Here is a 57,671-nt window from a genome sequence, read left to right as displayed (position 1 = left end):
TAGTTTTAGTTATACCATCTCTTAAAATTTTATTTTTTTCATTTTCTTTTCTTAAGACTCCAATCACTCCACCAGTATTCTTAGGATCTTTATACTTATCAATATTACCCATGATTATCACCTTCTAAATCATTTTGAACTTTTTCCCACACACTTAAATCAATAAGTTCGATAAATTTTGAAAATTTTATATTTTCATTATATTTCCCAATAATTAAATTATGACGCATAAAATCAGGGTTAACAACACAACAATAATATCCATAAGTAAACAAATCATCATATTCAACCAACAAATATTCCTTTCTCCCATTCTCTAAAAAAATTAAAATTTGTTGTGGCGTAAAATAAAAGCTTTTATGAATCTCCCTATAGATAAGATTAACAATTTCTATATCATCCAACTGCATTGATTGAAATTTATTTATACTATTTAATTTTTTAACTTTTGTAGAGATATTAGGATTTTTAAAATTGTACAAACCAAGAGGATGTATAAAATTCCATTCCGAAAATATACTTAGCAAGGATTCAACCTTACTTAAACCAAGTATTTTTTCTAAGTGAATCATAACCCTAGGATCATACCATCTAAAAATAAAATCACCTTTACTATCATTTAGAACTATGCTTTTTTTAAAGTAGTCTATAAAAGTAGATAGTACTAATTGAGTTGCACCAAAACCATGTACATAATACTCGAAATTTTCCTTATGATAATTCAACTCTAAATATTCAATAAAGTTAAAAGCTATTTCATTAAGTTCATTTAAATTATTTATTTTCAAAAAAAATAAGTCTGATTTTTTTTTACTTAACCCTAGTGGTATGTATTCAATATTATTTACATCTATACTGTCAAAAAAATCATCAAAAATATAATTCTTATATGATGTATCTAAAAGCAATAAGAGATGACCATTCTTGTCAAATATATTTCTAAAAATATTCCTTAAAGAATTATTTGATAAACTATCTGTTTTAATATTAACGCCTAATGTCATTTATAAATAAACCTTCGCAGATCCCAGTTCAGCTGCTTGACCTTGCTTCGCTGAGCAATCTGGTAAATTTAAAGCTGGTGGATTTACTGATGTCGGCGAAGTAAACTTATGCTGTCCCGCTTTCGCCTCAAACTTCCCACCCGTAGTCGGGAATATACCTGATCCATTCAGTTTGATCTGCGACCCACCAGCAGTTAAGTTTATTTCCTTGGGACTGGTGATATAAACCGTATCTTCAGTAGAAACAATTTGAATGCCTTTACGTGCAATCAGATCTAGTCCATCACCTTGTGCCTGAATTTCAACTTTGCCTTTGCCAGCAAATGCACGTAAACCATCTTGCGCTGCAAATAAACTGATTTTTTTGCCTGCATGACCTATTAAAGATTTTTGCGTGGAAATGTTCATACTATCGCCTGCAGTTTGGCTGATCTGACCATTTGCGGAAATATGTACATCTTCATTGGAACTTATCGCAATCGAATTTGGCGCAGCTAATACCATCACTGCCGACTTAAACTCAGCAGCTTTTTGCTGATCATCCTGACTTAACACCTCAATAAAGGCTTGAAGACTCTCCAATACTTCAAGCGGGTCGGTCTGTTGGTTTTTCGCTACATCACTCAGCCCTTTAGCATTATTCAATGCGCTTTCGATTTGAGTATGGGCTTCATGGGTCGCTAAATGCAGCCCACCTGCCTGTGCTTGCTGATGTGTCGACACCAATAAACCTTGTCCAGCTCGTACTGCCCCCCATTGATCGGTCCGCAGCTCAAAACCTTCACCCCGATCTTCACTTTCTGCTTTATCTTTTGGATGACTGAGCTTACCGAGGTTCAGTTGGCTCGCACCATGACTACTTTGCAGCTGGGTACTAATTTGTCCTGTGGTATCATCAAAGCGTAATTGACCAAATCCCTCTCCTGCCACTTCTTTGGAACGAATTCCCGCAAGTTTTTTGGTATCGGGTAATTGTCCTTTATTGTCAAATTTAGTGGGACTACGCTGCGCTTCATGAATACGACCCACGACAAAAGGTCGGTCAATGTTGCCATCAAAGAAATCAACGACGACTATTTCACCAATGCGAGGTAAGAAGCGCGCTCCATAACCTTCACCGGCCCAAGGCGTCAGTACATCAACCCAAGCCGAGTCTGTGTCATTATTATTCGCACCTGCACCGCCATCATGGCCATGATCATCGGAACGGGTAAATAGGAAACGGACTTTTATCCGCCCCCATTCATCAACATGGATTTCTTCACCAGCAGGACCCACAACTTTAGCACGCTGTGGATGTGTTACTGGTCGATGTGTGAGCGGATTAAATTCAGGGACGGTCGTTATATTTCGACGTTGCAAAGCCAAGGTATTGGCTTGGCGTTCATCCGCATCGCTTTGTTTGACTTGCCACTGACTTTGATGGATCAGTTGTGTAACTTGATCGGTTAAGTCTTTGGGTAAATTATTTTGGTTATAAAAAGACTTGGATAAAATCAAAAACTCTTGATCTGCACCACGATGCTGGTCAATCTCTGGATGCTCATCCAATTTGAACCAATAACCAACTTGTGTATCACGCACGGTACTTTTAGCAATAAATTGTTTGGCTTGAGCTGCATAATAATCACTAAAATTTTGATTGAGACGTTCAACTTGAGCACTATTAGAGGCAGTTGCAGCATCTTCACCATTCAGATCTTGCATCCATGCAGGGCTCACATGCCATGCCTGCTCTAAGCTTAAGCTCGCATTATCTTGATTTTGACTATGTAGATGCTTGCTTTGTACTGCACCACCACCCTCGTCCTGTTCAAGCACATCCGCTTGCCACCGCTGCACATGTACCGACGTCGGTTGCAGACTGCGCTGACCGATAAAACTGGTCATACTGTCATTTTTTTCAGTCGCACTACTGCGATGAAAACGGATATTACGTCGCTCCAAAGCTTGATATTGACTATTATCATCAATCAAACGTAGCTTTTGAGCTGCTATGGGTGTCGCAGACGATGTTACAAAAGATTGAGCTTCATCAACCAACCAATGAATGCCTTCACTGCGTAATAAGCGGGTAATAAAATCATAGTCGGTTTCATTACTTTGCATCATGAATGGTCGAACGTCATACTCTTTTTTTAAGCCACTTAAGTCCAAACTTAAGCTCGCTGCAAAAAGTGGGCTCTTTTTTTGCCATTCTTTAAAAATAATCTCGACCACATCTTTGACCGATTTATTCATAAACACACGGCTATTACGACGCTTATACCACAATGCCGTTGCATCTTCTAAGGTCAACTTATATAGCGTTAATGCACCATCACTTTGGCCTTGAAATGCTTCAGTAATGATCCCGGTAATACGAAAAAGTTGCCCCGCATCGGTCACCTGATCAATTGCGACTTGCGTGCCAATAAATTGTTTCAGTTCGAGCGTGGCAGAAGTTGAGAGACAGATGAGCTGAACATTCAAACCTTCACTTAAGGCATGTTCCCCATCAATGCGTTGTAAAAATACCGCCTGATTTAATGTCGAATTTGAAAATTGAATGTGCAAAGCACGTTTTTGTGGACTAATGCCCAATTTTTCAATTGCAGAATATATATTGTTCAGCATCGTTATTATCTAAAATCAGATTTTTATAAAATATGCGGGGTATTTAATCAAAAAAACTCATATTTTTCTAGGCATAAACTGCCTGCTTTGTTGGGTTTTATGTAAGTAAAAATTCAAATTTCCACATCAATTCTTTATGTTATTTTTACTCTATTTATTTCTGCATTAAAAAAATATAGAGACCATCAAACTAAACTTCAGGTCTCTTCATACCACCTTACTGCCTTGCATCACGATTAATTGGCATTTAAAAATGCGTGAATATTCTCCAATTGTTCTTGTGCTTCGACATAGCCTTGCAAGGCCGCTTTTTCCAAATATTGCTGTGCAATTTTAAGATCACGCTCTACGCCCATGCCATGAATATATAAATAGCCCAATCGCGTTAACGCCGCAGCATTCATCCCCTGAGCCGCTTGTGCATAATAGCTATGCGCTTGGGTTAAATCTTGCTGTACACCTAAACCATGTTCTGACATTTCACCAAGCTGGTACAAGGCAGTCACATTTCCTAATCCCGCCGCTTGCGAGAAATACTGCAACGCTTGTTGGAAATCTTGTATTCCCCATTGTCCTTTTAAATTAACTAGACCTAGTTGCGTAAGTGCATCAGGATGGCCTAATTTCGCCGCCTTCAACAATGCTCGCTGGGTTTGAGCTTCATCAAACTGTACATCAGGCAAGATATTTTCCACAGCTAAACGATAGAGATACCAAGCAGCATCCTGCGAACCTTGTTCTGCGGCTTTTTCCAGATAACTCAAACACTGATCACGATGTGCTAATGGATACTCTGGTAATGCATAAAAACGTCCAATCACATAGTTTTGATCAGCGACACAAGTAATGGACATATCATTTAAATGCCTAGCAGCTTCAATTAAAAGTTGCTGTGCTTGCTTGATATTTCGCTCAACACCGACGCCGTGTAGATAGCATAGGGCCAAACCGACTTGGTTAATGAATAATGGTTTGAATTGATACGCTGTTTGATATAACTCAAATGCTTTTTGCGGATCATCACGAACCAAATACTTTTCAAAATACAGCGCTGCAATAAGACTAATTGCATCAGCATCTTTAAGTTGAGCAGCTTCGGTCAGAAAGCGAAAACCTAAAGTTTCCTGCTTCTCCAAGTACCAACCATGAAAATGTGCAATACCTAATAATCGGCTGGCTGCAGCAACTTTGTGCTCTTTGGCCTGCTGCAAAAGATCATGATAAACCCGCTGACGCTGATCGACATCGATCTTACCCATCAACACCGCTTGATAATATTCATACAACTGCTGCTGGTGCCCGAGTAGCAATCCTCGCTTTAAATATTGCAATGACTTTTCATCATTTTGCGCAAGATACTTTCCTTGAGCATAGAACTGCTGCAATTGCTGAATAGCCGCCATATGGTCTTGTTGGGCAGCTTTCAGTAAATATTCCAATCCCAGAGCAATATTTGGCGTGGCTTGTTTTAAATAGAACTGTGCCAATTGATACTGTGAATTGGCATGTCCATTGTCCGCATTTTTTTGCAACAAATCTAAATGTTGCTGCTCGGCATGTGTCTGATCTTCTGGGTTTAGTTCGGCGAGTCGATATTGTGCATCCAAATGACCGCGTGAAATCGCATGTCGATACCAATATTGCGCTTTTTCAATATTGGGCACACCGCCATAGATACCTTCTTCAACTTGCCCCAACACATATGCAGCATCATCACTACCTAAACTATTGGCTTTTTCCAATAAAGCCAGCGCATTTTCCACACTGACTTCTCTGCCTAAGCCTTGTAAATGCATCTGCCCCATAGCGACATAGGCCTGCGGAATTTCATGCTGTTTGGCCAAATTTTGATACAACTCATAGGCACGCGCATAGTCGGTTGGTGCATCAAGCATTAAACGTTCTGCAAATTTCAGCTGTGCATCTAATTGGTCTATCCACAAGTCATGCCCAACCGCTTTAGCCTGATCGCGTTTTACTGGATCGGGTCTTTTCCACATCCAAAACGCAAGTGCTCCCATCCCCAAAATTAGTATCAGTAAAAACCACATACTCGCCCCAAAAAAATCAATATTTTAATTATTCCAACATTGTGTCTGATTTTAATTCTATATACAAAAAAAGCACCGAATTCGGTGCTTTATTTTTTTCAAAATGAGATAGCTGTCATGCTTTTGCTCGTTTTGCATCAAGTTTTTTGAGCACCTCTGACACAGCCACCATCGCAAAGCTGGACGTCACGACTACTGCTGAACCATATCCACCACAACGTAAGCCTGCACTTGGACAAACATCAGCACTGGAAAATGGATTATCAATCGAATAAACACAGGTAATCCCAAACTTTTCTTTCGGCTTTTTACAAATGCCTTTGCCGCGTAATTGTGTGCGCAATTTGGCTAACATCGGGTCTTGCTCTGTTCTTGATAAATCTGCGACTCGGATTTTCAGCGGATCAAGTTTACCCCCTGCTCCACCGGAAACGATCAACGGAATTTTATTAAAACGGCAATGTAGCATTAAGGCAAATTTGGCCTTCACATCATCAATACAATCTAAAATTAGGTCAGGAGCACCTGCCAAAATTTCTTTGACATTTTCGGGTGTGAGATAATCATCAATCAAATTTATTTTGATTCGGGGATTGATCGCACGGCATCGCTCTGCCATGACTTCAATTTTTTCATGTCCCAATGTCGTGCTCATGGCAGGCAATTGTCGATTAATATTCGATGCAGCAACGACATCCATATCGACCAAGGTCAGCTCACCAATACCAGTACGCGCTAAAGCTTCGACCGCCCATGAGCCTACACCACCAATCCCTATCACCATGACATGACTTTTTTCATAATGATGAAAACTTTCATCACTATATATTTTGGCTACGCCAGCAAAACGGCGGTCATATTCATCATCTTGGAGCAGTTCAGTCATAAAAGTACAAAAGCAGGAAACAGAAGCGCCATTCTAACAAAACTCCTTCATTTTGACTGCGGTAATATTTCTATCACACAGATGGCTTGATCCAACAAATGAAAATAAGCACAATAATTTCGATTAAAATTTATACTAAAACTCAAATAATATTGTTATCCGCCTATGTAGGATCGCCATGTTTTTTTCTATTTTATTGTGTCTGAATACCCTACTTATTTTGGCCTACGCCACACTGATCGTGATATATCAAAAGAAAAATTTGAATCTAAGCAATATCATCCGAATTCTATTTCTCACTCTGTTCGCATTGGTGACTTTTGCACACTATGAAAGTGAACAACAATTTATAATTATGTTGTGTTTATGGGTAGTTTTCGAGGCATTAAACCTCAAAAAACTCAATGCAGAAAAGTTGAGAAAGTAGCGCTAAAAAAAGAGGCTTTCGCCTCTTTTTCAATCTTACAACCTTAGTCTTTATTCATAATAAAGAAATATTCACGGTAGTATTTAAGCTCTGCAATGGAGTCACGGATATCATCCATCGCCAAATGCGAGGCATTCTTTTTCAAGCCACCCATGATCTCTGGGCGCCAGCGTTTCGCCAATTCTTTCACTGATGATACATCAAGATTACGGTAGTGGAAGTATTGTTCCATTTCAGGCATTAAACGATGTAAGAAACGACGATCTTGGCAAATTGAGTTACCACACATTGGTGATGATTTTGGATTCACCCATTTTTTCAAAAATTCTAAAGTTTGCTGTTCAGCATCTTGTGCTGTCAATTTACTACGACGTACACGTTCGATTAGGCCTGATTGACCATGTTGGCGAGTATTCCATTCATCCATCGCATTGAGCACACGGTCAGACTGATGTACCGCAAGCACAGGCCCTTCCGCCAGAATATTTAAATTATCATCCGTCACAATTGTTGCAACTTCAATAATCTGGTCGTTATCTGTATCTAGACCTGTCATTTCAAGGTCAATCCAAATCAGGCGTGTATCAGGTGTGCTGCTCATAAATGTGCAATCTTATTAGGCTGTAAAAATGAACATAGTAGCAAATTTATTGGGCTTGCGCTGTAAATAGACCCTGCTTTCATGCTATTTTTGCCATCTAGTTTTCATGGTTTTTTAGGATATGAATGGCTTTAATTCGTAAGCGCCGACTGACTGAACAGCAGCAACGTCGCATTCAGAAGCAACATAAATCTCGTCAGGAAGAAATCGATACTTCTGCAGATTTGGAAGGCTTGGTCGTCCAACATTATGGTCGTCAACTTGAAGTTCAAGCGCTGTCTACACCCGACCAACATCCTGAAAAACCAATTGTGCAAGCAGGTGAACCTGAACCCCATTGGAAACCCATCGAATTAGGCAGTGTTTGGCGCTGCCATACCCGTACCAATCTCGAATTATTGGTGACGGGTGACCGTGTCAAATGGCAAGCTGACCCGATCACAGGTTTAGGGATTATTACCGCGATTCATCCACGCCAATCTTTACTGACACGCCCTGACCGTTATCACAAAGTGAAACCTGTCGCAGCCAATGTCAGCCTGATTGTGATTGTATTTGCACCGCTTCCTGAGCCAGCACCTGGCCTGATTGACCGCTATTTGGTGGCCTGTGCAGATGCTGATATTCCAGCCTTATTGGTCTTAAATAAATCAGACTTACTTAAAGACAACGATCCGATCTTAACGCTATTACAAGAATATCGTGACTTGGGCTATGAGGTCATGCAAACCCAATCCGATGGTGACTTAAGCGCACTTTCTGCTCGACTTTCTGGTGAAACTGTCGCATTTGTAGGTCAGTCTGGGGTTGGTAAAAGTACTTTAATTAATGCCATTGTTCCGGATGCTGCGCAAAAAACCAATATTATTTCGGAAAACTCCGCGCTCGGTCAGCACACCACCACCTCTACGCGCTTAATTGCGTTTGGTGAAGGTTCTGCATTGATTGATTCACCTGGAATCCGTGAATTTGGTTTATGGCACCTAGAATTGGAAAAAGTTCAGCAAGGTTTCCCTGAGATCGAGTCACATTTGGGTTATTGTCAGTTCCGTAACTGTACGCATAAACATGAAAAGCAATGTGCGCTTAGAATGGCGGCTCAAAATGGCGAAATTTTGCCGCGCCGATTAGACAGTTATTTACGTCTGATCGATGAAATCACGGAAGCGCAGCAAAAAAATTAATTTTTATTCTGTTCATGCCCTTGAAGGGGTGATTTTGATCACCATATTTATGGGCTATACTCTTGGCAATTTAAAATTGTAGTTAGGTGAATTGTGGAACGTTGGTTCGAATTTATGGGGAATCACCCCTTCTTATTTGGAACGCTGGCTGTATTGGTCGTGCTGTTCTTTATTCTTGAAGGCCAGCGTAATGGTCGCAAAATTTCACCTCAATCTTTAGGGATTTTAGTTAAAGCTAAAAATGCTCAACTGATTGACTTACGTGATGCGAAAGACTTCCGCGAAGGTCATATTAGCGGTAGCCGTAATATTCCATATAGCCAAATTACAAAACACATTGAAGAGTTAAAAACTTCTGATCGCCCGTTGGTTTTTGTATGTAACCTTGGTCAAGTGGCAGGTTCTGCATTGCAACAAGTCGGTCATGCAGATGCATACCGTTTAGACGGCGGCATTAGCAACTGGAAAGCTCAAGGCTTACCTTTAGTTAAAAGCAAATAAGCGCTTCTTAGGAGATTAACATGGCTGAAGTTACGATTTATTCAACAACTGTATGTCCTTACTGCATTCGTGCAAAACAGCTCCTAGAGCGTAAAGGCGTGGCTTATAAAGAAATTAATTTATCAAATGAAGCGCCTGAAGTACGTGTTGAATTGATGCAACGCACCAACCACCGTACCGTTCCTCAAATTTTTATTAATGATCAGTTTATTGGCGGTTTTGACCAACTTTATGCTTTAGAGCGTGAAGGCAAACTCGACGGCATGCTATCTTAATTTTAAACATAAATCGTCACCTCATATTAAGGAATAAACAATGAGTGAAGAACAACAAGCTCAACCACAATTGGCATTAGAGCGTATTTATACTAAAGATATTTCTTTCGAAGTACCTGGGGCTCAAGTATTTACTAAAGAATGGCAGCCTGAACTAAATATCAACCTTTCTTCTTCTGCAGAAAAAGTTGATCCAACACACTTCGAAGTTTCACTCAAAGTTGTCGTTCAAGCAAACAATGCGGGTGACACTGCATTTATCGTTGACGTTACTCAAGCAGGTATCTTCCTGATCGATAGCGTTGAAGAAGAACGTCTTCCGTACATTCTTGGTGCTTACTGCCCAAATATCTTGTTCCCATTCCTACGTGAAGCAGTGAACGATATGGTGACTAAAGGCAGCTTCCCACAATTATTGCTTACACCAATTAACTTCGATGCTGAATTCGAAGCGAATTTGCAACGTGCGCAAACTGCTGCTGAAGGCCAAGCTTAATCGCTTATCTTTAAATCTAAAAAAGACCGCTTTTAGCGGTCTTTTTTATTGCTTTATTTATCCCCTCTTCTTCTAGGAGATGAGAAATACTGTTTCGCAAGGGTAGAGGATTTTATTCCCTCACCCTAGCCCTCTCCCAAAGGGAGAGGGAACTTAAAGAGAATTACTCAGCATCTGCCATTAGATCAGCGCTCATACCTACAGTATTAAAGCCAGCATCAACATACAGAATTTCACCTGTAATACCATTTGCCCAAGGTGAGCAAAGGAACAATGCTGCATTACCGACATCTTCAATAGTTACATTGCGTTTAAGCGGTGCAACTTTTTCATTTAGATCTAACATTTTACGGAAAGATTTAATCCCTGAAGCCGCTAAGGTACGAATTGGACCTGCTGAAATCGCATTTACACGAATACCTTCAGCACCAAGACTTGTTGCCAAATAACGTACGCCTGCTTCTAGTGACGCTTTTGCCATACCCATAACGTTATAGTTTGGCATTACGCGTTCAGAACCTTGGTAAGTCAGCGTCAATAAGCAACCTTGACGTGCAGCCAATAAAGGTTTTGCCGCACGAGCCATCGCAATAAAGCTATATGCGCTGATGTCGTGAGCAATTTTAAAACCTTCACGGTCGGTAATATCAGTGAAATCGCCATCTAAAGTATGTGCCGGTGCAAAACCAATTGAATGCACAACACCATCTAGACCATCCCAATGTTTAGCAAGTTCAGCAAAAGCGGTATCAATTTCAGCGTCTACTGCGACATCACATGGGAAAACTAAAGTTGAACCAAATTGTTCAGCAAAATCATCTACACGTTTTTTTAATTTTTCATTTGGGTATGTAAAAGCCAGTTCTGCACCTTCGCGATGTAAAGCTTGCGCAATACCAAATGCGATTGATAACTTACTTGCAATACCCGCGATTAAAAAGCGTTTGCCAGCCAATAGTCCTTGTGCCATGTGAAACTCACTCAAAATAATTTAACAGCATAATGCCAAGTCTAAAGCATTTTAGAAATTGCATAATGCGCCTTTTTTTAGAAAACCATCATTGTATAAACAATGTGGAGAAAACCTGATTCAATCAAGCAGCGTCAATATTTGTTGCCGCTTAAGCGTCCAAATGCAATGCTTGTAATGAATTTCTCCATAAGATCTGTGCAATCTCAGATTCAGTACGGTTTAAGCTCTGAGCCAAACCCTGCAAGACATAGGGCAAATTGACCGGCGTATTACGAGTACGCCCTTCCGTCGAATGCTGACAACATAAGGGGGTCATATCGGGACAGTCGGTTTCTAAGACCAAATGTGCCGCCCCTAAAGTCTGAACCACTTGATGTAATTTTTTTGCATTGGGATTGGTGATTTGCCCCGTTACACCAATTTTAAAACCTAGCTTGGTAAATGCCTTCGCTTCTTCAACACCACCACTAAATGCATGTGCGATACCACCGAGCTTAAATTGATGCTTTTTCAACATCGAAAGCACCTCCGCATGGGATTTGCGAATATGCAGCAAAATGGGTTTATCAAACTGCTGTGCTAATTCAAGTTGTGCGGAAAAATACTGCTGCTGCTTTTGAAAAAGTTCGGGCTGTTTATGCTGTTTCAAAAAGGTATCTAAACCTATTTCACCGATAGCGACACAATCATGCTGCTTTAGCAGCTGTTCCACATCGAACAAATGTTCTGTACGATGTTGCTCAATATAAAACGGATGTAAGCCGGGGGCTAAATAGCTTTTGGGAGCATTGGATAAACGAGCTAAAAACTCTTGGGTTTGCAGCAAATCGTGAAAACGTGACTGCACAAAACCAATCAATACCAAAGCATCGACACCCACCTGTTTGGCAGCATGCGCCAACTGTTCCCGATCAACGTCAAAATCAGGAACATCAAAATGCGTATGCGTATCAAACAGTGAGTAAGTCATTGAACTAATTAATTTGCTTTTACGGCTGAGGCTTCAGCAGCTTCAACTACTGGTAGATATTGCTTTTTCAAGATACTTTGCAATTGATCATACGGAATGGTCAAACGTGGTAAACCCGCCACATATGGCCCAATTTCATATTCGGCATATTGCAAAATTAGACCTTGCTGACTTAGATAAAAGTTATCAGACAGTTTAAATTTCCAAATCTGTTCATATTCTTGAACATTGTCCGCCAACTTGGCATCTTTCACCCAAGTTTTAAAGACTTCATAGCCCAGCTTTTCAAGTTTAGTACGTTGATTGGGCAGCAATATGTCATTGAGCTGTACCAATTTTTGAGTGCTTAAATCGAAGTTATAATATTGCTGTGCAGAAGAACCATGCGCCCCACCTAAATATGAGCTGGTATTTAAAACCACTGTTGCCAAGGGTTTTTCAGCATTCAATATTTTAGGTTTAATCATCAAACTGATTTGCTGATTGGCGCTTAAAGATTTCAACTCTTTATCTAAATTTAAAAATGCTTGCATATAAGGCTGCGTGGCTTTTTCCAATTTTAATTTGGGCGTTTCAACCTTTGCCAAAGCAGATTTTGCTTCAGACGCTGCAGGTACTTCACTTGCAGCGGGAGCGTCTTTGCTCAGCGTTTTATCTTCTAAAGGCGAAACAGACAGGATCTCTCCCAACTGTTTTAAAATTTCCGCATCAATAAATTCATCAATAAAGGCTTGATTACTGTTTAAGCGTTCAACTGAAATTTCAGGACAGACCCCGCCATCACATTCAGGTAAATTCAGTTGTAATTTTTCCGCATCACCAATCAGTTTTGCACTCAAATCTGGCTGTTCAGTTTTGGCTTGATCCGGCTTTTTTTCAGGTTCAGCTTGTTGTGGCTGACACGCCGTGAATGCAACAGAAACTGCCAATATTGAGCTTGCCCAAATTTTATTTTTTTGCACCATTGCTTCAACCTTTCATTTCGAATAATTGATATTTATCTCAGTAAATATCTCATCAAATTAAATACTTTCGTTGTTTAGAACATATGCTGATACACATCAGCTTTCAAGACTTGTTGTGTTTGCGCTTTGCTGAGATAAATATCCAGTTGTGTACTATCTTTGATAATTTCATCTGTACGGTAATGCAAACCGACACCTTCTTGATCAAAGAACCAATCTGCTTGGCCCCAATAGAGTTTTTTCGGTGCCGATTTTTTGACATCCACATCTTGTTCATCTAACCATTTGCCATAGGCTTGCTGCACAATGGCATCCATATTTTGCTGCTGCTTTGCATCAATAATATCTAAGGGTTTGAGATTTTTTTTCGCACGACGGTCTGCCACAAAAAAATAATAGCGCTCTTTGACCGTGATATTTTCCTGTTTGGTATCGACACCGATTTGCAGCAGCACATATTGATTCCGTTGATATGGAACTCGTGTGTACATCGCCAATTCATAGGCTTTATTGGTTTTAAACTCTGCTTGCCAAGCATCTGATTTTTTCACATACGCATCGACAGCTTGTTGGAGATTCATATTTTGCTTTAATGCAATCTGATCTTGTACGACGCTGGCCTGATTCTTTTCAATCCAACCATTCAACCACGTATCTACGGTCTGAATGGCTTGTATCTCTAAATCGATACAACTTTTATTTTCACAAAACGGTTTGGCAATTTTTGCGGCTTGCTCTTGGATATTTAAATAGGGCAAAACATCTGGATTGATCACGACCGCTTCAGAAGCGCCATCATCGGCCGGCTTTGTCGCTTTGTTTTCTTTTCCTGAATCACATGCACTGAGCAGCAAAACACTCCCCAAAACTCCAAAAACTGTAGCATCCTTGAATTTTTTCATGATGTCCTAAACGACCAAATGATTGCGTAATGTATGGATTTAAAAACTCTACCACAAAATAAAACAGCTTCACGAAGAAGCTGTTTTATTTCTGTAAAAGAACAACTTAGTGTTCACGTGTATTACGGAACACGATATCCGGATAACGTTCTTGCATTAACTGTAAATTCACACGACTTGGTGCAAGATAAGTTAAATGACCACCGCCATCGACAGACAATTGGTCATGTGCTTTTTTCTTAAATTCGTTGAATTTTTTCTCGTCATCACAAGATACCCAACGTACGGTATTGATACTTACAGGCTCGTAAATACAATCAACTTTGTATTCTTCTTTCAGACGATATGCCACCACTTCAAACTGAAGCACACCCACAGCACCCACAATTAAGTCGTTACTGTTTTGCGGCATAAAGACCTGAGTCGCACCTTCTTCTGAAAGTTCTTTTAAGCCTTTTTGTAGCTGTTTTGACTTCAATGGATCTTTTAAACGAACGCGACGGAACATTTCAGGGGCGAAGTGAGGAATACCAGTAAAGTGTAAATCTTCACCCGAAGTGAAGGTATCACCAATTTGAATCGTACCATGGTTATGCAAACCGATAATGTCACCCGGCCATGCTTCTTCAAGGTGCTGACGGTCACCAGCAAGGAACGTTAAGGCATCACTAATACGCACATCTTTACCTAGACGCACATGTTTCATTTTTAAGCCTTTTTCATACTTACCCGAACAGATACGCATGAATGCAATGCGGTCACGGTGTTTTGGATCCATATTGGCTTGAATTTTAAAGACGAAACCAGTGAAGCCTTCTTCAGTCGCTTCAACTTTACGGTCTTGAGTTGGATGTGCTTTAGGTTCAGGCGCATATTGACTAAATGCATCCAAAACGTGGTCCACACCAAAGTTACCGAGTGCCGTACCAAACAAGACTGGCGTTTGACGGCCTGCCAAAAATTCATCACGGTCTAAAGGCTCATTGGCCATTTGAACCAACTCCAATGATTCTTCAAATGCGGCCCAAGCGAGATCGCCGACTTTTTCACGCAAATCTGCATAGTCATAGCCATCACGAACTTCAATATCCGTAATGGTTGAACCGAAACCCGCCTTATAAACGTAGAATTTTTCTTCGAGTAGGTTAAATACACCCGCAAAGTCACGACCTGTGCCCAGTGGCCAAGTAATCGGAACACATTTAATTTTTAAAACGTTTTCGATTTCATCTAGCAGTTCTAATGGCTCACGAATTTCACGGTCCATTTTGTTGACGAATGAAATAATCGGCGTGTCGCGCATACGACACACTTCCATCAATTTGATCGTACGATCTTCGACACCTTTTGCACCATCAATCACCATAAGCGCAGAGTCAACAGCAGTTAATGTACGGTAAGTATCTTCAGAAAAGTCTTCATGCCCTGGGGTGTCGAGCAAGTTAATCATCTTGTCTTTAAACGGGAACTGCATAACAGAGGTGGTGATCGAAATCCCACGTTCTTTTTCCATTTCCATCCAGTCAGACGTTGCCGCACGATCAGATTTACGGCTTTTTACCATACCTGCAACCTGAATCGCCTGTCCCCATAACAACAGTTTTTCTGTCATTGTGGTTTTACCGGCATCGGGGTGGGAAATAATAGCGAAAGTACGTCGCTGAGCGACCTGTGTCGCTAATTCTTCTTTAAAACTCATGAAAGACACCTACTGCAAAACTCGCAGTGCAAAAGATCAGATCTGATCAATATGGAAAATTGGCGATATTGTATCAGATTGACCATTAAAAATAATCAACCACATCGGGTTGAGTCAAAATCTTAGCGTGGCGTGTCTTGATGTTTTACATTGGATGACGACCTGTTTTTATCGACGATATAAAGCATTTCTCTGTCTTTTTTTCTCACTCATTGGCAATGCGATCAGACTACGAGGACTTTATTCAACTTTCATTTTCATGCGTTCTTCAAGCTGTGCCACTGGCATCGGCATTCCTAACAAATAGCCCTGCAACTGTTGGCAACCTAAACGTTTTAAAATTTCTGCTTGTTGTTCTGTCTCTACACCTTCTGCAGTGACCGTTAAACCCAGTCGAATTGCCAAGTGAATAATACTTTCTAAAATAATTTCTTCTTTAGAACCGACGCTCAAATTACGGATAAACTCACGGTCAATTTTCAGCTCATCTACAGGCAGTTCTTTTAAATACAAGAAACTTGAATGTCCCGTCCCAAAGTCATCAATCGCAACTTTAATTCCCATCTTTCTCAAATGTTCAAAAGTCAAGATACTGGCATCGATATGATGCATCGCTGTTGACTCGGTAATTTCAATAATTAAATGTGACGGGTTGATTTCATACCGTGCAAAAAGCGACTCTAAAGTACTAAATAAGTGTTTATGTTCAAACTGAATCGCTGATAAATTGACCGCAATAGGATACAACGGCATATTCAGCTTTTCCCAGTGCTGAATTTGCTTACAGGCTTCTTCAAGCGCCCAATAGCCCATGGCAATAATCAGTCCAGTTTTTTCTGCACCATTGATAAACTTATTTGGCGTCAACATACCTAGAGTTGGATGATTCCAACGAATTAAGGCCTCTACTCCACAAATTTCACGATCAGCGGCATTAAATTTTGGCTGATAAAATAAGATAAACTGTTGTTCTTCTACCGCTTTATACAAATCATTGATCAGTTTCGTCTGACTTTTTTCTTCAAATTGGTCGGCGGTATAATTAAAAAATGAATAGGTATTACGCCCTTGATACTTTGAACTCAGCATTGCGGTGTCTGCATTGATCAGTAGGTCTTGTAAGTTCGCACCATGTTCAGGGTACATCGCAATACCAATACTGCCTGAAATGTTAATTTCCTTACCTGCAATCAAAAAGCTTTCTTGCATCAATTCCAATATTTTTTCAGACATTGCTGTGGCAGAATCATTGTTTGCCGACTCAAGTACAATCAGAAACTCATCCCCACCGATTCGTAGCAATTTGGCTTTATCATTAATTAAACGGTGAATACGCGTAGCAATTTGAATCAGTAGTTGATCACCCACATGGTGTCCAAACACATCATTGACCGCTTTAAAACGGTCGATATCAATATAAATAAAAGCAATTTTATCTTGTCTTAAGCGATGCTCTGTAAATAGAAAATGTGCATATTCAGCCAAAAATAGTCGATTAGGTAAACGGGTCAAATTATCCTGTACAGCTTGATTGGCTAGTTCTCGATTTGCGCGCATCAACTGCAAACTGCGATGTTCTAAACGTTGCTCAAGTACTGCAACGCTAAAGGCCGCCATCAACAATAAACTGGTGACAAATAAGACAATAAATAGCAATAAATTATGGTTAATTTGAGCTGCAACCAATACATCCATCGAGTTTAGCGGTACAAAATCAACAGCTGCCATACCAATATAATGCATAGCGACAATGCTAAAAGTCAGCATGACCGCAACAAAGGCATTCATGATGTTACGTTTTGGCGAGTATTTATTTTTAAACGTTAGCCAAAATGCCAAACACGAGCCACAGATCGCAACTAAAATTGAACAGATAACAATTAAAGGTTCGTATCGTTGCTCATAACCCTGAACGTCTAAACTCAGCATCCCCGTGTAATGCATTCCGGAAATGCCAAGGCCCATTAATACGGAGCCTAAAATTAAACGAGGAAATGGTAGCGTCAGTCGTGTGGTTAACCACACGGCAAAAGTGGACGCGACAAAGGCGATAAAATAGGAAGTTAGGGTCAGACTGGTATCAAAACTATAATTTGAAGGCAAATGGCTGGCCATCATGCCTACAAAATGCATGCACCAAATCGCAGCACCTAAAATTGCACCGCTGAATAATAAAATGACATTTTCATATCTTGGTCGTGTTCCACGGAACAACATTTGTTCGAGTGAAACAGCTAAGTAACAACTTAATAATGCAACTACGATTGAACCAACGACCAGATTGTAATCATAATGAATATGGGTCATATCAAGCGTTCCGCTTAGGTTATCGTGGCACTTTCTTTAACCGAATTACCCAATCTATCTCTTCCCTTTAACTTGTTACATTTTCAATTACTTACTTATTTTCTCTTAGAATCTATTAGTCTACGGTAATGGTCAAGTCTTTCTTTCAAGATTTTAAGCAACTGATTATTTTAAAAAAATAAAGCTTGATGAAGTTCACTAAAACTTAAACTTTTGATAAAAATTGCATCAGGTGTCTATTATTTTAGAACAGTTTCTAATCATAATAAAATGAATAAGTTAGAATCATTTATAGATTGCTTTCTAGATTTAAATCGAACACCGCCCTACTCACAAAAAAATAGCGAGCCGTAGCTCGCTATTTCTCAATGGATAAATTCATCTTTTCTGTCAAAAACTCAAGCAATCATCTCAATGTTATTTATGGATGAATTACTTACTTTTTGGCTGCTGTTGTTGGTGTTGTACCTTGTAATTTTGCATAGTCCATTAGCACGTTTGCTGCTTCCGTCACAATGACTTCTTCTTCAGGCAGTGCTGGACGTTGGTTTGCCTTCATTTTTGCACGTGCCTCCACCAATGCATCCATAGACGCTTGGTAGCTTTCCCAGTTGGCATAAGGTTTTTGACCCACCACTTTACGACGCTGATTTTCAGCATCCAAAGACTTTTGCTCTAGTGCCAACAGCTCGGCTTTACGCTTCGCTAAGTCTAGTACCACACGCTTTTGCTCTTCCGTCTTTTTCGCAATCGCAGTACGTTGCTCTAAATATTTAAATTGCGGATCAATGCTGACACGTTGCTGAGATGACTTAATCAAATCGGGAACATAGGCTTGGATCGAGCCTTCACGTTTAAACGGTGCTGTAGGAATGGTATCCCACTGTAAAGCATTTTTCGCTTTACGCTCACCAAACTCTTCATTGTAAATATCGACCAGCTTAATATCAGGTACGACCCCTTTATTTTGGGTACTACCGCCAGTCACGCGGTAGAATTTACGTTGCGTTAAGGTTGCTTGACCATAGGCTAAAGAGTCAAGTTGTACCTGTGCAGTGCCTTTACCCGTTGTGGTACTACCAATCACCACACCACGCTCATAGTCTTGAATCGCAGCAGAATAAATTTCACTCGCAGATGCCGAAGCCAAGTTAATCAATACCGCCAATGGACCTGCATAAGTTTGCGCGCCCCCATCATCATCTTCAAACACGCTGACATTGCCATTACCATCACGGATTTGCACCACTGGACCTGATTTAATCACTTGTCCAAGCATACGCGCCACTTCTTCAAGTGAGCCACCAGGGTTGTTACGCAAGTCAATGATGATGCCTTCAACATTTTGCGCATCTAATGTTTTTAAGGCTTTATTGGTATCTTCTGACACAGAGCGGTAATCTGTACCTGCACGACGGGCACGATAGTTCAAGTAAAACGATGGAATTTCAATCACACCAAACTTATGTTTTTTGCCATCACGTTCAATTTCAACGGTACGTGAACGCACGCCTGCATCTTCTTCTTGAATTACATCACGTACAATTGTGACATTTCGCGCTTGATTCATGGACGCACCAGCACCCAATAAACGTAAAGTCACTTTGGTGCCACGTTTACCACGAATCAGTCCGACAATTTCATTGCTCGGCCAACCGATCACATCCACCATTTTGTCGCCATCTTGGGCAACACCAACGATACGATCGCCTGACTTGACTTGTCCTGATTTGCTGGCTGGACCTCCTTCTACAATCGTTTCAATTTTGGTGTAGTCTTCGTTGCCACGTTCAGGACGAATCGACACCCCAATCCCTTCCAATTGCAGCGTGGTTTGACGGTTCAATTCCATCGCATCTATAGGTGGAAAGTAATTACTGTGCGGATCATACGTCAGCATCATGGCATTCAGAGTTTTATCAAGCACATCATCGCTTTTTAAACGACTAATCCGCTCTAACTGACGTGTATAACGCTTGGTTAAAGTCTGTTCAGGTGTTAAATCTTCAGGACCAGTTAAATCTTGACCATTTGCCAAAGCAGGATCATCTTTCAACGCTTTCTGTTTGGCTTTCTCTTCTTCTTTGCTGATGGTTAAATTGATCAGCTGAGAGACCAACATTTTATTCCAATGCGCACGCTGTTCTTCTGTCGATTTAAAGAATGGCGCTTTTTCACGATCGGTTTCGATGTAGTTATTCGGTTGATTTAAATTCTGTGGCTTTTTCAGCTCTTCCAACATATAGGTGTAGAACTGTTTTAAGCGCTCACGATATTGCGCATGAATCGCATACGGCCCTGTTAAATTGCCCGCTTTGAGATTTGCACCAAAAGTTGAACCATAACGTTTTTTATAATTTTCAATATCCGATGCCAAGAACAACGTATGTTCAGCGTCTAAACTATCAATATAAAAATCTAAAATACGGTTAGAGGTATTGGCATCTAAACGCTGATTTAAATAGTGTTGACGGTCTACCAATGTTGCAAGCTGACGTGAGACCAAGGCTTGCTCTTGTGTGGGCTGAATGGTACCCGCGCTCACTGCTTCTGTATTATTGGCAGCAATTGCGTCATTCACCACATGAGTGAAAAAGAATCCACCTGTCGCAATCGCAACGGCACAAGCTAATGTTTGAAGTTTCATAAATAATTTGTACTTCCTTGGTATTAAGACCAATATTACCGTGTTGGTTTTCGACCTGAATTGAATAGATTCAAAATCTTAAACAACTTAATATGTTTATGTCGTGTAGTTTTATCATATTCTCTGCTGACAAAGTGTAGCAAATCATTGCAGAATTCAGGTATTGTTTTTCCTTAAAAATTCCAACACGGACACCGAATATGATTGGCGCATTAATGCTCGACATTGCTGGCACAGAACTTACCCAAGAAGATATTGAACTATTACAAGCACCACAAGTTGGCGGCATGATTTTATTTGGTCGTAACATTGAATCTCCTGAACAAGTTCGTGCCCTGACCGACCATATGCGTCAAATTCGTCCTGATATTTTAATTGCGGTCGATCAGGAAGGTGGTCGTGTACAACGCTTAAAGCAAGGCTTCACACTCCTACCAGCTATGGGTAAGTTTGGAGAAATTTACTTAACTGAACCTGAAAAAGCTGTTGAACTGGCTGAACAATGTGGCTGGTTGATGGCAGCCGAAGTCCTTGCGGTCGGCATCGATTTCAGTTTTGCACCGGTGCTTGATTTAAATGATGTCAGTGATGTGATTGGTGACCGTGGTTTTGCCAAAAATATGCAAGACATTATTCCATTGGCAAGTGCTTTCTTAAAAGGTATGAAACGTGCGGGGATGGCATCTACAGGTAAGCATTTCCCAGGCCATGGATCGGTGAAAGCAGACTCACATGTTGCTGCTGCCATTGACCATCGTAGTTATGAAGAAATCTATCAAAAAGACATGCAAAGCTTTATTCAACTGCAACCACAGCTTGATGCCTTAATGCCTGCGCATGTGATTTATGAAAATATTGATCCTAACCCTGCTGGTTTTTCACCGTATTGGATTCAGAAAGTCTTACGTCAAGAGCTCCAATTTGATGGCGTTTTATTCTCCGATGATTTAAGCATGCAAGCAGCTTGTGTCGCTGGCGGCGCAGATGCTCGTATCCAAGCAGCATTAAATGCAGGTTGTGATATGGGCCTCGTATGTAATAACCGTGAATCTGCATGCATTGCGCTTGATGGAATTCAAAACTTGGCTCTTCCAAATCAGGAACGCTTAGAACGTATGCGCGGAAAAATCCCACAAATTGAGATTGGACAAAGCATTGAACTCGGAGCGGACTGGCAAAATGTGCGTAACCGCATTGTGGATTTTAAAAATCAATATTGCTAATCCAAGACTTTCAAAATTCTAGAAAATGGAGCACGACAAGGTGCTCCTTTTTGATTTATGATGAAGTCAAAATAAGTGCTTCGGTGCTATACAAAAATTGCCAATAAAAACAACATTAGGTCAGGACGACATGACACAAAGTTTATCGGAACATCGACACATTTCCTTTACTGCACATTACACCGGCTATATTTGGTACAGCATGGGGATTTCACATCCCGTTTTTGCTACGCGTAAAGGCAAATTTTTAGCACGTTTAGTCCACCCATTAGAAAGCTGGGCAGAAAAGAATGTGGGCGGTAGCATGCGCTCGACGCTCAAACAGCGCCATGCCATGATCGATCAGCATTTAGATCAACTCATTGCCCAACACCCTCAGCTACAAGTCCTCGAAATTGCCTGTGGCCTTTCCCCGCGTGGTTGGAATTTTCGCACCAAGCATCCTGAAATTAACTATCGTGAACTCGACTTGCCGGATATGGCAAAAATCAAAACACAGGCACTCAAACAGATTGACCCGCATGCCCCCGAGGTCTTAACTGGCGACATTTTCACACAAGATTTTGAACGTATTTTTCAGAGTTTCAACCCTGAACGTCCTTTGGTGGTGATTAGTGAAGGGCTAATTAATTATTTTGATCAAACGCTACTGAATAAGTTATTGCAAGGGATCACCGAATATGGCGCCTCATTTCAGGAATTACATTATCTGACCGACATCTATCCTGAACCCGTCAAGAACCGTTTAGCACGTTTTATTTGGGCCAGTAGTAAATTACTCAAAGTCATGTCTCGCAGCGCTTTTACTTTTCATTTTCAATCCCCTGCTGAATTACAGCAGTTTTTCAGTCATACAGGATTTGAAGAAGTAGACGTCGTTCAGCCGGCCTTATACTTTCCACAACAGCAACAAGAACAAGTGATTCCTTTCCACGATGCAGAGCAGCACTGTGGCGATTTGGTTTGGATGGTCCATGCCAAAACAAAAAAACAGCGCTAACGCGCTGTTTTTTATATGTTCATGTTTTAACTTACGGCTTCTAATAACAACACATCTTCTTTTTGGCGTTGTACAAAGCGCAATAAACGCTCCGCCAACTCAAAACTACCATGCTTAAACAAAGCACGAACCTGCGTATCTACAACGTCAAAGATGAGACATTCAATTTTAAACTCACCTTCTTCATCTTCTAGATGTAATGCCAAATCCCGAGGATATGCGTGCATGGAGTCCAACATTTCAGCCTGTACATTCAGCAACACGCCGAAATAATTTAAATCCGTAATTTGAGTTTCAACCACGAGGTCTGAATGGCGATGAGATAAATGCGTGAATGGCTGTTGTACACTTACACGCGCTTCGCCACGGCGTTCAATATTTTGCATTTGCTCTCGGCTCATTGGAATGATCCCATCCAACTGCTGAATAGACTCACCGCGTAGATAAGTTGCAAACAAATTCATGGTTTCCTTACGGCGTTGCAACTGCGGTAAATGATCCGCATTGGCAATCATGGCAAATTGCATATTCGGACATTGCAAGGCAAAGCCCGCATTTTCATGTGGCAAAGTAAAACTGTCGTACTGCCCGCAAGACACCAATACATCACACTGTGGAATCGGCACGTCTTGCAAACGCAGCAAACGGTTACAGTTAATGTCATAACGCTCTTGTTCGGTATTGGTGAATTCAGCCATTTGTCTAAAGAACAAACGCTTTGCTGTCGGTGACATCCGCGTCACATCCAGTTTGGCATGATTAACCAAATACAAAATCACCGCTTGACCAAATTCATCCATGCGCTGTTCTTTCATCAAATGCAAGGATTCTTCAAGCAACATGCGCCAGCTCTTGCGCGTTTTTTGCATTACGCCCATCAATATCATGCGGTCAATCAATTCAGGACGTTGATCCGCCAGTCCTGCAGCCACCACTGAACCGAGCGACATCCCCATCACGGATACTTTTTCTAGCCCGACGATATCCAACCAAACGCCTAACATCTGTGCCAGATCACCCAACTCTAAAGTCCCTGCCGACACCGAAGTATCGACATTGGTAATTTGCTGGTTTGAGCCCATGGAGGGTAAATCAATTAAAATAATTGGGCCTGCCGCAAATAATTGTTCGACACAATATTTGTAGGAATTAAAGTTTTGAAATGCCCCACCAATAATAACAATCGGGGTGCGATGAATGGTTTCAGGTTGTGCAATGGCCATATATTCGACCTTCCAGCCATCAATCCATGTCGTTCTGGCAGGCTGTTTAAAGCTTTGCTTGTCATACAGATCGAAAAAACTGTAATGCGTACTTTCCTGTACGGTGGGATCCATTTGGATAATGGAATTCATATTCCTTTCCTCCATTCCTGCCTTATTTTTATTGTCAGGAATTCATTTAGAGACTCTGCTCGACTTAGCGTCCTGCTCTTTAATCGTTATTTGTACGACTTCAATGTCGCTATTGTTTCATTCTATACAGAGGTTCATTTTACAAGCAACTGATATCCCCGCCGCTTATCTACTTTTGTTCTAAAAACAATTTCAAAATGTTAATTCTGGTCAGCATGTACAGTCGAATATGCACTTAAGTGCTTCATTGTTCAGTCACAGGCTGTTAATATCGAGTTGAAATTTCTAAGTGATCAAACCGCTATGCAAGAGTCTATTGAACAATACATGCAAACGGTAGGACAGCAAGCACGCACAGCATCACGTGTGCTCGCAGGGGCTTCTACCCAGACTAAAAATAATGCCTTATCAGCAATTTATACTGCTTTACAAAACAGTGAAACTGCAATTTTGGCAGCTAACCAAGTGGATATGACCAAAGCGCATAACAACAACTTGGATAGTGCTCTACTTGATCGCTTAGAACTTACCCCCACACGCTTTAAAGGCATGCTTCAAGGTCTAAAAGATGTAATCGCACTCACTGACCCGATTGGCGAAATTACCGATATGGCCTTTCGTCCGACAGGTATTCAGCTGGGCAAAATGCGCGTGCCGCTAGGTGTTGTCGGCATGATTTATGAATCTCGCCCGAATGTAACGCTTGAAGCCGCATCTTTAGCGCTTAAATCAGGTAACGCGATTATTTTACGTGGTGGTTCTGAAGCTTTGGAATCTAACCAAGCAATTGCGGCAGCGATTCAACATGGCTTAACTGCTGCAGGTGTACCTGAGCATGCCGTTCAAGTGCTTAATACCCCAGACCGTGCTGCGGTTGGCCAATTAATTACTATGCCTGAATATGTCGATGTGATCGTACCTCGTGGTGGCAAAGGCTTAATCGAACGTATCACCAATGAAGCACGTGTGCCTGTTATCAAACATCTTGATGGTAACTGCCATGTTTTTGTGGAAGCTCAGGCTGATTTGCAAAAAGCATTACCTATTGCGCTTAATGCCAAAACACACCGTTATGGCGTATGTAATGCCATGGAAACCTTGCTCGTCGATGAAAATGTCGCTGAAGAGTTTTTACCACGCATTGCTGAACTTTATGCTGAGAAAAAAGTTGAACTTCGTGGCTGTGCTGAAACCCAGCGCATTTTGGGTGAATCGATTGTTCCTGCAACTGAAGAAGATTGGTACACCGAATACTTAGGCCCGATTTTGGCAGTGAAAGTCGTTACTGGCCTAGATGAAGCGATCGAGCACATCAACAAATATGGCTCACACCATACCGACTCGATCATTACCGAAAACTTTAGTCTGGCTCGTCAGTTCTTGGCGCGTGTAGATTCGAGTTCAGTGATGATCAATGCCTCAACGCGTTTTGCGGATGGGTTTGAATATGGTCTTGGTGCTGAGATTGGTATTTCAACCGATAAAATCCATGCACGCGGACCAGTCGGTCTAGAAGGTCTAACTTCTCAAAAATGGATTGTGTTTGGTGATGGTCAAATTCGCCAATAACACCCAATAAGACAATGAAAGCTGTGCTTTTCTGATTAAAGGCACAGCTTTTTTTATTGCGATTTAAAAAACTAGACCCAGGGTTCACATATTGAAATATAATCCTGCAAACACACAGGATTTAGAATCGAAAACAGATTTTTTGACAATTAAATGCTTAAGAAGAATAAGAAAAGTTCAATTTACCTGCTTTTTTGCAACAATTTTAGGATTACAGCGCAGCAACCGCATGTTATGTTCTATGTATATCTCTTAAATCGTATAAATTTTGAGGATTATTTTATTAATAAATGAAAACTATGAACTGATAAATTTTAATTATTATTGTGCTCAGGGTCGATAGTGCTTAAGTCTAATCTCCTAAAGTCTATCTAGGACGATAAAAAAACCCATGATAAAACATCATCAAAGATCTAAATTGCATCAATCAATACAACTGCAATCAGATCAACATTATGGATAAGTATTTCAATTAGAATTCGGGTATTTAAACGTGTCTACATCAGTATTAGTAATTAACTGCGGATCTTCTTCTATCAAATATGCGTTAGTTTCTGAGCGCCGTGAAGATCGTATTTTTGGTCTGGCCGAGAACCTAGGTTCTGCTGATGCACGTATTAAAGGGGTCACTACGGGTGGTGCTGCGCTTGAGCTGTCTATTCCACATGCTGACCATGAAAAAGCCCTCGAAACTATTTTAGAGCGTTTGGCTCACCATAATCCTCAAGCGATTGGTCACCGCGTGGTACACGGCGGTACATTAACCAAAGCTGAGCTATTAACACCAGAAATTATTGAACGTATTCGTGAAGCTACACCGCTTGCGCCATTGCATAACCCTGCTCACTTGGTGGGTATCGAAGCAACCATGCGTTTGTTCCCTGAACTTCCGCAAGTAGCCGTATTCGATACAGCATTCCACCAAACCATGCCGTCTCATGCATACCGCTATGCATTACCAAAATTCTTGTACACACAGCATAACGTACGTCGTTATGGCTTCCACGGTACTAGCCATGCCTACGTATCTGAGCGTGGCTCAATGTTGGCAGGCAGCTTTAAACAAGGTGGCTGGTTAACTGCTCACTTAGGCAATGGTAGCTCGACTTGTGCGATTTGGAATGGTCAATCTGTAGATACGTCAATGGGTCTAACACCACTTGAAGGTGTGGTGATGGGCACACGTAGTGGTGATGTTGACCCAAGTATTCACAGCTTCCTTGCGAGCAACTTAGGTTGGGATATCTACAAAATCGACAAAATGCTGAACAGCCAATCAGGCCTACTCGGTTTGTCTGATCTATCAAATGACATGCGTACATTGATCGAAGCATCAGAACAAGGTAACGAAGATGCCGCGCTTGCCATTGAAGTATTCTGCTACCGTTTAGCAAAATCTTTAGCAGGTCTCAGCTGTGGTCTACCACGTATTGACGGTTTATTCTTTACCGGTGGTATTGGTGAAAACTCTGCCTACATTCGTGAAAAAACGGTTTCATACTTACCACACTTTGGTTTCAACCTGAGTAAAGAATTAAATGACAACTTAAAACGCGGTACGGAAGGTCGTATTGACCACGGTACTGGCCCACAAATTTGGGTTGTTCCTACCGATGAAGAAGGCCGTATTGCCAAAGAAACTGAGCATGTTGTAGACGAGGTGACAGCGTCTGCTACAAAAAAGCCTGATGCTGAAGCTGCGATTGCATAAGCAATCGCATCAGCCCCTTCGCCTTCAATATTAATTTTTAGCTTTAATTTAGACACCGTATGAAAACAATTTTACTCGTGCCAACTGGGGAAGGTGTAGGTTTAACATCTGCATGCTTAGGTTTAATTTATGCTTTGGAATGCCAAGGGGTCAAAGCAGGTTTTCTGAAACCATTTTCACAGGAAAATGTCGCAGATACTGTAGACCGTACAACGGCTCTTTATCGTCATTTATTTAATAATGAAACGGTAGAACCCATTCACCATGCCACCATCGTGAAACAACTCAGTCATGATGAAAGTGATGAACTGCTCGAAGAAGCGGTTCGTTTGCACCGTGAAATTGCAAAAAAGCATGACCTAATTATTGTTGAAGGCTTGGTTCCAAACAGCCGAGATAACTTTGCCTCAGAACTGAATGCGACTTTAGCAAAAGCACTCGATGCCAAAGTGATTATTGTCAGCACAGCAGATATTCAAAATGCCACGAAAACGGCTGAGAAAATTGACAGTTCACTACGCCAATTTGGTGGTGCTGCATCTGAACGTACTGCGGGTGTTTTGTTTATGCGCACACGTGGCTTGCCAGAAGAGTCTGCGCAAATTCCTGTCACACTTGATCCAAATCTGCGTTTAATTAGTGACACCAATAAATTTGTACTCGAATTACAACAAAGTAATCCGCAAATTGGTTCTACACAGCTACCTGTTATTGGCCTCGTTCCATTTAGTAATACGCTCAGCGTACCGCGCATGTCTGACTTGGCGACGCATATTCAAGCGGAATGGATCAACCAAGGCGATGCTGCTCATCGCCGTGTACTACATAGCAGCTTAGTTGCGTCGAATATTGAACATGAACTTCACAAATTTGTGGCAGGTGAACTGATTATCAGCGCCTCTGACCGTATTGATGTGTTGTTGGCTTCTAGCCTTGCAAGTAGCAATGGTATTCCACTTGCCGGTTTGGTTTTGACTGAACATCATCAACCGAACCCGCAAGTTTTGGATTTCTGCCAAACCGCGATTAAGCAAGGCTTACCGATTTTACATACGCCTTTAAGCACTTTTGAAACGGCACAACAACTTTCAAATTTAGGCAATGAAATTCCTGTCGATGACGTAGAACGTGCAGAGCAAGTGACTCGCTTTGTTTCAAGCCACATTAATGCTGAGTGGATTACTGAAGTATTAAATGGTTCATATCAACCACGCTTATCCCCTTCTGCATTCCGTCATGAATTGGTACAAAAATCCATTGCTGCAAAAAAACGAATTGTTCTACCTGAAGGTGATGAACCACGCACCATTCAAGCGGCTGCTATTTGTCAATCACGTGGCATTGCACACTGTATTTTATTGGCAAAACCTGAAGCCGTGATTGAAGTTGCGAAAGCACGTAACATCGAACTTCCACATGATTTGGAAATCATTGATCCTGATCTGATTCGTGAAAACTATGTGCCGAAAATGGTTGAGCTGCGTAAAGGCAAACTCAATGATCTACAAGCACGCGAACAGCTACAAGACACCGTGGTTTTAGGCACCATGATGCTTGCACTCGATCAAGTGGATGGCCTTGTATCTGGTGCAGTACATACTACGGCGAATACAGTGCGTCCAGCATTCCAATTGATTAAGACTGCACCTGATTATTCATTGGTTTCTTCTGTGTTCTTTATGCTGCTACCAGATGAAGTCTATGTGTACGGTGACTGTGCCATTAATCCAGATCCGAATGCAGAACAGCTTGCAGAGATTGCGATTCAATCTGCAGATTCAGCAAAAGCTTTTGGTATTGACCCACGTATCGCAATGATTTCGTATTCAACAGGTACTTCTGGTGCAGGTGCAGATGTCGAAAAAGTGGCTGAAGCAACACGTATTGCCAAAGAACGCCGCCCAGACTTACTGATTGATGGCCCGCTTCAATACGATGCTGCATCGGTGGAAAGTGTGGGACGCTCTAAAGCACCTGACTCTAAAGTGGCTGGTCGTGCCAATGTGTTTATTTTCCCTGACTTAAATACAGGTAATACAACCTATAAAGCAGTTCAACGTTCTGCAAATGTAGTCAGTGTTGGCCCAATGCTGCAAGGTTTAAACAAGCCTGTAAATGACTTGTCTCGTGGCGCATTGGTCGATGACATCGTGTTTACCATTGCATTAACGGCGATTCAATCCGAACAACAAGAAGCTTAATTTTAGTTTCGAGTTCTTAACCACCCTTTCGAAAGACTGGGTGGTTTTTTGTTTTGTATAACTGCCATTATGTTGAAAAGACTCAGAATTAGTAGAAATTTCTTTTAAATTCTATGGCTGAATTTTGAGTATTTGGTACATGACCAATAATGTATTCATTCTTCGCTTAAAAAAAGAAATCAAAACTCTGATACACATATCTAATTTAAAAAATAAAAGGAAAAATTTACATAAATTAGAGCCTGGATATGAAACTAGGGCGTGACGTATTGCTTCAGTTTATGCCAATATTTATCTAGAAAAAGAAAAACATCGAAACAAAGATTTAGTTGGCCGTTACTATTGGATGGGCTTAGGTGCATTTGTTTCAAAAAATCTTAGCTGCCATTTTAAACATGGTTTAACTGCATGGGAATATAAATGGATTCCACTAGGGGTAATTCGTGATCCTGTACATACTTTTGCAAAAGGTAACTTATGGCTATTTATGGATATTGCACCTTGGCATTATGCTTTGAGCATGTCTTCATCTTCTTTTAATCAATGCCGAACTCAACGTGATGTTTCCAAATTTACTCATATTAAAGAAGAAGTTATAAACGTTCCTTGGTCAAATTGTTTACCCATAATTAAAAACTTAAAAGCACTTTAGAAATTAAAAGTGCTTTTGAATATCTACCAAAATTGAAAAGTATTCTGCCGAGTTCTTATAATATCAAAAACATGGAAAGAGAATATCAGGGGCGACACGCCGGTGTACTCGATAAGGTACCAGAAACAGTATACAGCGAACCATTATCAAACACTAAAGTCGCCAATTATGATAGCCGTATGGAATGGATTAAAAAAGCAGCAGAAAAATATCATCGTTTAATGCAAAGTGATAAAGGAAGATACTTTTTAGAAGAAGAACTAAAAATTATTGCGAAATGGGGCGATAGCAAAGCTAATTTTACAGTTGGAAAGGATAGTAATGATGGAAAAATTTAATTACTGCATTGTTATTTTTATGGTGGGTTATCTCCTTTCAGCTTGTCAACCTAGTGCAAAAAATACAGAGAATAATGTCATGAATCAACTGCGTTTTAGTTTACATTTAGGCAAACAAGGATTTAAAGATTTTTCTCAACATAATCTTGGGCATCCCGATAGTCATCCATCTGGAGCAAGTTTTAAAGAGTTAGATTTTACACCGCCCAACTTAGGTCAGATTAAAGTTGAAAATGGTGAGAATAGCTTAGTGATAGATCATGTATTTTCAGTTCTAGGAACATCGTTTAATAATGAGGATGGAATACAAGGGCTTGATATTAATGCAGGGCTAAACAAAGAGGAATTTGTACGTCCTGAACAAGCCCACCAAGCTTATGTTGACTTAATGAAACGTATAAATCAGGCCGAATGGAAAAATTATTTCTATCGTTTTTCTGCACGAATAGCAAAGGATGATAATATTCGATATCTAATGAAATCAGGTGATGTCATTGACCCGACTTATATCTTTAATTATGAAGAATGGAAAAAGATAATAAATACAGTTGGAGGGAACTCTATAGGCTACCGATTATATGCCAATGGTATCCTTTTGGATCTGAGTATAAAACAAACTCAAAAAACTGAAGATGCTAAAGAACAATATATGGTTCGTTATGCTTTCAATACGATTCGTTATGATGAAAGAAATTCAATGGATGATTCAGAGAATAATATTGATACTTACAAAATGACCTCAAAAGAGTTAGAACAAGCATTTGCAAATGAGCTGATAAGAAATAAAAAATCAAGAGAAATTGATGAAAAAGAAGTTATAGTACAAGGCTACCATATCGATGAAAATTATGAAGATCCTGATGTTTGGCAATATGTTAAATAATCAAATGTTGTCGCGTTTAGACTCAATTTTAAAGCACTTTTACACAAAATTGATCATTGAAACTAAAGATTTGAAGATTTGAAGATTTGAAGATTTGAAGATTTGAAGATTTGAAGAAGAATATTATTTTTTATAAAATTTAAAGCAAAAAAAAGAAGATAAAGCTTTAGGCTTGATCTTCTTGTTGACCGTAGAACCAAGTTGCTGCGATAAACAGAGAAAAACCAATAACTGACAACACTGGAGTAACCATATATTTCACACTCTAACTTTGATGACGTCATTATGTAAAAGTTTTATGACAGTTATATGACAAATATGAAATATTCAAAAATAATAAATATTATTTAATTTCAAAATCTTAGAAACAAAAACAAATCTTATCCTCTAGTTATGTGACAAATATTTCATGAAATATGACAGTGAAAACGTCATTTTCAGGCTATTGATGACAGCGAAACACGGCACTGTTAAACCCTATTAAACTTTCGGCCAAAGATTAAGCGAAATACCCACACAACTGTGTTTTTGTCTTATAATTTAGCCCGCTAGCTATCAGCCCGCTCAAGAGATATTTGTATGACAACTATTATCAAGCAAGATGACTTGATCACATCGGTAAAAGATGCGCTTCAGTTCATTTCTTACTATCACCCACAGGACTTCATCCAAGCGATGAGCCGTGCGTATGACCGTGAAGAAAACAAAGCCGCAAAAGACGCGATTGCACAAATTTTAATTAACTCTCGTATGTGTGCAGAAGGCCATCGTCCTATCTGTCAAGATACGGGTATTGTGAACGTATTTCTTGAAGTGGGCTTAGACGTTAAATTTGATTTAACCATGAGCCTAGACGATGCAATCAACGAAGGTGTACGTCAAGGTTATCTTGAAAACTCAAACATTCTTCGTGCATCAGTATTAGCTGATCCTGCTTTTGGTCGTAAAAATACCAGAGACAACACCCCTGCTGTAATTCATTACAAACTCGTTCCGGGTAATAAAGTTGATATTACTGTTGCTGCTAAAGGTGGCGGTTCAGAAAATAAATCTAAGCTTGCAATGCTTAATCCTTCTGACTCTATCGTAGATTGGGTACTTAAAACTGTTCCAACAATGGGTGCAGGTTGGTGTCCTCCTGGTATGCTCGGTATCGGTATTGGTGGTACTGCTGAAAAAGCCATGATGCTTGCAAAAGAAGCATTGATGGAAGAAATCAACATGGACGAACTCCTTCGTCGTGGCCCACAAAACCAAATCGAAGAACTTCGTATCGAAATCTTCGAAAAAGTAAATGCTTTAGGTATTGGTGCTCAAGGTCTTGGCGGTTTAACGACTGTTCTTGATATCAAAATCAAAGACTACCCATGTCACGCTGCAGGTAAACCAGTGGGTATGATTCCTAACTGCGCTGCAACTCGTCATGCGCATTTCCAATTAGACGGTTCAGGTGTAGCGCATATTCAAGCGCCTAGCCTTGAAGACTATCCTGCAGTAACTTGGGATTCATCAACGTCTAAACGTGTTGACTTAGATAACATCACTCAAGAAGAAATGAACTCTTGGCAACCAGGTGACACACTACTTCTTAACGGTACAATCTATACGGGTCGTGACGCTGCGCACAAACGTATGGTTGACATGTTAAACAAAGGTGAAGAACTTCCAGTTGACCTAAAAGGTAAATTTATTTACTACGTTGGCCCTGTTGATCCAGTCGGTGACGAAGTCGTTGGTCCTGCTGGCCCAACAACTGCAACACGTATGGATAAGTTCACACGTCAAGTACTTGAAGCAACTGGCATGTTCGGTATGATTGGTAAAGCGGATCGTGGTCCTGCTGCTGTTGAAGCAATCAAAGACAACAAAGCAACTTACCTCATGGCTGTCGGTGGTGCTGCGTACTTAGTATCGAAAGCGATTCGTGAAGCTGAAGTGGTTGCTTTCGCTGACTTAGGTATGGAAGCGATCTACAAATTTGTTGTAAAAGACATGCCAGTATCTGTAGCTGTTGACGTAAATGGTACTTCTGTACACGCGACTGCACCAAAAATCTGGCAAGCAAAAATTGGTAAAATCCCAGTAGTTGATGCTGCTGCGAACTAATTTCGCCACATTCAAGATCTAAAAAAAGCACCCCATCGGGTGCTTTTTTTAATGTCAATATTTAGGCTGTTTGTCGAATGACATTCGCTATTTAATATTTTCACACACTCAAAAACACGAGCTAATTACATTACCAAGTTAATGGATTCCACAGTTTAAAAGGCTTGGTCAACTGCACATCTTCCGCAGGATCATAATGAGGTGCTTTCAACTTCTGCGCACTTTTCCGCACTTTTCCAGTGTTTTGATCTTCTGCCACAAAGTTAAAACTGTTGGATTTCAACTCTGTAAATGCGATTTCATTTCGACCAATTTTTTCAGGCATGAGCAGCAATGGCCCTGAAACCGTTCTTTTACTGGATAAATTCTCTTCATCATATTTAATGAAGTAAGTTTGACCTGCTTCAACATCAAAGTCTAAATATTTAGGTTTTTGAAAATGATTCACCCCCAAAGGGCGACTCGATGATAAGCGGTAATTCCCTGCCGGTAACTCCACCCAGTAATAATGATTATTCAATAAACTTGGAATACGCTCACTGTTCAGAAATAAGCTGCTGGCCACAATTTCTTGACGATTCCATTTACTGTCTGGACGATATAAATACACAATCGCTGCTTGATCATGTTGAGCTTTCACTTCTTGAAAATGTCGACCTTGTTTCTGATTGATCCAACCACCAATGGTAAACATACCCAATCGATATTGCTCAATATGATCCGGTTTACTTTCAGGATCCACGGGCTTTAATGTTGAAGCCAATGACGTTTGCTCAATGGCTGATTTTCCATGACAACCCAGCAGCGCTACACTGCTTAAAAGTAGAATTGCAACTCCACGCATGATTATCCCTCACTGCGTCTTTTTTTATTTTTACACTTTTGTTTTCAGTTTTTTACATTCAGGCATCCACGCCATCCTGCTGAGATTAACATTCTGCCTTTATTTTTGGAAATAAAAAACGTGTGCAAATCTTGGATTTACACACGTTTCAGACGAATAGCGCTTAAGCAGATTTAGAGTTCACAACTTTTAAATCTGACTTCGGTGCAGCTTCTTCAGTTTTCTTTGGTTGACGTTCTGATTTAAATTCAGGTTCCGCTTCACCATTAATCACCGCTTCATTGATGACAACCGTACCCACATCTGAACGACTTGGTAGGTCATACATCGTTTCAAGCAATGAATTTTCTAAAATCGAACGTAGACCACGCGCACCCGTATTACGGTCAAGGGCTTTTTTAGCCACGGCACGTAATGCTGAGTCTTCAAATACAAGGTCAACATTTTCCATTTCAAATAAATATTGGTACTGACGTGTCAATGCATTTTTTGGTTCTGTCAGAATCTGCATCAATGCTTCTTCGTCGAGTTCTTCCAAGGTAGCAATCACAGGTAAACGACCAATAAATTCAGGAATCAGACCAAATTTAACCAAATCTGTCGCTTCAACTTGGCGGAATAAGTCAGATAATTTTTTAGTTTCATCTTTCTTACGCACTTCAGCTGTAAAGCCGATACCACCTTTTTCTTGACGCTGCTGTACGATTTTCTCTAGACCAGAGAATGCGCCACCACAGATAAACAGGATATTTGAAGTATCAATTTGAATAAATTCTTGCTGCGGATGCTTACGACCACCTTGAGGCGGAATCGACGCAACCGTACCTTCGATCATTTTCAATAACGCTTGCTGAACACCTTCACCCGATACATCACGAGTAATAGATGGGTTTTCAGACTTACGGGTAATTTTGTCGATTTCATCGATATAGATAATGCCCTTTTGCGCTTTTTCTACATCGTAATCGGCTTTTTGAAGGAGTTTTTGAACAATGTTCTCAACGTCTTCACCCACATAACCGGCTTCAGTTAAAGTCGTTGCATCTGCCATCGCAAATGGCACATCTAAAAGACGCGCAAGTGTCTGAGCAAGCAGTGTTTTACCTGAACCTGTTGGTCCAACCAACATGATGTTACTTTTCGAAATCTCTACACCGTCTTCTGGTTTTTTACCACTGGTGCCAACTTTTAGGCGTTTATAGTGGTTGTATACCGCAACAGAGAGGGTCTTTTTCGCAACATCTTGACCAATCACATATTGGTCAAGCGCAGCACGGATTTCATGCGGTTTTGGTAAAGGACGAGTTGCCCAGTCATTTGATTCAACTTGCTGACTGGTCTGAACTAGGTCAAGACATACGTCCACACACTCATTACAGATGTACGCGTCCTCACCTGCAATCAGTTTCCCGACTTCAGACTGCGTTTTACCGCAAAATGAACAATGCTTTTGTCCTTGAGGATGTTCGGACATATTCACTCCAATAATTAATTCTTTAAAACTTATGGGCGTTTAGATAAAACTTCGTCCACAAGACCGTATTCTTTCGCAGCTTGCGCTGTCATAAAATTGTCACGGTCAGTATCTCGAGCAACAGTTTCGTAGTCTTGACCACTATGCTCTGCCATTAAACGATTTAAACGTTCTTTGATGAATAGAATTTCACGTGCATGAATTTCAATGTCAGATGCCTGACCACGGAAACCACCGAGTGGTTGGTGAATCATGACACGGGCATTTTCAAGACAGTAACGTTTGCCTTTAGCACCGGCATTAAGCAGGAATGCACCCATCGATGCTGCTTGCCCCATGCAGTAAGTCACAACATCAGGTTTAATAAATTGCATGGTATCGTAAATCGCCATACCCGCAGTAACCGAACCGCCTGGTGAGTTGATATATAAATGAATATCTTTATCTGGGTTTTCTGCTTCTAAGAACAACATTTGGGCAACAATCAAATTTGCCATGTTGTCTTCAACTTCACCGGTTAAAAAAATCACACGTTCACGCAAAAGGCGTGAATAAATATCAAAAGAACGCTCGCCACGAGATGACTGTTCTACCACCATTGGTACTAGTGCGTTTTCAATTGTTGGAACATACATACGTTATTTATTCCTAAATTTTTCTGACTCAACCCATAATTCACAATATGAGGGATATTTGTCGAAATTGCAAAAGATTCCCAATTAAATAACAGATATTTTTTTCATAAGCATTGTGAAATCAGGACAACTTATTTGGGGGCAAATTTCGATAAAAAAAGGCGCTTAATGCGCCTTTTTTTGAAAGCTAGAAATTAGCCTTGTTGACGAGCTTGTTGCTCTTTCAATAAGTCTTCATAGCTCACAGTTGTATCAGTTACTTTAGCAGAAGCTAAGATGTGATCTACAACTTGGTCTTCTAGAATAACAGCTTCGATTTGAGCACGTTGCTGTTTATCGTTGTTGAAGTATTCAATTACTTCTTTAGGATCTTCGTAAGAAGAAGCCATGTCTTCGATGTAAGCATCAACACGTGCAGCATCAACTTCAATTTTAGCATCAGCTAATACTTTGCTGACTAATACGCCAAGTTTAACTGATTTTTCAGCTTGCTCTTTGAATAGGTCATCTGGAAGCATGCTTGAATCAAACGCTTTAGCGCCTTGAGCACCAAACTGTTGAGTGAATTGTTGGATCATTTGTTGACGTTGACGGTCAATTTCTTGAGCAACCATTGCTTCTGGAAGTTCTACTTCGTTTGCAGCTACAAGCGCATCAAAAGTTGCACCTTTCACTTGGTTACGAAGACCGTTTTTCACTTCACGTTCCATGTTTTTACGCACGTCAGCTTTCAGCTTTTCAACGCCTTCTTCTTCAGTTAGACCGAAGATTTTTAAGAATTCAGCATCAACTTCTGGAAGTTTTTGTTTTTCAACAAGCTTAACAGTGATTTTGAATTGAGCAGCTTTACCAGCAAGGTTTTCAGCTTGGTAGTCTTCAGGGAAAGTTACATCGATAACTTTCTCTTCGCCTTTCTTCATACCAACGATACCGTCTTCGAAGCCAGGGATCATACGACCAGAACCAAGAACGAGTTTAAAGTCTTCAGCAGCGCCGCCTTCAAACTTCTCGCCATCAACAGTACCTTCAAAGTCGAAAGTTACTTGCATGTCTTTTTTAGCCATGCCTTTAGTTTCAACCCATGAAGCGCGTTGTTTTTGAAGATTTTCAATCATCTTCTCAACGTCTTTGTCGTCAACTGAAGTTGTTTTACGTTCAACTTCTAGACCTTCGAACTTAACTTCAACTTCTGGATAAACTTCTACAGTTGCTTCATAAACTAAAGCATCATCTTTCATTTCAGTTTTTTCAATGTTTGGCATACCAACAGCATTGATTTTTTCTTGTTGGATCGCTTCGAATACTGTGTCACGAATGATGTCGTTTACAACTTCTTGATAGATACCAGCACCGTATTCACGACGAACAACGTTTACAGGTACTTTACCTGGACGGAAGCCGTTGATCTTCACAGTTTTGGCAGTGCGTTTCAAGCGAGCTTCAAACTGCTCGTTAATACGGCTCGTCGGTACAGATACATTTAAACGACGGGCAACGCCCGAAACCGCTTCAGAAGTTACTTGCATGGCTTCCTCGATAATTTGTTAGTTAAAACAGTTTTAAAAAAAAGTGCCACATTATATGACAACAATTAAAGATATACAAAAATGGATTATAACACTATAAATTCAGGCATGGATGCCCTTCTTATTTTTAGAATTTTTCAGCTTTTTTCGAAGAAATATTGATTATTTTTTAATTAATTGTTAAAAATGAGAAACTTTCTCACTATTATTCTTAATGATATTTTTTTTAATTTATTTTCATATATTTATCTCGTCCATATTTGGAATTCTTTTATGAGTAAATTTAATCTCAACCCTCTTTCCGCTGCTTTATTTGGGGCAATTGTAACCACCACGAGTTTCGCACATGCTGAAACAACTGAATCTCAAGCTCAACAGATGGAAACCATTGTTGTTTCTGCAGCGGGCTTTGAACAAAAGATCAAGAATGCTCCTGCTTCAATTACCGTGATTACGGCTGAAGACTTAAAAAATAAACGAATTACATCCGTTGCAGATGCATTAAGTGATGTAGAAGGTGTCGATATTAGCCCTACAGCAGGGAAAACTGGCGGATTAAATATTCGTATTCGTGGTATGGACGCCGAATATACCTTGGTTTTAATTGATGGCCGCCGACAAAATAGTACAGGTGACATTGCCCCTAATGGATTTGGTGAGTCGAATAATAGTTTTATTCCGCCCGTTTCAGCTATACAGCGCATCGAAGTCATCCGCGGACCAGCTTCTACTTTATATGGTTCTGATGCAATTGGTGGTGTAGTCAATATCATTACCAAAAAAGTTTCACCAGAATGGACAGGTTCGGTCACGTTAGAAGGGACAGTGCTGCCAAATCACTCAGACTTTGGTAACCAACGCGCTGTCGATGCATTTTTAACAGGGCCGATCATTCAAGATTTATTGGGCTTACAAATCCGTGCACGTAAAGCGGAACGTGATCAATCATATTTAATACGTAGTGATGACAATGATACTGGCGCTGAACTTAGTGGCGGAAATAACCCAACTAAATCAGATCTAGAAACAATCGGTGCTCGCTTAACCCTGACACCGCACAGCGACCATGATATTTCAGTTGAATATGAAAAAACTGAACAATGGTATGACAATAGCAAAGGTCAATTAGGGACGCTTGGCGCAAACGGTGGTTATGGTGATGCTCAAGAATATAACCGTGAGAAAATGATCCTCGCACATACTTGGAATAATGCTATTGGCAAACTTGAGTCAAGTATTATCAATACTCAAACAGAAACGGTTGGACGTTTAATTCCTGCACGTGCACAAGGAATGTCAACAGCCATCACTCCTCGTGTGTTAGAAAGTGAAGATACGATTTTTGATACTAAATTTACCACTCAACATTTTGAAGACCACCGTATTACTCTAGGCGGTCAATGGTGGGAAGCCAGTATCAGTGATGGTTTACGTGTAAAAAAAGAAGTTTCTTTTGAGCAATTGGGTCTATTCGCCGAAGATACTTGGTCGCTGAACGACAATCTTGCATTAACACTTGGTCTTCGTTATGACGACCACGATACGTTTGGTGATTTTTGGACACCACGTGCATATTTGGTATGGAATGCAAATGAAAACTGGACCTTCAAAGGCGGATATAGTGAAGGTTATAAAGCCCCACGTTTAGAACGTTTAACTGATGGTGTGGTCAATGTCAGTGGTCAGGGTCGTACACCAACTTTTGGCAACCCAAATCTAAAACCTGAAACCAGCAAGAACTTTGAGTTTGGTACATACTTTTCTACCAATAATAATTTTGACTTCAACGTAACAGCTTTCTTTAGCCAAATTGAAGATAAAATTATGACGGGCAATAAAGAAATTAGCTGTAATACTGATAACACAACAACTTCGGGTATTAATTGGTCTAAAGCGGACTGTGAAGCATTCATGGCATCGGTGGGAACGCCGTGGGTGATGGATTATAACCGTGGCAAACCAGATTCATGGAATGTGACTCGTCCTGTGAATGCCGAAGAAGCTGAAGTTTATGGTATTGAAGCTGGTTTAAACTGGGCATTTGCCGACAATTGGAAATTTGGACTGAACTACACTTGGACTGAAACTGAAATTAAAGATAGCAGTTTAGGCAATCCTGTACTTAATGACACACCAGAACACATGGTCAATGCGTCGCTTAAATGGCAAGCTGCTGACTTTGTGAATTTATGGGCGCGTGGTGAGTATCGAAGTGAACGTGCACGTTTCACCTCAACCTATGACAATCTAACTGTAGCGAATCAACAGGTTTATGACGCCCTAGGTGACTACAAGGAATACGCATTATTACACGTCGGTTCAAACTTTAATGTAACGCCAAACTGGGATATAGGTGTTGCTCTGTACAATATATTTGATAAAAACTTTAACGATTACGAGAAAGTCGCGGATAGCTATTACAACCGTTATAGCAATACTCAGGAAGGCCGCCGTTTACAATTAAGTACAACCTTTAAATTCTAAATAACCGCATAATAAAAAACCTGCTTCGGCAGGTTTTTTTGCACTAACAATTACGATTACTTCTTATTTAATTCACAATCATGTCTATATTTATAATCTCAATTAAACATAAAAAAACAATACATTTTATCAATATTCAAATAAAACATAGCCTTAATTAATACTTGTTATATCATTACATTAAATAGGACTATCACAATATGATTATTTATCGTGATTTACAATTACATAAAGATGTAAGAAAAAATAAGAATCATTATTATTCGCATACAAATTCACTATTCCAAATCGGGTTCGAAATGGCCTTCATTAAAACACGTAAGAAAATTGTTTCATCAGCAATTGCTTCTTCTCTTTCTGTTATTGCCGTTAATGCAATCGCACAAGAGCAAGTTACTCAACTTCCAACGATTAACCAAGAAGTTGCTGCTGAAAAAGCACCAAGCTTAAAAGTTGATAAATCTGCGAATGCTAAATTTGTTGCTCCACTTCTTGATACACCAAAATCAGTATCAGTGATTTCTAAACAACTGATTGAAGACACGCAAGTCACAACTTTAAGTGATGCTTTACGTACAGTACCTGGTATTACCCTCGGTGCTGGTGAAGGTGGTAACCCAAATGGTGACCGTCCATTTATTCGTGGTTATAACTCTGAAAGCTCAATGTATGTTGACGGTGTACGTAACTCAACTTCTCAAAACCGTGAGATGTTTGCTGTAGAACAAGTAGAAGTTACCAAAGGTTCAGCTTCTGCTATGGGTGGTGCAGGTACTTCTGGCGGCAGTATCAACATGATTTCGAAAGTTGCGAAAAAAGGTGACTTTTTAGAAGGTTCAGTTGCTGGTGGAACAGATGCTTATGCACGTGTGACGCTTGATGGCAACAAAGATTTTGGCAATGGGATTGCTGCACGTGTTGCCGTTATGGGCCACATGAATGAGAAAGCTGGTCAAGCTGATGGTGCTGAATACAAACGTGCTGGTATTGCCCCTAGTATTACTTTCGGCTTAGACACACCTACTCGTGCAACTGTTGGCTATTACTATCTAAAATCGGATGATACACCTGATTCTGGTGTGCCATATAACAATCCATTTGGCGCACCTAAAACTGGTGAAATGGACTACCGCCCATTAAACGGTAACGGTAAACCGATTGATGTCAAACAAGGCATTTACTACGGTTGGAAAGATCGTGATTTCCAAAAACAAGAAAATCATATTGGTACAATTAAGTTAGAACATGACTTAACTGACAACTTGACATTGACTAATACTGCTGTTTATAGCAAATCAAAAAATGACTATCTATGGACAAACCCAGACGACTCAAAAGGTAACTTTTTTGATAAAGCAACAGGCCAAGTAACAGGCAATGTATGGGCACGTGCAAACTCACGAGTTGCGGATACAGATGGCTTTACTGATCAACTGGCTTTAACTGGTAAATTTGACACAGGCTTTTTAAAACATCGTTTTAATTTGGGCGCAGAATATTCAGATCAAGAAACAGATCGTACCCAGTATATTATTGACGGCAAAAACTCGACAGGCTCTGCACATCAATCTTGTCCGGCAGATTCGATCGCAAATGGTTGGTGTACATCAGTGCAAAACCCTGACCGTGGTAATTGGACAGGCTCTTTAAGTACTGCTGGCGCAGATCTTTATAATATCGAAACTAAAAATACTTCAGTATATTTCCTTGATAGCATTGAATTACACCCACAATGGATCTTAGATTTGGGTGTACGTTGGGATGATTACTCAACAGAGCAAACGATGACTTATGGTGCGCTCAACAGCAATGTGACCTCAAATCCTGCTAAAGCTCAAGCTGGCGATAAAGTATCAATCAAAAATGAAAAAGACTTTATTAACTGGCAAGCAGGTTTAACATTTAAACCAACTGAAAATAGCAGTATCTATGCAAGCTATGCGACATCCTCAAATCCAGTCGGTGTTGATGGTGGTGATGGCTCAGAAGGTATTACTGCAGCAATCGAAAACCTTAAACCCGAAGAGGTTAAAACTTACGAGTTAGGAACGAAATGGGATGTATTAAACGACCGTTTAAACTTAACTGCTGCAATTTTCCGTACAGAAAAAACCAATACACGTGCAACAACAACAGAGGGTACTACAAGCAACATTGGTGAAACACGTGTTGATGGTATCGAACTTGGTGTTACAGGTAATGTAACTGATAAGTGGGCTGTAATGGCAGGTTATACCTACTTAGACAGCGAATTAGTTGACGGTGGTTTCACGAAAGTCGGTGACGACTATGTTGTAAATCCAAGCAATGGTAACCAAGTTCAAAACGTTGCGAAAAACTCAGCAACACTTTGGACAACTTACCAAGTCCTTCCACAGTTCACAATTGGTGGTGGCGCTACCTACATGGATAAAGTATTTGGTAATGCTACCAATACAAAATGGGTTCCAAGCTACGTACGCTACGATGCTATGGCGCGTTATACCGTTAACAAAAATGTGGATTTACAGTTGAATGTAAATAACCTTTCTGACAAACGTTATTTCACTAAAGCCTACGCATCTCACTATGCCACTGAAGCAGAAGGTCGCAGCGCAGTTCTGTCTGTAAACTTCAAATACTAAGAAGAAATAAATACCATAAATAATTTATGGTATTGACTCAAATAGCCTCGCTTCGAGGCTATTTTTGTATATGATCAAAACATTAATATTACAGTTCCAAAGGGTTAGGCCGTGATTCACCATATCCCAAATGTATTGAGTAAAGAACAGGTCAACTACTTCCGCACAGAAATGCAAAAAGTAGAATGGATTAATGGTCAAAAAACTACGGGTTCACTGTCTAAAAATGTAAAAAACAACCAACAGCTAGATATAGACCATCCATTAACACAGCATTTAGGTGACATTATTCTGCATGAATTGTCACAACACGCACTTTTTACATCAGCGGCTCTCCCCCTCAATATTTTGCCGCCCTATTTTAACCGCTATGAAAATGGTGAAACATTTGGTTTCCATGTCGACAATGCCATTCGCTGGATGCCTGACAGCAATCAAAAAATTCGTACCGATTTGTCCTGCACGATTTTTCTAAGTGAACCCGAAGAATATGAGGGTGGTGAACTTGTGGTAGAAGACACCTATGGCTACCACGAAGTGAAATTGCCTGCCGGAGATTTGATTTTGTATCCATCTACCAGTGTGCATGAAGTTACTCCTGTGACTGCAGGCTGTCGTATTGCATCATTTTTTTGGTTGCAAAGTATGATCCGTGAAGATGCTGAGCGTCACATGTTATTTAATCTCGATCAAAGCATTCAAAATTTGCGTATGCAATTGGGTGATGCACATAGTGAAGTCGTCAAATTGACCAGTCTGTATCACAACCTCATCCGCAAATGGGCCGAAATTTAAAGCTTAAGGTCAATAGACATGGACAAACTGACAATGACTGATCACAACATTTTAGCGCCACTGACACAAATACCAGCTCATTTGCAAACCATTGCAGATTATGAAGTCGAGGCTGAAAAACACCTTTCTCAAATGGTGTGGCAGTACTTGCAAGGCGGCTCGATGGATGAACACAGTGTCCGTGGCAATTTGTCTCAGTTTGAACAGATACAACTGCTACCACGTATGCTGAAAGATCTAACCCAAGGTCATACCCAAATCGAAATCTTAGGGCAACGTTTCCCACATCCTATTTTTGTAGCCCCGATAGGTCATCAACAACAATTTCATCCTGATGCTGAAGCTGCAACAGCCCTCGCTGCCGAAGTCCTTGGCAGCAATATGATCCTCAGTACGTTTACCAATACAGATATGCGTGAGTTAAAGCAGGACAATCCTTACAAATGGTTCCAATTGTATTGGCAAGGAGAACGCGAAAAGTCATTATCGCTGGTCAAGATGGCAGAAGAACATGCCTATACAGCAATTGTAGTAACCATTGATTCCCCGCATACAGGGATTCGTGACCGTGAACGTCGAGTGTTTTTCCATTTGCCTGAAGGCATGCAACATCCGCATACCCCTGCACATATCCCATTGCCTGAGCTCAATGATGGCGACCATCCCGTATTTAACGGTCTGATGAAAATCGCACCAACATGGGCGGATATCCTTTGGCTCAGTCAAAACACCTCATTACCGATTATTTTAAAAGGCATTGTCAATCCACATGATGCTGAACTTGCCCTGCAACACGGTGTGCAAGGCATTATTGTGTCGAATCATGGAGGGCGCGTACTGGATAGTTGCATTTCCCCTCTCACCGCTTTAGAACTGATTAAAAAAGTTGTGCCTACGGATTTTCCAGTTTTATATGATGGTGGTATTCGTCGAGGTTCAGATGTGTTTAAAGCGATAGCCTTGGGTGCATCTGCCGTATTAGTTGGACGTCCTTGCATTTATGGTTTAGCGACTGCGGGGGCTTTAGGCGTTGCCCATGTACTCAAAATACTGAAAGAAGAATTTGAGATTACGATGGCATTGATGGGAACAGCCACCGTCGATGAGATCAATAAAGATTATATTTTTCAAAAAAGCTAATTTTATAGAAAAATATTTTCCAGTAATGGCATCTTGACGCAAAAATAGGAAATTATTTCCGGAATATATGGACTAATATTTAGTTATACATTTACGAGCTTACGGTAAAGCTAAGTCATGTGAATCTTTACAGATTTATTTCGACTTTCGACTAAAGACTCCGATATTAAACTTGTAAATTGCTAGAATAGACACAATCTATATAAGTAGTACCTTGCCGTTTATCCACGACATTTATCCACGGTGCTATAAGGAGTTTTCACATGATGTTGGCAGATCCAAGCAAAAAATACCGTCGCATGTACCAACGTGTAGACTTACCAGACCGTCAATGGCCAAATAACGAAATCAATAAAGCGCCGATCTGGATGAGTACCGACCTTCGTGACGGTAACCAAGCGATCTTCGAGCCAATGAACATTGAACAAAAGTTTAAAATGTTCCAAATGCTTGTGAAAATTGGTTTCAAACACATTGAAATCGGCTTCCCTTCTGCATCACAAATCGACTTTGATTTCACGCGTTTGTTGATCGAAGGCGGTCATATTCCTGATGATGTGTACATCGAAGTTTTGGTTCAAGCACGTGATCATTTGATTCAACGTACATTTGAATCATTACAAGGGGCAAAACGTGCCATCGTGCATATCTACAACTCAAACTCTCCAACCTTCCGCAATAAAGTGTTGAATGTTGATGTTGCTGGTGCAAAACAATTAGCGATTAATGCCGCAACGAAAGTCAAAGAATACGCTGCAAAACAGCCTGAAACTGAATTTGTATTCCAATACAGTCCAGAGTGTTTTACTGCAACAGAATTAGAAGTTGCTAAAGATGTCTGTGATGCGGTCACTGAAATTTGGGAAGCATCTCCAGAGAACAAAGTGATTTTAAACTTGCCTGCAACGGTTGAAGTTTCAGGTCCGAACGTCTATGCAGACCAAGTGGAATGGATGCACCGTAACATTCAACGCCGTGACGGTGTGATTATTTCTGTGCACTGTCATAACGACCGTGGCTGTGGTATTGCCGCTTCTGAGTTGGCCATTATGGCTGGTGCTGACCGCGTCGAAGGTTGTGTGTTTGGTAACGGTGAACGTACAGGTAACGTGGACGTTGCAGCGATTGCATTGAACATGTATACCCAAGGTGTTGCGCCAAACTTAGATTTCTCAAACATTAACGAAATCATTTCAATCATTGAAGAATGTACAGGCTTGCCGGTACACCCTCGTCATCCGTATGCTGGTGATTTGGTCTTCACCGCGTTCTCAGGCTCACACCAAGATGCCATTAAAAAAGGTTTCGAGTTCCAAAAGAACGAAGAAATGTGGGATATGCCTTATTTGCCAATCGACCCGAAAGACTTGGGCCGCGACTATGATGCCGTGATTCGTGTCAACTCACAGTCTGGTAAAGGCGGTATTGCGTACTTGTTAGAATCAAATTACAACGTGGTGTTGCCTCGCCGTATTCAAATTGAATTCTCGCAAATCGTACAGCAAAAAACAGATGAAGACGGTACTGAGATTTCTGCACAAGCGATCTGGTCATTGTTTAAAGACACGTATGTGGCGGCCAAAGATACACATTATGCGGCGAAAAACTACCGCTTACATGATGAAAATGGTAAGCAAGTCATTGAACTCGATATCGAAGTGAACGGTGAGATCCAGCAATTACGTGGTGAAGGCAACGGCCCAATTTCTGCTATCTTAAATGCATTGCAGTTGCCGATTGATGTCTTGAACTATGAAGAACGTAGTATCAGTTCTGGTGCGCATGCCAAAGCATTAGCTTTAATTGAACTTCAAGTGAAAGGTACAGGTAAGTCTGCATTCGGCGCAGGTGTACATGACAACATCGTGACTGCATCCATTGAAGCGATTATTGCCAGCACTAACCGTTTAATTGAACAAGGTGTTTTGAGTACTGAACAAGTGATTGCTGCTGCAGTCTAATTCAATGCTATAAATATCAAATAGCAATAAAATGACTTTAGAAGGATACCCTCAAGTGGTATCCTTTTATTATTCATACTAAAGATTTAAGGCGAATTATTCCTGTGTCTTTTCCAGCTGACTCAGTGGGCTTAGTTACCCCACAAAAGTTTATTTTTGAAGAGCCGTTAGAGCTCGAATGCGATCGCATACTCCCACGTTTTGAGCTCATGGTTGAAACTTATGGCGAACTGAATGCAGACAAATCTAATGCAATTTTGATTTGTCATGCACTGTCAGGCCATCACCATGCTGCAGGTTATCATCATGAAGATGACCGTAAGCCGGGTTGGTGGGACGCATGTATTGGACCAGGCAAAGCCATTGATACGTCAAAATTCTTTGTCGTAGCACTAAATAATATTGGCGGCTGTAGCGGTTCTACTGGACCGACCTCTCCAAATCCTGAAAATGACAATCGCCCTTATGGTCCTGATTTCCCATTAGTGACTGTCCGTGACTGGGTCAAAACCCAAGCCATGTTGTCTGATCGTTTAGAAATTCAGCAGTGGTATGCGGTGATTGGCGGCTCTTTAGGGGGCATGCAAGCTCTACAATGGTCTGTGGACTATCCAGATCGTTTACAAAAGTGCGTGATTATTGCCAGTACACCAAAACTGTCTGCGCAAAACATTGCCTTTAACGAAGTGGCGCGTCAGTCGATTTTGTCTGACCCTGATTTCCATGATGGTCGCTATTTAGAAAATGATAGTTATCCTAAGCGAGGTTTGATCTTGGCCCGTATGGTGGGTCATATCACTTACCTCTCTGAAGAAGCCATGAAACAAAAATTTGGCCGTGACTTAAAGTCAGGTAAATTTATGTATGGCTTTGACGTCGAATTCCAAGTCGAAAGTTATTTGCGTTATCAAGGTGAGCAATTTAGCCGTAACTTTGATGCCAATACCTATTTGATCATGACCAAGGCTTTAGATTATTTCGATCCATCACGTGAATATGAGCAATCATTAAAAACCGCGATGTCTAAAACCAAGTGTCAATTTTTAGTTGTTTCATTTACAACGGACTGGCGTTTTACTCCTGCTCGTTCGCAAGAAATTGTAGATGCATTAATTAGCAATCATAAGCCTGTGAGCTATGTGGATATTGATGCTGAACAAGGCCATGACTCTTTCTTGTTCCCGATTCCGTTATATGTGAAAAGCTTACGTGCATTCCTAGGCGGTGTAAAACACCTGCAAGAAACACCGAAGGAGACCAACTAATGCGTATTGATCATCAACTTGCTGAACGTTGGATTAAACCAGATTCAAGCGTACTCGATTTAGGGTGTGGTGACGGTGAACTGCTTGCACATATGAGCAAAAAGCACAATATTCGTGCATATGGCTTAGAAATTGATCAAGAAAAGATTGCAATTGCAGTCAGTCGCGGGTTAAATATCATCCAACAGGACTTAAACTTAGGTTTAAGTCGCTTTGCCGACCAGTCTTTTGACTATGTGGTTATGGCACAAGCCTTGCAAGCTGTAGATGCACCAGACGTTCTCTTAAGAGACATGGTGCGTGTGGGGAAACAGGCTATTATTACCTTTCCAAACTTTGCACATTGGAAGACTCGTTCTTTCCTTGCATTAAAAGGAAGGATGCCCGTTTCAGACGCGTTACCCTATATGTGGTATAACACGCCCAATATTCATTTATGTACTTTCCGTGATTTTGAAGCGCTGTGTGCTGAAAATAACATCCGGATTATTAACCGACTTGCCGTGAATGGGGATCAACAAGACAGTTTACTCAGTAAACGTCTCCCAAATCTATTTGGTGAAGTCGCAATTTATCGAGTGAGCGCTCTATGAAAAAATTATTATTAAGCACGACGCTACTGATTGGACTTTTTAGCATACAAGCCCATGCGGATTATGTTGCTCCATCATCTTCAGTTTCTAGCCAAGCTGCACAATATTCAATTATGGATATTCACAGCTTAAGTAAAGCTGCTAAAGCAGGTCAGCCCGGTGCTCAGTTTTACTTAGGCACTAAATATCAACAAGGTAAAGACGTTGCAAAAGATGAACGTCAAGCTTTTGCATGGTATAAGGCTGCTGCTGATCAAGGTTTATCTGCAGCACAGCTTAATGTAGGTCGTATGCTTGCAGATGGCATTGGGACTAAAAAAGATGAAGCGCTTGCTCGTCAATATTTCGAAAAAGCAGCCAGCCGTGGTGATAACCGCGCAAGCTTTAACTTAGCCATGATGGAAGAGCAAAAGAAAAACTACATGGGTGCATACCAATGGTATGAGCTTTCTACCCGTGATGGCATGCTCGACAACAAAGTGATTAGCTTGTCTGAAGGTAAGAAAACTGCTTTGGCAGCCAACTTAAGCCAAGACCAAATTCGTCAAGCACGTGACCGTGCAGACAAATGGATTCAAGCGCAATAAGTTTTTGAATCTTAAAAAGCACCTTCGGGTGCTTTTTTATTGCCTGTCAACCACAGCATCTTGTTAAAATAGCCTCAAATCTTGTTTTATGGTGAATATTCACATGGCTTCAACTGATTGGTTATCTCAAGGCACTTTGGTGCTTGCAAGTAATAACAAAGGCAAAATTGCAGAATTTGAAAAAATGTTTGCGGAACTGAATTTGCCTGTTGAAGTGATTCCTCAAGGTCAATTAAACATTGAAGATGCCATCGAAGACGGTCTAAGCTTTGTTGAAAATGCCATTATCAAAGCGCGTCACGCATCGAAAATTTCAGGCAAGCCAGCCATTGCAGATGATTCTGGCATTTGCGTTCCTGTACTCGGTGGCGCACCAGGGATTTACTCTGCGCGCTATGCAGGTGAACATGGCAATGATGCCGCTAACAATGCCAAGTTGCTTGCTGACCTCAAACCGCTCCGTAAAGAGGGTGAAGCAATCGAAGGTATGTTTGTATGTGTCTTGGCTTTGGTCCAACATGCAGAAGACCCACTCCCACAAATTTTCCAAGGGGTTTGGCGCGGTGAAGTGATGGAAGCAGCACGTGGTGAAAATGGCTTTGGCTATGACCCACTGTTTTGGCTGCCTGAACTAAACGTTTCTAGCGCTGAATTATCAAAAGAAGAAAAAAATAAAATCAGCCATCGTGGTCAGGCGATGAAATTATTTAAAGCAAGTTTGAAATAATTTGCATTGGAGTTAATCTTAATGCCAAAGATTAACTCCAATCCCTGAATAAAAATAGAATAATTATGGAACTTCAACCGATACAGATCATATGCAACGCTTGCCATCACACTTCAACTGAAATCCCGACACGCTCTTTTCTTGGTTTTCAAAAACTAAGCTGCCCTCATTGCCAGGCGCAACTGACCTACCCGCTCACCTCAGGCTTTCGTACCACTTACGCTATTTTGGCAGTGTTGATCGTACTGTCGATCATGCTTAATCTGTCGCAAGGTCAAATTGGATTTCCAGGCCTGATAGGTATCGCGATGATATATGCCCTCGTGCGTGATTGGCAGATTCGCAAACAGCTCAAGTAGTCGCCCTTTACGGGCATTTATAATTCACTTTTCATCTTAAAGCGAAAAAAGATGCAAAATTAACCCATAAAAACTGACGACGATGCAGCTCATAATCGTGCCTGAAGCAATATAACGCGCCGAAGTGCCTGTTCCTTGATAATGCGTTTCTAAAGCCACAATATTCGCTGCAGGGGGTAAGCAAAAGAGCATAAACATCACCCCAATATATTTCTCGATCTGGGGAATTGGAAGAAAGGCATAACTCAAACTACAGATCACCGCGCCAACGGTGAGTTTCATCGCATAAATACGACTACTGTTAATCAGATCACGCCATTGTACCTTGGTTTGACGCAGCCACATGCCTAAGACACACATTCCTGTGAAACTCATTCCAATTTTTGCAGCCTGATACAGCCAATCTAAGATCTGATGTTCTTCTAAATGTTGTAATCCAACTATTCGACAGACACCTGCAATCATCAAGGCAAATACAGGCGGTGACATCGCCACTTTTTGAATCACGCTCGACCATGGTAGTTGGGCTGAACTGACGGCTGTAACAGCCCACATATTGCCAAAGATAGAACCACCGACATACAAAGCCACCATCGCTGCACTAATTTCAGGGCCGAACAATGCTAATGCAAAAGGAAAACCCAGCCAAGCCAAGTTCAAATAACTGACACACAAGGCACGTAAACTATCTTTTAACAGCCAGCGAAATAAATAAAACATCAGCACGGCAACACTAAAGCTAAAGAGCATCAGCGCTAAACTGCCTGCTTGATAGAACACCATGTTGTAGATGATTACGGCTGGAATAAAACAGCGTGCAAGTAAGCTAGAAAAAATCGATTTGAGCGATGCGGTTCCTGATAATGATGCCAATCCGAGGCCACTTAAAAAACCCAATATCGGAAGAAGAAACGCCACTACACCACCCTCACTGCTCAATCCATGCATAGTAACACTGAACATAAGCTTCGCGGCTGTCTTTAAACTGCAACATCTTGGTCACTTCACTGTCATCTACAACTGCTGAAATGTTGTGCAAACCAACAAGAGGATAACAAGATGGCTGGACTATCGATTTGGCATGTACTGATTTTTGCAATTGTGGTGATTTTACTCTTTGGTACCTCTAAGCTAAAAAACTTGGGTAAAGATGTCGGCGGCGCGGTCAAAGATTTCAAAAAATCGATGCGTGATGAAGACGCAGCAAATACGCAGCTTAATGAGCCTCGCACGCTAGAGCATGAAGCTCAAAATAAAACCAATTCCTCAGTTCAAAGCTAAGGGGTTGTCATAATGCTTAATATTGGTATTAGCGAATTACTGGTGTTCAGCATTATTGCGCTGATCGTACTCGGCCCAGAAAAACTGCCTGAAGGTATCCGCTTTGCAGGTAAATGGTACGGGAAAGTTAAACGACTGATCAGTAACGTGCAAACAGATATTGACCGTGAACTTCGCATGTCCGAACTTCGTGAAGAAATGCAAAAAGAAATGCAACGTATTCAACAGCTCGAAGCGCGTATGCAGGCGCAGATGAATGAATTGCAACAAACGCAACACCCCATAGAACAGACTGCGCAAAAACAACAAGAAGCCGTCCTACCTGACAATAAAAATTTATCCCCACGTTATCAGTACATCGAACGTGGTCAGAGCACGATCTTTGCCGTGGCTACACCCCAAATGAAAAAAAAGCACGAGATTAAAACAGACCAAGCTCCTACATTAAGTTCGACCGATGCATTAGCAGAATATCAGGTGGCCGTATGACAGATCTTTCACTGAATAATTCACAGAACACTGTGCCTGATTTGGAAGAAATGCCAATCACCAAACATTTGGTGATTTTGCGTCGGCATTTGATCAAAATTACAGGACTCATTTTGATTCTGTTCTTTTGTTTATTGCCCTTTGCCAATCAAAGCTATCAATTGATGTCAGAGCCACTGCGTGCTCAACTGCCAATGACCTCATCCATGATTGCAACGGATGTAACCGCCACCTTTATGGCGCCGTTTAAGCTGAATTTCTTTGTCGCGCTAATGCTCGCGATGCCCTTCGTGATTTATCAACTTTGGGCCTTCATCAAACCTGCACTGTATGAAAAAGAGCGGCATTTGGCGATGCCCTTATTATTCGGCAGTATCGTCCTCTTCTATGCCGGAATTGCATTTGCCTATTGGGTTGCCCTGCCCTCCATCCTACATTTTTTTATGAGTGTTTCCCCTGAAACAGTCGCCCCAATGACGGACATCAATAGTTATTTAAGTTTCTGCTTAAAGCTTTTTTTGGTGTTTGGGCTGACCTTTGAAATTCCCATCATCACGCTAATTTTGATTTTGATCGGGGTGGTGTCTACTCAAACCTTGGTGGAGAAGCGTCGTTTTATTATCGTCGGCTGTTTTTTTGTCGCCATGTTTGCCACGCCACCCGATGCGCTTTCGATGATCATGTTGGCCATTCCCATGTGGATGCTGTTTGAGCTGGGTTTATTCTTTGGCAAGCTGATTGAAAAACGACGTGCATCTGCACCTTAAACAAACTTATTTTTCGACAATTTTGGTGAGTTTTACACCTAAGAGGCTATCTCAGCCTCTTTTTTTATGCGCCCATTTAATGTTTTGCAATTTTCATGCAGCGAAATCTAAACGCCTATTTCATCAGTTTGCAACATTAGCTTCAAAGCATTGTCATATTTTATCGATAGTTTTATGTGATCAACTTTTACCCAGCACACCTTTGCCAGGATTTAAATTCATGACAAACATGCCATATAACGAAGATCAAGAACTTGATAACAACACTTCGGATAACCTTCATTTTCGTGACATTTTAGAACAGCGCATCAGCCGTCGTAGCTTGATTACCAAGACTGCGAGTGGTGCAGTCGCACTTGCATTGGCATCTTCATTAACGGGGTGTAATGATGACAATGACTCAGATTCAAATAGCAATACCAAACCACCTGTCACTGATCCAAATCAAAAACCGACCAAGTTCAATTTCACACCAGTGAAAAAGAATTTAGACGATATTGTGACTGTTCCTGAAGGCTATCAAGCGCATGTGCTATATGCGATGGGTGACTCGATTAACCCTGCATACCCAGCATGGGATGATAACAATGTTCCTTCTGGCCCGAGCTTCCAATTCCGCTCTGGTGACTGCCATGACGGTATGAGCTTCTTTGGTTTAAATACCACCTCTGGACGCTATGATGCCAAGCAGTCAGACCAAGGTTTGTTGGTGATGAACCATGAATACATCAATCCAACCTTCTTACACCCACAAGGCCCAACCAAAGTGGAAGGCCGTCGCCCTGAAGATGAAGTCATTCGTGAAGTCAATGCACACGGTGTTTCTGTTATTCAAATTGAAAAAGACAGCAAGACTCAAGCCGTCAAACTAGTACAAAACTCTCCATTTAACCGTCGTATCACAGCATCGACCGTAATGGACTTTAAAGGTCCTGTTGCAGGCTCAAGCTTAGTCAGCACGAAGTTTTCAGCCAATAGTCAACAAACCCGTGGTACACACAACAACTGTGGTAATGGTTATACCCCTTGGGGCACTTACCTGACGACAGAAGAAAACTTCATTGGTTACTTCGCTCGTGCGAAAGAAGATGATGCCAAACGTAGTCCTGCTGAAATTGTGGCACTCAACCGTTATGGCCTAAAAGCGGGTGCAAACTCACGCTATGGTTGGGAAACGGCGATTGGAAGTAATGAGTCACAAGATTTATATGACCGTTGGTCAGCGAATGTTACCGGTACTCAGGCAGCAGAAGATTATCGTAATGGTCCAAACACCTTTGGTTGGATTGTCGAAATCGACCCATTTGACCGTCGTGAAAACCCCGTAAAACGTACAGCACTGGGTCGCTTTGCACATGAAGACTGCCGTGCAAGTCGCTTACGTGAAGATGACAATCTTGCATTTTACATGGGTGATGACTCACGCGGTGAATACATCTATAAATTTGTATCCGACCAAAAATGGAATAAAAAAGATGTCAACGGTGGCTATGCTGCAGGTGACAAATACATGAACAACGGTAAGTTATACGTTGCCAAATTTAACAATGACGGCAAAGGTCAATGGATTGAATTGAGCTATAACGTCAATGGTTTAAACCAAAGTAACAGCGTTTATCCGTTTAGCTCACAAGCAGATGTGCTAACCTTCGCACGTCTTGCCGCAGATGCTGTCGGTGCTACCAAAATGGACCGTCCTGAATGGGTCGCTGTGCATCCAGACAATGGTGAAGTCTATGTGACCCTCACCAATAACTCGAACCGTGGTACGACGCATGCACTAGATGCTGCCAACCCACGTAACTACACCGACCCTGAAGGTGGTAAAGGCAACGTCAACGGTCATATTATCCGTTTCCGTGAAGATGGTGATACAACCACAGCACTCAGCTTTACTTGGGATATCTACCTGTTTGGTGCTGAAGCAAAAATGGCGAGCAACATTAATTTATCTGGTTTAAATGACAACAATGACTTGTCATCACCCGATGGGATGTGGTTCGACCCACGTGGTGTGTTATGGATTCAAACCGATGACGGTGCTTATACCGATACCACCAACTGTATGATGCTTGCTGCGCTTCCGGGTCAAGTCGGTGACGGTACGAAAGCCACGACCTCATCGGGTCAAGAAACCATTGTGGGGGCAAAACTGAATGACGAAAACTTACGTCGCTTCCTGACTGGACCAAAAGAGTGTGAAATCACAGGTGTGACCATGACACCTGACTACAAAGCGATTTTTATCAATGTGCAACATCCCGGTGAAGATTCAGCATCCTATGCTGAACCGACCAGCCACTGGCCTGCATCACAAACCAATGCAGCAGCCACCTCACGTCCACGTTCTGCAACCGTTGTCATCACCCGTAAAGATGGTGGTGTGATTGCTGGCGAAGCGGTAGAACAAGCTCAGCCAACACAAAAAACCGCATAAAACACCTTTAAAAAATAAGCCGACGAATCGTCGGCTTTTTTTATACCTTTAAATGCACTTGTATCTGGGTGATCTGTCCTTGTTGCTCACCCTGCTGCTGTTTTTCCTGCCAATGCCACTGTGAATCCCGCATACACAATAAATTTGAACAGCGGGTGCCATACACCGGACTTTGAATAAAGGTTGAAGACAGCAAATGTTCCATTTCCGCCTGAATCCCAGTATTGGGTAACAATGATGGAATGATTTTACGTTCATCTTCCAAAATATCCCACGCAGCAGCGTCTATATCCGCCTGTGGTTGCTGGCTTTGTAGCATCGGCAAAAATTCTTGAGTGAAACGTTTGCGTAAATGTCGGGTCTTTTCCCAATGTTCAGTCATTAAACCATTGGATGTGACATACACCCCTTTGGCTAAGACTTGTGGTGCTTCACCGCGATTACTCATATAAACGGCTTGAGTGGCATCGCCAACGAATAAATTAAAGCCAGCATAATTACATTGGATTTGTTCCAGTGCTTGCGCAAACCGAATGGGCGTTTGCTCAGATTCTAAAAATTGCTGAATCAAAGCGCCACGTGAAGTGGGATATGTGGTCTGATCACGACCATCACGAAAATTGGTCACAATCGCCCAACGCCCTTGAGCGGTTATCCCCATCCATGTTCCACCAGACTGTAAGTCCTGCCCTGCAATAATCGGACTATCTACCCATTGCTTTAGGCCTGCCGTCGGTCGATGATAAAACTCATCACGATTCGAAATCAGGCAGAGTGGCATGTCATCCAAGACCTGCCAAGCAAAAGCCACAATGCACATATTCAACTCTCAATATCTTTACACATTGAATGTACAACATTTTTCAGCGCATTCAGCTAAAATCTGTGCAAAACATAATGACAAGGAACAGCAATGCTGACATATCCAAATATCGACCCTGTGGCGATATCACTGGGGCCACTACAAGTTCACTGGTATGGTCTGATGTATTTATTGGCCTTTTTATTTGCATGGGGCTTGGCAAGCTACCGCGCAAAACAACGTGACGGCTGGAACGCAGAAATGGTCTCTGACCTGATTTTCTACGGTGCATTAGGTGTCGTGATTGGTGGACGCTTTGGCTATGTCTTCTTTTATGGTTTCGATCAGTTCCTTGCCAACCCATTGTGGCTATTCCAAGTTTGGACAGGCGGCATGAGCTTCCATGGCGGTTTCCTTGGTGTCATGATTGCCATGTTACTGTGGTGCAAGAAATATAAAATGACTTGGTTCCAGACCCTCGACTTTATTGCACCCTGCGTTCCGACAGGCTTAATGTTTGGTCGTATTGGCAACTTTATTGGTGGCGAACTATATGGTCGTGCAGTGACTGACCCAAATTTTGCTTTCGGTATGATCTTCCCAACCGATCCACTTCAGTTGGTGCGCCATCCGTCGCAGCTTTATCAAGCACTCTGTGAAGGTTTAATTCTGTTTATCGTGCTGTGGTGGTTTAGTTCAAAACCTCGTCCACGTTATGCCGTTTCAGCCTTGTTCCTTATCGGATATGGTATCGCACGCTTCACCGTTGAATTCTTCCGTGAGCCGGACAATGGTCAACTGTTCATCGGATGGATGAGTAAAGGTCAGTTCCTGACAGTTCCGATGATTCTGATTGGCCTATGGATGATGTGGTATGCCTACCAGAAAAAAATCTATGACTGGGGTCCACAAAAAAATCATTAATATTTTATAATTGTCTTTAAGCAAGCGAGGTCTAAGCCTCGCTTTTTTATGCGCTGAAATTTATTCCTTCATACGCATTTACTCCACATGAAGTGACTGAATTAGACAACTGATCTGTGCTAAAGTTTATTCAGCTTATTTTTAAACTATCGATCCATGCTTGAATTTTGGTTTAACCCCAGCGTTTCTGTACTTAAAAAAATCTTGTTTTTTATTGCGATGGCCGTACTGACCGGTGTTCTGTATTGGATGGAACCCCTAACACTTCAAGCCATTCTAATGTTCATGGGTACAGGCGTCATTTTCCTGATTTGTCGTTATTGCAAGATTCATTTTGCAGCAAAAAACCCAACTGGTTTACTCTATCGTTTATTGACGTGGATTCCGATTGCACTGCTGTTAGCATTGGTTTTTA

Annotated in this window: 47 protein-coding genes and 1 pseudogene (2 of these 48 cut by a window edge); 28 read left to right on the top strand and 20 right to left on the bottom strand. The window is 41.1% G+C overall.

The annotated features are described in order from the left end of the window. From FTT72_RS02375 to orn, 6 genes are all read right to left on the bottom strand, one after another. On the bottom strand, positions 1–112 hold the 5' end (the start) of the coding sequence (locus FTT72_RS02375; RefSeq protein ID WP_180177792.1) for a T6SS effector BTH_I2691 family protein. Its footprint begins 2,612 nt before the window's first position; 112 of the gene's 2,724 nt are visible here — the first part of the coding sequence; its start codon is at positions 110–112; the stop codon falls past the left edge of the window. Continuing rightward, complete coding sequence (locus FTT72_RS02370; protein ID WP_180177791.1) at positions 105–1,004, bottom strand: hypothetical protein; 900 nt, start codon at positions 1,002–1,004, stop codon at positions 105–107. Before FTT72_RS02370 ends, FTT72_RS02375 begins: the two co-directional genes overlap by 8 nt. Continuing rightward, the gene (locus FTT72_RS02365; RefSeq protein ID WP_180177790.1) at positions 1,005–3,620 is read right to left on the bottom strand and encodes a type VI secretion system Vgr family protein; all 2,616 of its coding nucleotides are present in this window, start codon (positions 3,618–3,620) and stop codon (positions 1,005–1,007) included. Between the two features lie 236 nt (positions 3,621–3,856). Next, complete coding sequence (locus FTT72_RS02360) at positions 3,857–5,671, bottom strand: tetratricopeptide repeat protein (RefSeq protein ID WP_180177789.1); 1,815 nt, start codon at positions 5,669–5,671, stop codon at positions 3,857–3,859. Between the two features lie 115 nt (positions 5,672–5,786). Continuing rightward, positions 5,787–6,557, bottom strand: a complete 771-nt coding sequence (locus FTT72_RS02355) for a ThiF family adenylyltransferase (protein ID WP_180004537.1) — start codon at positions 6,555–6,557, stop codon at positions 5,787–5,789. A gap of 470 nt (positions 6,558–7,027) precedes the next feature. Further along, positions 7,028–7,585 (bottom strand): oligoribonuclease, encoded by a 558-nt coding sequence (orn, locus tag FTT72_RS02350; RefSeq protein WP_067763591.1) that lies wholly within the window; start codon positions 7,583–7,585, stop codon positions 7,028–7,030. 125 nt (positions 7,586–7,710) lie between these two features. Here orn and rsgA point away from each other — a divergent pair, with 125 nt between their 5' ends. From rsgA to secB, 4 genes are all read left to right on the top strand, one after another. Next, the gene (gene rsgA, locus FTT72_RS02345) at positions 7,711–8,769 is read left to right on the top strand and encodes a ribosome small subunit-dependent GTPase A (protein ID WP_180004539.1); all 1,059 of its coding nucleotides are present in this window, start codon (positions 7,711–7,713) and stop codon (positions 8,767–8,769) included. A gap of 93 nt (positions 8,770–8,862) precedes the next feature. Then, positions 8,863–9,270: a rhodanese-like domain-containing protein gene (locus FTT72_RS02340; RefSeq protein WP_078189639.1), complete on the top strand. Its 408-nt coding sequence runs from the start codon at positions 8,863–8,865 to the stop codon at positions 9,268–9,270. A 20-nt stretch (positions 9,271–9,290) separates the two neighbouring features. Next, positions 9,291–9,545, top strand: a complete 255-nt coding sequence (grxC, locus tag FTT72_RS02335; RefSeq protein ID WP_078189640.1) for a glutaredoxin 3 — start codon at positions 9,291–9,293, stop codon at positions 9,543–9,545. A 40-nt stretch (positions 9,546–9,585) separates the two neighbouring features. Next, on the top strand, positions 9,586–10,041 hold the full coding sequence (secB, locus tag FTT72_RS02330; protein WP_078189641.1) for a protein-export chaperone SecB: 456 nt from the start codon (positions 9,586–9,588) through the stop codon (positions 10,039–10,041). Positions 10,042–10,204: 163 nt separating this feature from the next. On the opposite strand, the gene FTT72_RS02325 is transcribed toward secB, so the two are convergent. From FTT72_RS02325 to FTT72_RS02295, 7 genes are all read right to left on the bottom strand, one after another. Continuing rightward, entirely contained in the window at positions 10,205–11,011 is an 807-nt protein-coding gene (locus FTT72_RS02325; RefSeq protein WP_078189642.1) for an enoyl-ACP reductase, read from the bottom strand. 151 nt (positions 11,012–11,162) lie between these two features. Beyond that, the gene (locus FTT72_RS02320) at positions 11,163–11,984 is read right to left on the bottom strand and encodes a TatD family hydrolase (RefSeq protein WP_180010220.1); all 822 of its coding nucleotides are present in this window, start codon (positions 11,982–11,984) and stop codon (positions 11,163–11,165) included. 8 nt (positions 11,985–11,992) lie between these two features. Beyond that, positions 11,993–12,949: an RsiV family protein gene (locus FTT72_RS02315; RefSeq protein WP_168378435.1), complete on the bottom strand. Its 957-nt coding sequence runs from the start codon at positions 12,947–12,949 to the stop codon at positions 11,993–11,995. Positions 12,950–13,023: 74 nt separating this feature from the next. Next, the gene (locus FTT72_RS02310; protein WP_180177788.1) at positions 13,024–13,851 is read right to left on the bottom strand and encodes a hypothetical protein; all 828 of its coding nucleotides are present in this window, start codon (positions 13,849–13,851) and stop codon (positions 13,024–13,026) included. A gap of 106 nt (positions 13,852–13,957) precedes the next feature. Further along, on the bottom strand, positions 13,958–15,550 hold the full coding sequence (locus tag FTT72_RS02305) for a peptide chain release factor 3 (protein ID WP_078189646.1): 1,593 nt from the start codon (positions 15,548–15,550) through the stop codon (positions 13,958–13,960). Between the two features lie 240 nt (positions 15,551–15,790). Next, entirely contained in the window at positions 15,791–17,857 is a 2,067-nt protein-coding gene (locus FTT72_RS02300; RefSeq protein ID WP_180177787.1) for an EAL domain-containing protein, read from the bottom strand. Between the two features lie 436 nt (positions 17,858–18,293). Further along, positions 18,294–20,504 carry a carboxy terminal-processing peptidase gene (locus FTT72_RS02295; protein WP_180177786.1) on the bottom strand — a complete coding sequence of 737 codons (2,211 nt, stop codon included), beginning with the start codon at positions 20,502–20,504 and terminating at the stop codon, positions 18,294–18,296. 200 nt (positions 20,505–20,704) lie between these two features. Between FTT72_RS02295 and nagZ the strand changes: the two genes are divergently transcribed. Both nagZ and FTT72_RS02285 read left to right on the top strand, forming a co-directional pair. Continuing rightward, complete coding sequence (gene nagZ, locus FTT72_RS02290) at positions 20,705–21,727, top strand: beta-N-acetylhexosaminidase (protein ID WP_180088981.1); 1,023 nt, start codon at positions 20,705–20,707, stop codon at positions 21,725–21,727. Positions 21,728–21,857: 130 nt separating this feature from the next. Beyond that, the gene (locus FTT72_RS02285) at positions 21,858–22,727 is read left to right on the top strand and encodes a class I SAM-dependent methyltransferase (RefSeq protein WP_180113537.1); all 870 of its coding nucleotides are present in this window, start codon (positions 21,858–21,860) and stop codon (positions 22,725–22,727) included. Positions 22,728–22,753: 26 nt separating this feature from the next. On the opposite strand, the gene FTT72_RS02280 is transcribed toward FTT72_RS02285, so the two are convergent. After that, complete coding sequence (locus FTT72_RS02280; RefSeq protein ID WP_180026007.1) at positions 22,754–24,082, bottom strand: alpha/beta fold hydrolase; 1,329 nt, start codon at positions 24,080–24,082, stop codon at positions 22,754–22,756. Between the two features lie 303 nt (positions 24,083–24,385). Here FTT72_RS02280 and FTT72_RS02275 point away from each other — a divergent pair, with 303 nt between their 5' ends. The 6 genes and pseudogenes from FTT72_RS02275 (at position 24,386) to FTT72_RS02250 (ending at position 33,542) form a co-directional block, all read left to right on the top strand. Further along, entirely contained in the window at positions 24,386–25,651 is a 1,266-nt protein-coding gene (locus FTT72_RS02275; protein ID WP_078189652.1) for a glutamate-5-semialdehyde dehydrogenase, read from the top strand. A 493-nt stretch (positions 25,652–26,144) separates the two neighbouring features. Continuing rightward, positions 26,145–27,362 (top strand): acetate/propionate family kinase, encoded by a 1,218-nt coding sequence (locus FTT72_RS02270; RefSeq protein WP_078189653.1) that lies wholly within the window; start codon positions 26,145–26,147, stop codon positions 27,360–27,362. A 59-nt stretch (positions 27,363–27,421) separates the two neighbouring features. After that, positions 27,422–29,563: a phosphate acetyltransferase gene (gene pta / locus FTT72_RS02265; RefSeq protein ID WP_180004548.1), complete on the top strand. Its 2,142-nt coding sequence runs from the start codon at positions 27,422–27,424 to the stop codon at positions 29,561–29,563. Between the two features lie 268 nt (positions 29,564–29,831). Continuing rightward, positions 29,832–30,553 (top strand): annotated as a pseudogene (locus tag FTT72_RS02260) (DUF2515 family protein). Further along, positions 30,537–31,436 carry a hypothetical protein gene (locus FTT72_RS02255; RefSeq protein ID WP_180177785.1) on the top strand — a complete coding sequence of 300 codons (900 nt, stop codon included), beginning with the start codon at positions 30,537–30,539 and terminating at the stop codon, positions 31,434–31,436. Before FTT72_RS02260 ends, FTT72_RS02255 begins: the two are co-directional and overlap by 17 nt. 579 nt (positions 31,437–32,015) lie before the next feature. Beyond that, positions 32,016–33,542 (top strand): fumarate hydratase, encoded by a 1,527-nt coding sequence (locus FTT72_RS02250; RefSeq protein WP_180121538.1) that lies wholly within the window; start codon positions 32,016–32,018, stop codon positions 33,540–33,542. A 130-nt stretch (positions 33,543–33,672) separates the two neighbouring features. On the opposite strand, the gene FTT72_RS02245 is transcribed toward FTT72_RS02250, so the two are convergent. The 4 genes from FTT72_RS02245 to tig all read right to left on the bottom strand — a co-directional run bounded on the left by FTT72_RS02245 (position 33,673) and on the right by tig (position 38,021). Then, positions 33,673–34,386, bottom strand: a complete 714-nt coding sequence (locus FTT72_RS02245; RefSeq protein ID WP_180177784.1) for a DUF2846 domain-containing protein — start codon at positions 34,384–34,386, stop codon at positions 33,673–33,675. Positions 34,387–34,549: 163 nt separating this feature from the next. Beyond that, on the bottom strand, positions 34,550–35,860 hold the full coding sequence (gene clpX, locus FTT72_RS02240; RefSeq protein ID WP_111884049.1) for an ATP-dependent protease ATP-binding subunit ClpX: 1,311 nt from the start codon (positions 35,858–35,860) through the stop codon (positions 34,550–34,552). A gap of 29 nt (positions 35,861–35,889) precedes the next feature. Further along, positions 35,890–36,495 carry an ATP-dependent Clp endopeptidase proteolytic subunit ClpP gene (clpP, locus tag FTT72_RS02235; protein ID WP_078192707.1) on the bottom strand — a complete coding sequence of 202 codons (606 nt, stop codon included), beginning with the start codon at positions 36,493–36,495 and terminating at the stop codon, positions 35,890–35,892. A gap of 194 nt (positions 36,496–36,689) precedes the next feature. Continuing rightward, on the bottom strand, positions 36,690–38,021 hold the full coding sequence (gene tig / locus FTT72_RS02230; RefSeq protein WP_078192708.1) for a trigger factor: 1,332 nt from the start codon (positions 38,019–38,021) through the stop codon (positions 36,690–36,692). Between the two features lie 273 nt (positions 38,022–38,294). On the opposite strand from tig, the gene FTT72_RS02225 reads away from it, so the two are divergent. From FTT72_RS02225 to FTT72_RS02180, 10 genes are all read left to right on the top strand, one after another. Further along, positions 38,295–40,505 carry a TonB-dependent receptor domain-containing protein gene (locus tag FTT72_RS02225; protein ID WP_180177783.1) on the top strand — a complete coding sequence of 737 codons (2,211 nt, stop codon included), beginning with the start codon at positions 38,295–38,297 and terminating at the stop codon, positions 40,503–40,505. 299 nt (positions 40,506–40,804) lie between these two features. Next, positions 40,805–43,129 (top strand): TonB-dependent siderophore receptor, encoded by a 2,325-nt coding sequence (locus FTT72_RS02220; RefSeq protein WP_180021073.1) that lies wholly within the window; start codon positions 40,805–40,807, stop codon positions 43,127–43,129. 111 nt (positions 43,130–43,240) lie between these two features. Continuing rightward, positions 43,241–43,924, top strand: a complete 684-nt coding sequence (locus FTT72_RS02215; protein WP_078192711.1) for a Fe2+-dependent dioxygenase — start codon at positions 43,241–43,243, stop codon at positions 43,922–43,924. Between the two features lie 33 nt (positions 43,925–43,957). Then, positions 43,958–45,064 carry an alpha-hydroxy acid oxidase gene (locus FTT72_RS02210; RefSeq protein WP_180177824.1) on the top strand — a complete coding sequence of 369 codons (1,107 nt, stop codon included), beginning with the start codon at positions 43,958–43,960 and terminating at the stop codon, positions 45,062–45,064. A 263-nt stretch (positions 45,065–45,327) separates the two neighbouring features. Further along, complete coding sequence (gene leuA / locus FTT72_RS02205) at positions 45,328–47,025, top strand: 2-isopropylmalate synthase (RefSeq protein ID WP_078192712.1); 1,698 nt, start codon at positions 45,328–45,330, stop codon at positions 47,023–47,025. A 104-nt stretch (positions 47,026–47,129) separates the two neighbouring features. Beyond that, positions 47,130–48,290 carry a homoserine O-acetyltransferase gene (locus FTT72_RS02200; RefSeq protein ID WP_168377871.1) on the top strand — a complete coding sequence of 387 codons (1,161 nt, stop codon included), beginning with the start codon at positions 47,130–47,132 and terminating at the stop codon, positions 48,288–48,290. Continuing rightward, a complete protein-coding gene (gene metW, locus FTT72_RS02195) occupies positions 48,290–48,883 on the top strand; it encodes a methionine biosynthesis protein MetW (RefSeq protein WP_180105474.1) in 594 nt (197 codons plus the stop codon). Before FTT72_RS02200 ends, metW begins: the two co-directional genes overlap by 1 nt. Next, entirely contained in the window at positions 48,880–49,470 is a 591-nt protein-coding gene (locus tag FTT72_RS02190; protein WP_078189669.1) for a tetratricopeptide repeat protein, read from the top strand. Before metW ends, FTT72_RS02190 begins: the two co-directional genes overlap by 4 nt. 103 nt (positions 49,471–49,573) lie before the next feature. Continuing rightward, complete coding sequence (rdgB, locus tag FTT72_RS02185; protein ID WP_180055642.1) at positions 49,574–50,197, top strand: RdgB/HAM1 family non-canonical purine NTP pyrophosphatase; 624 nt, start codon at positions 49,574–49,576, stop codon at positions 50,195–50,197. Positions 50,198–50,262: 65 nt separating this feature from the next. Then, positions 50,263–50,556: a hypothetical protein gene (locus FTT72_RS02180; RefSeq protein WP_180177782.1), complete on the top strand. Its 294-nt coding sequence runs from the start codon at positions 50,263–50,265 to the stop codon at positions 50,554–50,556. 36 nt (positions 50,557–50,592) lie between these two features. On the opposite strand, the gene FTT72_RS02175 is transcribed toward FTT72_RS02180, so the two are convergent. Then, complete coding sequence (locus FTT72_RS02175; protein ID WP_180109056.1) at positions 50,593–51,474, bottom strand: permease; 882 nt, start codon at positions 51,472–51,474, stop codon at positions 50,593–50,595. A 141-nt stretch (positions 51,475–51,615) separates the two neighbouring features. Between FTT72_RS02175 and tatA the strand changes: the two genes are divergently transcribed. The 4 genes from tatA (at position 51,616) to FTT72_RS02155 (ending at position 55,530) form a co-directional block, all read left to right on the top strand. Further along, on the top strand, positions 51,616–51,837 hold the full coding sequence (gene tatA, locus FTT72_RS02170) for a Sec-independent protein translocase subunit TatA (RefSeq protein WP_078189673.1): 222 nt from the start codon (positions 51,616–51,618) through the stop codon (positions 51,835–51,837). Between the two features lie 12 nt (positions 51,838–51,849). After that, positions 51,850–52,326 carry a Sec-independent protein translocase protein TatB gene (gene tatB, locus FTT72_RS02165; protein ID WP_078189674.1) on the top strand — a complete coding sequence of 159 codons (477 nt, stop codon included), beginning with the start codon at positions 51,850–51,852 and terminating at the stop codon, positions 52,324–52,326. Further along, positions 52,323–53,093 (top strand): twin-arginine translocase subunit TatC, encoded by a 771-nt coding sequence (gene tatC, locus FTT72_RS02160; protein WP_180113544.1) that lies wholly within the window; start codon positions 52,323–52,325, stop codon positions 53,091–53,093. Before tatB ends, tatC begins: the two co-directional genes overlap by 4 nt. A 220-nt stretch (positions 53,094–53,313) precedes the next feature. Further along, a complete protein-coding gene (locus FTT72_RS02155) occupies positions 53,314–55,530 on the top strand; it encodes a PhoX family phosphatase (RefSeq protein ID WP_180010200.1) in 2,217 nt (738 codons plus the stop codon). A gap of 40 nt (positions 55,531–55,570) precedes the next feature. Here FTT72_RS02155 and FTT72_RS02150 read toward each other — a convergent pair whose 3' ends face one another. Further along, positions 55,571–56,350: an NRDE family protein gene (locus FTT72_RS02150; RefSeq protein WP_218946139.1), complete on the bottom strand. Its 780-nt coding sequence runs from the start codon at positions 56,348–56,350 to the stop codon at positions 55,571–55,573. Between the two features lie 93 nt (positions 56,351–56,443). On the opposite strand from FTT72_RS02150, the gene lgt reads away from it, so the two are divergent. Both lgt and FTT72_RS02140 read left to right on the top strand, forming a co-directional pair. Then, the gene (lgt, locus tag FTT72_RS02145) at positions 56,444–57,256 is read left to right on the top strand and encodes a prolipoprotein diacylglyceryl transferase (RefSeq protein ID WP_180007176.1); all 813 of its coding nucleotides are present in this window, start codon (positions 56,444–56,446) and stop codon (positions 57,254–57,256) included. 156 nt (positions 57,257–57,412) lie between these two features. Next, positions 57,413–57,671, top strand: partial view of a hypothetical protein gene (locus FTT72_RS02140; RefSeq protein WP_180007175.1) — the 5' portion only. It continues 134 nt past the right edge of the window; 259 of the gene's 393 nt are visible here — the first part of the coding sequence; it begins with the start codon at positions 57,413–57,415; the stop codon falls past the right edge of the window.

This window comes from Acinetobacter sp. YH01005, from assembly GCF_013420465.1.
Classification (GTDB): Bacteria; Pseudomonadota; Gammaproteobacteria; order Pseudomonadales; family Moraxellaceae; genus Acinetobacter; species Acinetobacter amyesii.
This window is presented reverse-complemented; position numbering and strand designations above follow the sequence as displayed.

What these genes read in the sequence shown, in the direction of transcription:
- FTT72_RS02370 (WP_180177791.1), bottom strand. Translation starts at nt 1,004, where the DNA reads ATGACATTAGGCGTTAATATTAAAACAGATAGTTTATCAAATAATTCT.
- FTT72_RS02365 (WP_180177790.1), bottom strand. Translation starts at nt 3,620, where the DNA reads ATGCTGAACAATATATATTCTGCAATTGAAAAATTGGGCATTAGTCCA.
- FTT72_RS02360 (WP_180177789.1), bottom strand. Translation starts at nt 5,671, where the DNA reads ATGTGGTTTTTACTGATACTAATTTTGGGGATGGGAGCACTTGCGTTT.
- FTT72_RS02355 (WP_180004537.1), bottom strand. Translation starts at nt 6,557, where the DNA reads ATGACTGAACTGCTCCAAGATGATGAATATGACCGCCGTTTTGCTGGC.
- orn (WP_067763591.1), bottom strand. Translation starts at nt 7,585, where the DNA reads ATGAGCAGCACACCTGATACACGCCTGATTTGGATTGACCTTGAAATG.
- rsgA (WP_180004539.1), top strand. Translation starts at nt 7,711, where the DNA reads ATGGCTTTAATTCGTAAGCGCCGACTGACTGAACAGCAGCAACGTCGC.
- grxC (WP_078189640.1), top strand. Translation starts at nt 9,291, where the DNA reads ATGGCTGAAGTTACGATTTATTCAACAACTGTATGTCCTTACTGCATT.
- secB (WP_078189641.1), top strand. Translation starts at nt 9,586, where the DNA reads ATGAGTGAAGAACAACAAGCTCAACCACAATTGGCATTAGAGCGTATT.
- FTT72_RS02325 (WP_078189642.1), bottom strand. Translation starts at nt 11,011, where the DNA reads ATGGCACAAGGACTATTGGCTGGCAAACGCTTTTTAATCGCGGGTATT.
- FTT72_RS02320 (WP_180010220.1), bottom strand. Translation starts at nt 11,984, where the DNA reads ATGACTTACTCACTGTTTGATACGCATACGCATTTTGATGTTCCTGAT.
- FTT72_RS02315 (WP_168378435.1), bottom strand. Translation starts at nt 12,949, where the DNA reads ATGGTGCAAAAAAATAAAATTTGGGCAAGCTCAATATTGGCAGTTTCT.
- FTT72_RS02310 (WP_180177788.1), bottom strand. Translation starts at nt 13,851, where the DNA reads ATGAAAAAATTCAAGGATGCTACAGTTTTTGGAGTTTTGGGGAGTGTT.
- FTT72_RS02305 (WP_078189646.1), bottom strand. Translation starts at nt 15,550, where the DNA reads ATGAGTTTTAAAGAAGAATTAGCGACACAGGTCGCTCAGCGACGTACT.
- FTT72_RS02300 (WP_180177787.1), bottom strand. Translation starts at nt 17,857, where the DNA reads ATGACCCATATTCATTATGATTACAATCTGGTCGTTGGTTCAATCGTA.
- FTT72_RS02295 (WP_180177786.1), bottom strand. Translation starts at nt 20,504, where the DNA reads ATGAAACTTCAAACATTAGCTTGTGCCGTTGCGATTGCGACAGGTGGA.
- nagZ (WP_180088981.1), top strand. Translation starts at nt 20,705, where the DNA reads ATGATTGGCGCATTAATGCTCGACATTGCTGGCACAGAACTTACCCAA.
- FTT72_RS02285 (WP_180113537.1), top strand. Translation starts at nt 21,858, where the DNA reads ATGACACAAAGTTTATCGGAACATCGACACATTTCCTTTACTGCACAT.
- FTT72_RS02280 (WP_180026007.1), bottom strand. Translation starts at nt 24,082, where the DNA reads ATGAATTCCATTATCCAAATGGATCCCACCGTACAGGAAAGTACGCAT.
- FTT72_RS02275 (WP_078189652.1), top strand. Translation starts at nt 24,386, where the DNA reads ATGCAAGAGTCTATTGAACAATACATGCAAACGGTAGGACAGCAAGCA.
- pta (WP_180004548.1), top strand. Translation starts at nt 27,422, where the DNA reads ATGAAAACAATTTTACTCGTGCCAACTGGGGAAGGTGTAGGTTTAACA.
- FTT72_RS02255 (WP_180177785.1), top strand. Translation starts at nt 30,537, where the DNA reads ATGATGGAAAAATTTAATTACTGCATTGTTATTTTTATGGTGGGTTAT.
- FTT72_RS02250 (WP_180121538.1), top strand. Translation starts at nt 32,016, where the DNA reads ATGACAACTATTATCAAGCAAGATGACTTGATCACATCGGTAAAAGAT.
- FTT72_RS02245 (WP_180177784.1), bottom strand. Translation starts at nt 34,386, where the DNA reads ATGCGTGGAGTTGCAATTCTACTTTTAAGCAGTGTAGCGCTGCTGGGT.
- clpX (WP_111884049.1), bottom strand. Translation starts at nt 35,860, where the DNA reads ATGTCCGAACATCCTCAAGGACAAAAGCATTGTTCATTTTGCGGTAAA.
- clpP (WP_078192707.1), bottom strand. Translation starts at nt 36,495, where the DNA reads ATGTATGTTCCAACAATTGAAAACGCACTAGTACCAATGGTGGTAGAA.
- tig (WP_078192708.1), bottom strand. Translation starts at nt 38,021, where the DNA reads ATGCAAGTAACTTCTGAAGCGGTTTCGGGCGTTGCCCGTCGTTTAAAT.
- FTT72_RS02225 (WP_180177783.1), top strand. Translation starts at nt 38,295, where the DNA reads ATGAGTAAATTTAATCTCAACCCTCTTTCCGCTGCTTTATTTGGGGCA.
- FTT72_RS02220 (WP_180021073.1), top strand. Translation starts at nt 40,805, where the DNA reads ATGGCCTTCATTAAAACACGTAAGAAAATTGTTTCATCAGCAATTGCT.
- FTT72_RS02210 (WP_180177824.1), top strand. Translation starts at nt 43,958, where the DNA reads ATGACTGATCACAACATTTTAGCGCCACTGACACAAATACCAGCTCAT.
- leuA (WP_078192712.1), top strand. Translation starts at nt 45,328, where the DNA reads ATGATGTTGGCAGATCCAAGCAAAAAATACCGTCGCATGTACCAACGT.
- metW (WP_180105474.1), top strand. Translation starts at nt 48,290, where the DNA reads ATGCGTATTGATCATCAACTTGCTGAACGTTGGATTAAACCAGATTCA.
- FTT72_RS02190 (WP_078189669.1), top strand. Translation starts at nt 48,880, where the DNA reads ATGAAAAAATTATTATTAAGCACGACGCTACTGATTGGACTTTTTAGC.
- rdgB (WP_180055642.1), top strand. Translation starts at nt 49,574, where the DNA reads ATGGCTTCAACTGATTGGTTATCTCAAGGCACTTTGGTGCTTGCAAGT.
- FTT72_RS02180 (WP_180177782.1), top strand. Translation starts at nt 50,263, where the DNA reads ATGGAACTTCAACCGATACAGATCATATGCAACGCTTGCCATCACACT.
- tatA (WP_078189673.1), top strand. Translation starts at nt 51,616, where the DNA reads ATGGCTGGACTATCGATTTGGCATGTACTGATTTTTGCAATTGTGGTG.
- tatB (WP_078189674.1), top strand. Translation starts at nt 51,850, where the DNA reads ATGCTTAATATTGGTATTAGCGAATTACTGGTGTTCAGCATTATTGCG.
- tatC (WP_180113544.1), top strand. Translation starts at nt 52,323, where the DNA reads ATGACAGATCTTTCACTGAATAATTCACAGAACACTGTGCCTGATTTG.
- FTT72_RS02155 (WP_180010200.1), top strand. Translation starts at nt 53,314, where the DNA reads ATGACAAACATGCCATATAACGAAGATCAAGAACTTGATAACAACACT.
- FTT72_RS02150 (WP_218946139.1), bottom strand. Translation starts at nt 56,350, where the DNA reads ATGTGCATTGTGGCTTTTGCTTGGCAGGTCTTGGATGACATGCCACTC.
- lgt (WP_180007176.1), top strand. Translation starts at nt 56,444, where the DNA reads ATGCTGACATATCCAAATATCGACCCTGTGGCGATATCACTGGGGCCA.